We start from the raw sequence: 54,243 nt of genomic DNA, 5'->3' as shown, positions 1-54,243 counted from the left end.
ATCGACGAGGACTTCGGGCCCCACCTCGACCGGATGCGGCACGCGGCCGAGGTGGCGAAACTGCTCCAGGCCCCGTACATCCGGATCTTCTCGTTCTTTCTGCGGCCCGGCGCTGATCCGGCCGAGCACCGGGCCTCCGTGATCGACCGGATGCGGGCGCTGGTGCGGGTGGCCGAGGAGGCCGACCTGATCCTGCTGCACGAGAACGAGAAACAGATCTACGGCGACATCCCGGCCCGCTGCCTCGACCTGATCCGGTCGGTGGGCTCGCCGTACTTGAGGCTGGCCTGGGATCCGGCCAACTTCGTCCAGGTCGGCGTGCGGCCCTACACCGACGGTTACGCGATGCTGCGGCCGCACGTGGAGTACGTGCAGATCAAGGACGCTCTGTTCGCCGACGGCACGGTCGTGCCGGCCGGTGAGGGTGACGGCGAGCTCGCGGCGACGATCCGCGCGCTGCGCCACGACGGCTTCGACGGGTTCTTCTCGCTGGAACCGCATCTGGCGGCCGTCAATTCGTACGGCGGCTTCTCCGGGCCCGAGCTGTTCCGCACCGCGTGGCAGGCCTTCACCGGCCTGCTGAAGAAAGAGGAGATCGAGTACGCATGAGCCGGTACAACATCGCACTGGTCGGCGCCGGGGTCATCGGGCGTCATCACGGGCTGGTCATCAGTCAGCTTTCCTCCGTTGTTTCGCTGACCGCCGTCGTGGACGTGGTTCTTGAGCGAGCCGAGGCTCTGGCTTCGTCGCGGGGCGGACGGCCCTATTCCTCTCTGGCGGAGGCGCTGGTTTCGGAGGAGATCGACATCGTGGTCGTCTGCACGCCGACGGGGCTGCACGGCACGGTGGCGATCGAGGCGCTGGCGGCGGGCAAGCACGTGATCGTGGAGAAGCCGGCCGAGATCACGGTGGCCCGCACCGACGAGATCATCGCCGCTCGGGACAAGGCCGACAAATTGGTCACGGTGATCTCGCAGCACCGGTTCGACCCGTCCACTGTGCAGGTGCTCGAGGCCATCCGGTCCGGACAATTCGGGCGGGTCAGCTCGGGGATCGCGGCCATCGACTGGTGGCGCGGGCAGAGCTACTACGACTCGGGCGACTGGCGCGGGACGTGGGAGCTGGACGGTGGCGGCGCGCTGATGAACCAGGGTGTGCACACGGTCGATCTGCTGGTGGCGGCGCTCGGGCGGCCGGTCGAGGTCTTCGCGTACACGGGGACGCTGGCCCACGAGCGCATCGAGGTCGAGGACGTGGCCACGGGCGTCGTACGGTTCGAATCGGGGGCGCTCGGGGTGCTGCACGCGACGACCTCGGCCTACCCGGGGCTCAGCGCGCGCCTACAGGTGCACGGCGACCGCGGGTCGGCCGTGATCGACAACGACGCGCTGGCCTTCTTCCACGCGACGCCGGTCGGCGAGCCGACCGAGGAGAAGCTGATGGGCACGACGCAGGCCCTTTCCGGCGGCGCTTCCGCGGTGGGGGCGAACCCGGGCTCGCTGGGCGACGCACACCGGCTGCAATACCTCAACTTCATTGCGGCGCTCGACGGAAAGGAACGGCTCGTGGTCGATCTGGAGACCAACCGGCAATCGATCGCCGTCATCACCGGCGCGTACGAGTCGGCGCGGACCGGAAAGCCGGTGAGGCTGGCATGAGCCGGATCGCCGCCAACCCCATCCCCTATTGGGCCGTCGCCGGGAAAACGCGCCCGGTCCTCGAGGAGGCCTTCGCCGACTTCCAGGACATCGGATTCACCGCGGTCAAAGCCGACGTGCCCGACGACATGACCGCCGATGCGTACCGCGACTGGATCGCCGGTTACGGCCTGCAACCGGCGCTGAGCCTGTTCAACTCCCCGTTCGACGAGACCGTCACACTGGCCGGCGAGCTCGAGAAGGCCCGCCGCTTCGCCGCCGTCCAGGTCGCCCTCGGCCTCGACCGCACGATGATCTCGTCGATGTCCCGCCCCGAACGGGTGGCCCGCCCCGCCGTCGGCGCCGGCTTCGACGAGGCCCGCCTCACCCGCGCCATCGACATGTGCGGCGAAGTGTGCCGGGCGCTGGCCGCCGAGGGCTTACGGCCGCTGCACCACTCCCACGTCGGCGGCATCTTCGAAACCGAACACGACATCACCCGCCTGCTCGACGACCTCGGCCCCGACGTCATCGGCTTCGGCCCCGACACCGGCCACCTGCGCTGGGCCGGCATCGACCCGGCCCCGTTCATCCGCCGCTACGCCGACCGCCTGGGCGGCATCCACATCAAGGACGTCTTCCCCGACCTGCTCGGCGAACGCGGCCTGTCCTACCGCGAGGCCACCGCCAGCAAACGCCTGTGGGCCGAGCCCGGCCTGGGCATCGTCGACTTCGACGCCGTCCTGGCGGCCATCCCCGCTTCCTACGAAGGCGACTTCATGATCGAAGTGGACGAGCCGAGCGTCGACTCGAAACTGGAGTCCCACCGCATGTCCTTCGCGTGGGCCTCGAAGGCCTTGGCCGGCCGCCTCGCCCCCTGACCCGCCCGTTGGCAGCGCTCGCCCGTTGGCAGCGCTCGCCTGCTGGCAGCGCTCGCCTGCTGGCAGCGCTCGCCTGCTGGCAGCGCTCGCCTGCTGGCAGCGCTCGCCTGCTGGCAGCGCTCGCCTGCTGGCAGCGCCCACCCTCCCAAGGGGGCCCCCGTCCCAGACGATTATCCCGCAGAGGCACAAGATCCCGCCGCCTCCCTGTGGACAGCGGCCTACTGTGGATAGCCGCGCCCTGACTCAGCCCCGTGCTGTTCGGGCCATGCCGGGGGAGTGGTCTGGCAAGCGGCCGCCACACCCTCATTTCGCAGCCGAGCAGGCCCGGCCCTTGGGAGTGGCTGCGCATCGGCGCGGAGTGTGGCTTTCGATTCGGCGAGGCGCGGCGAGGCGAGGCGGGGCGAGGCGAGGGGGGCGAGGCGGGGCGGGGCGAGGCGAGGGGGGCGAGGCAGGGCGAGGCGAGCCGCGGCCAGGCCGGGCGAGGGGAGTCGGGCGCCAGGGCGGCGCTGGTGAACGGCGCGCGTGACCGGATCGGCGGCTACGTGGGTGGCTGCGGCGGGTGTGCGTGGCTGGGTGAGTGGCTGCGGTGGGTGTGCGTGGCTGGGTGGGTGTGCGTGGCTGGGTGAGTGGCTGCGGTGAGTGGGCGTGGCTGGGTGAGTGGCTGCGGCGGGTGGGCGTGGCCGGGTGAGCGGCTGCGGCGAGTGGGCGTGGCTGGGTCAGCGCTTTCGGCGGGTGAAGCGGGCGCGGCCGGTGGAGCGGCGCACGATGAGCCGGACGGGCAGCACCAGGGGCTGCCCGCTCGGCCGGGCGCCCTGGGCGATGGCGATGCAGTTGCGCATGCCGGTGAAGCCCATCCGGTACAGCGGCGACGCGATCGTCGTCAGCTGCGGCTCCACCAGCTCGTCGAAGATGATGTTGTCGAAGCCGACGACGCTCACCTGCTCCGGTACGCCGATGCCGAGCTGCCGCAGGCCCTTGAGGACGCCGATGGCCAGCTGGTCGTTGTAGGCCTGCACCGCGGTCGACTCCAGCTCGGCGACCCGCAGGGCCGCGCTCAGCCCCGCCAGGACCGTCGGCCCGTACGGGCCCACACGCCGTACGTCCAGGTGCAGCTCCACCGCCGCCTGCCGCAGCGCCCGCCAGCGCACCCCGTCCGACCAGCTGGTCTCCGGCCCGGCCACGTACGTGATCCGCTCGTGGCCCAGCTCGGCGAGGTGCTCGACCGCCCGCTTGATGCCGCGTTCGGCGTCGTTGAGCACGCAGTTGGCCTCCGGGATGATCCGGTTCAACAGCACCACCGGCTTGCGCCGGGCCACCATCCGCAGGGCCGAGTCGGTCATCCGGGAGCTGGCGATCACCACCCCGTCGACCTGTTCCAGCTCCCGCTCGATGGTTTGCCGCTCGACCCGCGGCGACTCGTTCGTGTGCGACAGGATCAGCTGATAGCCGGCGTCCCGGGCCGCCTCGTAGGCTCCCTTGATGATGTCGCCGTAGAACGGATTGGTGACGTCCGCGACCACCAGCGCGATCGCTTTCCGCGGCGCCTCTTCCATGGCGGACGAGCGTTTCACCGGCCGTACGCGGTAGCCCAGCTTGTCCGCCGCCTCGAACACCCGTTCCGCGGTGTCCGCGTTGACCCGCCCCGGCCGCGCGTAGGCCCGGGACACGGTGGAGGGCGCCACACCCGCTTCCCGGGCCACGTCGTAAATCGTCGGGCGGCCCATTTCCAGGATGTTACGCGTATCGAAGCCTGCCGATCACGAAAAGCGGCGGCCCGAGTAGACGTACGCCGGTGGCAGGTTCGCCCAGATCGTGCGGCCCACCGCCACCTCGCCGAAGTGGTCGCCGATCAGTCGCCGGAAGCGCCGTGACGGGCCGGTCCAGCGCGTGTAGGCGTAAGCGAACGTCGTGAACGTGCCGCCCGGCGTCAGCCCGGCCGCCACGGCCGCGAGGATCGCGCGCTGCGTCCCGGCGCCGAACGACGACCAGGGAAGTCCACTGACGATGGCGTCCGCACGCCGCCCGCCGAGCACCTGAGCCAGATCGCGGGCATCGGCCGTGACCACCTCGACCCCGGGGTGACGCTCGCGCACATAGCCGGCGAACCGTTCGTTGCGCTCGACGGCGAGATGCCGCCCGCGCCCGCCGAGACGCCGCTGGATCGCCGTTGTGAATGCTCCCGTGCCCGGACCCAGCTCCACCACCAGCGGATCACCTTGCCGGGGAACGTGCCGTACGGCCTGTGCCGTCAGCTCCCGGCCGCTGGGCGCGACTGCGCCCACATCGAGGGGCGCGCGGGCGAATTCCCGCAGAAAGGCCATGCGCCCGTCCGCCATGCGACGCCCCTGGCCGTCGGGGTGCGGTTATCGGGGGCGGGGAGCCAGCCGGGTCAGCTGGGTGACGTGGCCGGGGTTGAGCTCTTCGAGGGAGTGGGCGCCGAGCAGCTTCATGGTGCGGATGAGCTGGTCGCTGAGGATCTGGATGGTGCGGTCGACGCCGGCGCGGCCGCCGGCCATCAGGCCGTACAGGTAGGCCCGGCCGATGTAGGTGAACTTGGCGCCGAGGGCGATCGAGGCGACGATGTCGGCGCCGTTCATGATGCCGGTGTCGAGGGAGACCTCGACGTCGTGGCCGACCTCGCGGACCACCGCGGGGAGCAGGTGGAACGGGATGGGGGCGCGGTCGAGCTGGCGGCCGCCGTGGTTGGAGAGCACGATGCCGTCGACGCCGAAGTCGGCCAGTTTGCGCGCGTCCTCGACGGTCTGCACGCCCTTGACGGCGAGTTTGTGCGGCCACATCTCGCGGACGATGCGCAGGTCCTCGTAGCTGATGGTGGGGTCCATGGCCGCGTCGAGCAGCTCGCCCACGGTGCCGCCGGTGGCCGACAGGGAGGCGAACTCGAGTTTCGGGGTGGTCAGGAAGTCGTACCACCACCAGGGGCGGGGGATCGCGTTGGCGATCGTCTTCACGCCGAGCTGGGGCGGGATGGAGAAGCCGTTGCGCTTGTCGCGCAGGCGGGCCCCGGCCACCGGGGTGTCGACCGTGAAGAACAGGGTGTCGAAGCCGGCCTTGGCGGCTCTTTCGACCAGGGCGTACGAGATCTCGCGCTTGTTCATCACGTAGAGCTGGAACCAGTTGCGGCCGGTCGGGTTGGCCTCCTTGACCGTCTCGATGCTGGTCGTCCCGAGGGTGGAGAGGGTGAACGGGATGCCGGCGGCCCCGGCCGCGCCCGCGCCGGCGGTCTCGCCCTCGGTCTGCATGAGCCGGGTGAAGCCGGTGGGGGCGATGCCGAACGGCAGGGCCGACGGGCCGCCGAAGACGGTCGTCGACGTGTCGACCTCAGCGACGTCGCGCAGGACGTTCGGGTGGAACTCGATGTCCTTGAACGCCTGCCGGGCCCGGGCCAGCGACAGCTCGCCCTCGGCGGCGCCGTCGGTGTAGTCGAAGGCGGCCCGCGGGGTGCGGCGCTTGGCGATCAGGCGCAGGTCCTCGATCGTCAGCGCCGCCTCCAGGCGGGCGTCCCGGCCGATCCGCGGCTTCTTGAACTGCATGAGCTCGAAGATCTCGGCCGGCTTGGGGAACTGACGCTGCACCATTCCCCGACCCTAGCGGTCAGGTGGCGGACCGAACCAGGGCGGCGAGGGAAGGCCACAGACCGGGGGCGGCGCCGATGGTCAGCTCGGTGGTGAAGGGGTCGAGACGCACGCCCGCCTCGCGGGCGATCAGGGCGCCGGCGGCGATGTCCCAGAGGTACGTGTCGAGGGCGACGCCGCCGTCGAGACGCCCGGCCGCCTGGTAGACCAGGTTGAGCGCGGCCGGCAGCCGGCGGATGTCCCCCGAGACGGGCAGCAGCTCGCGGACCAGCTTGCCCGTACGAGCCTTGGTCGCGGGGTTGGGCTGGAAGCTGACGCCGATCAGCGCCTTGTCCAGGGCCGGGCCGTCCGAGACGGTGAGCGGTTCGCCGTTGAGGAAAGCCCCGCCGCCGTCGATCGCGCTGAACGTCTCGCCGGCGACGGGCTCGTGCACGACCGCGACGCGCGGCTGGTCGCCTTCGTAGAGGGCGACACAGACCGACCACGGCCCGGTGCGGCTGATGTAGTTGCGGGTGCCGTCGAGCGGGTCGACGACCCATCTCCAGCCGCTCGTGCCGTCCCGGCCGTGGCCCTCCTCGGCCTGCACGGCGTCGTCGGGGAAGGCGGCCCGGATCGCGTCGACGATGAGCTGCTCGCTGGCGATGTCGACATCGGACACGACGTCGTTGGCGTGCGCCTTGGGCGCGCCCACCTTCAGGGTGTCGCGCCGCTCGATCTGCAGGCGCCCGGCCCGCACCGCCACCGCGGCGGCCAGATCGCGGGCCGCACCAAGATCTCGATCCATCACCACCGAAGGCTATCGGGTGGGTCGCGCGGGCCCCGTATCCTGGCAAGGGTGTTGAAACCTACCCGGCGAATCGCCGCCGCAATGGCCTCCGCCGCTCTCGGCCTCGCGCTGCTCACCGGTTGCAGCAGCGACAACGTCGACTGCGGGCTCGACCAGTGCACCGTGACGATCCAGCGGGAGACGAGCGCCAGCGCGAGCTTCCTCGGTGTCGAGGCGAAATTCATCAGCGCCGACGCCAACACGGTGACCCTCGAGGTGGCCGGCGAGCAGATCAGTCTGACCAAGGGCCAGCAGGCGGTCGAGGTGGCGGGCCTTCAGGTGCAGCTCGACAGCGTCACCGCCGAGACAATCGGACTCCAGGTGTCAAAGGCCTGAGGGATTGATCTTCGTTTGAGTTAAGGGTGGTGGCGGGGTGGTCGGATGGGGTTTGGCGATCTTGGCTTTCGGTGACATTCGTCGGCATGACAAGCACCGCCTCGAACGCCAAGTACGCGGCCTCCCGCGCCGCCGACAGTAAGCCGCTGGAGTATCTGGCCCGGGGCGGCTTCATCGGCTACGGAATCATCCACCTCATCTTCGCCTGGATCGCTCTCCAGGTGGCCTTCCAGGGCTCGTCCCAGGAGAGCGACCAGTCGGGCGCCCTGCAGACCCTCGCCGGCAACGGCCTCGGCAAGACGCTGCTCGTCGTCATCGCGATCGGCATGGCCGCGATGGCGATCTGGCAGGCGTTCGAGGCGATCATCGGCGAGAGCGGCGAGCAGACCCGGACGGCGCTGGCCGAGCGGGTCCTCTCCGGCGTGCGGGCCGTCCTGTACGCGTACCTCGTCTTCATCGCCATCAAGGTGCTGCAGGGCTCGAACGCCTCGATGGGCGACAACTCGCAGAGCAAGTCGTCCACGCTGATGGACAGCACCGGCGGCCGCTGGCTGGTCGGGTTCGTCGGCCTGGTCGTCCTGGGCGTCGGCGTCGGGATGGCGATCTACGGTCTGCGCCGCAAGTTCGTCAAGCACCTCAACACGCAGGAGATGACGCACGGTACGCGCCAGCCGATCATCCGGCTCGGCATGGCGGGATACGCGGCCAAGGGTGTCGCCTACGCGATCGCCGGCGTGCTGGTCGTGTCGGCCGCCGTCACCTACGACCCGGAGAAGGCCCGTGGCCTGGACGCCGCGCTCAAGACGCTGGCCGAGAACTCGTGGGGCGTGTGGCTGCTCGCGCTGATCGCGGTCGGGATCGCCGCCTTCGGCGTCTACTGCATCGCGCAGGCCAAGTACCGCAAAGTGTGAGCCTTTTCCCCTTCCGGTGCGGGAAAGTTGCGGGAACCGGTGACCTGGGCAAGCTAGGTCGCCGGTCCCCGCTTTTCTGCGACAGGAGAGGAACGTGCCCGACGTACTGACCGCCGCGCTGATCGTTCTCGGGTCGGCCGGCGTCGCCATTGCGGTGGTGGAGATCCTGCACCGGCTGGTCGTCAAGGCCGGCCACAAGTCGGCCATCGCGGCCGACCTCGGGCGGACGGCCCACAAACCGTTCCTGGCCACCGCCACCGTCTTCGCCGTCCAGCAGGCCATCCGGGCCACCGCCGGTGACTTCCCGGCCCGCGGCGGCGTCCTGCACACCATGGTCATTCTGCTCATCGCCTCGTTCGCCTGGCTGGTGGCGGCGTTGCTGCTGGTGCTGGAGGACGCCGCGCTGAACCGCTGGCGCCTCGACGTGCCGGACAATCTCCGGCGCCGCCGCTTCAAGACCCAGGTGGTGATCCTGCGCCGGGTCACGGTGGCCGCCATCGTGATCATCGCGCTCGGCGTGGCGCTGATGACCTTCCCGAACATCCGGGCCCTGGGGGCCAGCGTCCTCGCCTCGGCCGGCATCGTCAGCGTGGTCGCGGCCCTGGCCGCGCAGAGCACGCTCGGCAACGTCTTCGCCGGTCTGCAGCTTGCGTTCAGCGACGCCGTCCGGGTCGACGACGTGGTGGTCGTCGAGGGGGAGTGGGGCCGCATCGAGGAGCTCACGCTGACCTACGTGGCGGTGCAGATCTGGGACGACCGGCGGCTCATCCTGCCGACGTCCTACTTCACCACCAAACCCTTCCAGAACTGGACCCGTACGGGTTCGGCCGTGCTCGGCACGGCGGAGGTCGACGTCGACTGGGCGACCGACATCGAGCCGTTGCGGGCGGAGTTGCGCACCACGTGCGAGGGCTCGGAGCTGTGGGACGGCCGGGTCTGCGTGCTGCAGGTGACCGACGCGGTCGGCGGCAACGTCCGGCTGCGCGCGCTGGTCAGCGCGAACGACGCGGGCGCGCTGTGGGATCTGCGGTGTCTGGTGCGCGAGCGACTGGTCACCTTCATCTGGCGCCATCAGCGTGAGTCGATGCCTCGGGTGCGGGCCGATCTGAGCCAGCCCGGCCCGATCGGCCCGGCGCGGCCGGCACCCCGGACGGAGCCGGATTCGCCGGATTCGCGGGTCTTCTCCGGCGGCGACGACGGCGACAGCCGGGGCATCGCCTTCGGCGGTCCCGACGAGCCGGTGGCGGCGACGGTCCAGCGCTGAGCAGAGCTGATCAACTTCTGGCGGGTTTCCTGCAACAGGATTGACTCTCCGGTGATCAGGGCATACACCGGGACACGAAAGGAGGTCACCATGGCCGATGTTCTGAACGGCAGCCAGGCCAAGCCGCTCGCCGATCAGTCCACCGCCGAGTTGGTGCAGCGCGCGAGCGACCAGGTCAGCAGGCTGGTCCGGGACGAGATCGCACTGGCCAAGGCGGAGCTCGCGGAGAAGGGCAAGCACGCCGGCATCGGAGTCGGCCTGTTCGCCGGGGGCGGCGTCTTCGCCCTGTACGGCGTCGGTGCCCTCATCGCGACCTTGATCATCGTTTTCAACCTGTTCCTCGACCTCTGGCTGGCGGCCCTGATCGTCACGGTCGTGCTCTTCCTGGCCGCCGGCGTCATGGCGCTGATCGGCAAGAAGCAGGTCTCCAAGGCGGTCCCGCCGGAGCCGAGCGCCGCCATCGAGAGCGTCAAGGCCGACGTGGACGAGGTCAAGCAGGCGGTTGCCAAGGAGCGGAACCGGGGATGAGCGTGGACGACAAGAGCCAGGCCTCGGCGCCCAAGCCGACGGCCGCCGAGCTGCGAGCCGAGATTCAGCAGACCCGCGCCGAGCTGGGCGAGACCGTGCAGGCGCTCGCGGCCAAGGCGGACGTCAAGGCCCGGGCCAAGGACCAGGTCGAGCAGACCAAGCAGCGGGTGCGGGCCCAGGCGCTCGAGGCGACCGACCGGGTACGGGCGAAAGTGCGCTCGGCCGCGGACCGGGTCAGCGAGACTGACGTGAACGAGGTACGTGCGGCCAGTCCCGTGCCGCTGCAGCTGGTCGTGGCCGGGGTGGTCGCGATCGTGGGTGTCATTCTGATCGTTCGAGGGAGGCGCCGGTGAGCGGCAAGGTTTCCAAGCTCGCCTACAAGCCGGTCGGGATTCTGATGGGCATCGGGGCGGGCGCGATCGCCGGCTTCGTCTTCAAAGAGGTCTGGAAGGTGGCGTCGGGCGACGACGACGCTCCGAACGCCACCGACGAGGACCGCGGCTGGGGCGAGATTCTCGCGGCGGCCGCGTTGCAGGGTGCGATCTTCGCTCTCGTGAAGGCGGCCGTCGATCGGGGTGGCGCCGCGAGTGTTCGGAAACTGACTGGTCAATGGCCGGACTGAAGACCGCTTAACAAGCTCGGGTCCCCCACCTCGCGAGAGCGAAGTGGGGGACCTTTTGCATAATCAGCTGACCTTTTTTGGATTGACCGAGGGGCAGCTTTCCGGCGCGATTTTCGGGTACAGTGTGCCCAGTTTTTGCGTACGTGGTTCGCTGCTTCCGCCGAGCTTCGAGATCCAGCCGGGATCACGATCTTGACGGATGGGACGTCCTCTGAAAGGCCGCCTCATGGCGCCGCTGCTCGAAAACGGTCATCGGCCCGGGCATCACGGGGTCGGCATTTTCAGAAGGAGAGTTCAGCATGGCGCAAGGAACCGTGAAGTGGTTCAACGCAGACAAGGGCTTCGGCTTCATCACCGTCGACGGCGGGGGTGCTGACGTGTTCGTCCACTTCTCGGCCATCCAGACGAGCGGTTACCGCACGCTGGAGGAGAACCAGCGGGTCGAGTTCGAGATCGCCCAGGGCCAGAAGGGCCCGCAGGCGGAGCAGGTTCGCCCGCTCTGAGACCCTGTCGGCCCCCGGGCCGGCTGCCGATCGCCTGGCGGAGGTCGGCGTTCTAGACAAAGAATCCCCCGCATCCGGTCACGGATGCGGGGGATTCGCTCTTTTCCAGAGCTTTTTACAGTCGCTTGGAACGGGCTCGCGCCCGCTCGCCCAGAATGATCAAAATCAGTCCGCCGACCGCGATGACGGGTCCCGCGATCGACCAGATCACGACGCCACTCATCCGGCTGTCGGTGATGATGTCGAATCCCTGCAGTGTCCACAGAGCACCGACGACCAGGGCCAACACCCCTAAAGACATGAGAAGCCAGCCTTTGAGCTCTTTCGGGGGCGTTGCCGGTTCGTTCACCATCTGCCGTGCACCTGCGGGCGGATCAGCTCGTCATAGACCGCCGTCACCGCCTCGTGCGTCTCGGCCGACAGTGGGCTGAGCGCGGCGGCACCGGCGTTCGCCTCGGCCTGTGAAGGGTTGCGGGCGCCCGGGATGACCACCGTGACGGCCGGCTGGTCGACGATCCAGCGCAGCGCGAACTGGGCCATGGTGGCGCCCTCGGGCACCAGCGGGCGCAGTCGCGAGACGGCTTCGAGCCCGGTCGCGAAATCGACCCCGGCGAAGGTCTCGCCGACGTCGAACGACTCGCCGTGCCGGTTGAAGTTGCGGTGGTCGTTCGCCGCGAACTGCGTGTGCTCGTCGTACTTGCCGGAGAGCAGGCCGCTGGCCAGCGGCACCCGGGCGATGATGCCCACCCCGGCCTCGGCCGCGGCCGGCAGCACCCGCTCGAGCGGCTTGAGCCGGAACGCGTTGAGGATGATCTGCACGCTGGCCGTGCCCGGGCGGGAGATGGCCGCGAGCGCCTCGTCGACCTTCTCGACGCTCACCCCGTACGCCTTGATCCGCTTCTCCTGGACCAGCGTGTCCAGGGCGTCGTAGACGGCGTCGGTCGAGAAGACCGGCGTCGGCGGGCAGTGCAGCTGCACCAGGTCGAGGGTGTCGACGCCGAGGTTGGCCCGCGAGCGGTCCGTCCAGGCGCGGAAGTTGTCGAGCGTGTAGTTGCCGGGCTCCTGGGCGACCCGGCGCCCCATCTTGGTCGCGACCGTGAGCTGCGGCTTGTCCTTGATGAACGAGCCGACGATCTGCTCGCTGCGGCCGTCGCCGTAGACGTCGGCCGTATCGATGAAGGTGACGCCGGAGTCCACCGCGGCCTGCAGGGTCGCGTGCGCGTCGGCCTCGCTCACGTCACCCCAGTCGGCCCCGAGCTGCCAGGCGCCCAGGCCGATGACCCCGACGGTCCGTCCCATCCTGCGAAAACTTCGATTCTCCACAGGTTCGCACCCTACCCGCCTTCTGATAGCTTGCTTGCAAAACGTACGTACGGTTTGGGAGGAACGATCATGTGGGATCCGGCCGTCTACCGCCGCTACGGCACCGAGCGCTCGCGCCCCTTCTTCGACCTGGTCGGTCAGGTGCGGGCGGAGCGGCCACGGGCGGTCGTCGACCTCGGCTGCGGTCCGGGCGAGCTGACCCTCACCCTGGCCGAGCGGTGGCCCGGCGCCCGGCTGACCGGCCTCGACTCCTCGCCCGAGATGATCGAGAAGGCGCGGGCCCACGGCGGCCCGGCCCGGTTCGAGATCGGCGACGTCCGCGACTACCGCCCCGGCCCGGACGTGGACGTGCTGGTCACCAACGCGACGTTGCAGTGGGTGCCCGGCCATCAGGACCTGCTGGCCCGCTGGGCCGCCGAGCTGCCGGCCGGGGCCTGGCTGGCGATGCAGGTGCCGGGCAACTTCGGCGCGCCCTCGCACCGGCTGCTGCGCGAGGTCGGCCGCCGCTACGGGCTGGGCGACGTGCTGCGCGAGGCCCCGGTCGACGACCCGGTCGACTATGCGGGCCGGCTGACCGGTGCCGGCGCGGCGGTCGACGCGTGGGAGACCACGTACGTCCATCTACTGGCGGACACCGGGGACGAGCATCCGGTGCTGCGCTGGATGGAGGGGACGGCATTGCGTCCCGTCAAGGCGGCGCTGGACGAGAATGCTTGGCAGTCCTTCCGTGCCGACCTGGCGCGGGAGCTGGCCGGCGCCTACCCGGCGGCCGGCGGCCACGTCGCGTTCCCGTTCCGCCGCATCTTCGTGGTGGCCCGGGTCGCCGAGTAGGCCCGTTCCGCCGCGTCTTCGTGGCCGGCCCGGGCCGCCGAACCGAGAAAGGCAATCCATGACCGAGTTGACCGCGTTCATCGCCGGCCTGCCCAAGGTCGAGCTGCACGTGCACCACGTCGGCTCGGCCTCGCCGCGGATCGTCGCCGAGCTGGCCGCGCGCCACGAGGGCAGCACGCCCGTCCCGGCCGACCCCGCGGCGCTGGCCGACTACTTCGCCTTCCGCGACTTCGCCCACTTCATCGACGTCTACCTGAGCGTCGTCGACCTGATCCGCGACGACGAGGACGTGCGGACCCTGACCTACGAGGTGGCCCGCGAGCTGGCCCGCCAGCAGGTCCGGTACGCCGAGCTGACCATCACGCCGTACTCGAGCGTGCGGCGCGGCATCGCGGCCCCGGCCTTCTGCGCGGCGATCGAGGACGCCCGCTCGGCGGCGGCCAAGGAGTTCGGCATCGAGCTGCGCTGGTGCTTCGACATCCCGGGCGAGGCCGGTCTGGTCTCGGCCGAGGAGACGCTGCGGGTGGCGCTGGAGGAGCAGCCCGACGGGCTGATCAGTTTCGGGCTGGGTGGGCCGGAGATCGGCGTGCCCCGGCCGCAGTTCAAGCCGTTCTTCGACAAGGCGCGCGCGGCCGGGCTGCACAGCGTGCCGCACGCCGGCGAGACCACCGGCCCCGAGACCATCTGGGACGCGCTGCGCGAGCTCGGCGCCGAGCGGATCGGGCACGGCATCTCGGCCGCCCAGGACCCGGCGCTGATGGCCCATCTGGCCGAGCACCGGATCCCGCTCGAGATCTCGCCGACGTCGAACCTTCGTACCCGGGCCGTGCCCTCGCTCGACGAGCACCCGCTGCCCAAGCTGGTCGCGGCCGGCGTGCCGGTCAGCATCAACTCCGACGACCCGCCGATGTTCGGCACCACCCTCGAGGCGGAGTACGCGGTGGCCGCGAGGCTGCTCGACCTGGACGCCAAGGGCGTCGCCGGGCTGGCCCGGGCCGGGGTCGAGCAGAGCTTCCTCGCCCCCGAGCGCAAGCAGGCCCTGCTCGCCGAGATCGACGACTACACGGCGCGCAACGCGTAGAGGGGGTCCTGCCAGACCGCGAGGACGACCACGATCCCGATGGTCAGGATCGCGATCACGCGGATCAGACGGCGCTTGTTGAACCGGGCCGGGCCCTCCTCGGGCTCGGCCAGGGGCTTGCTCAACGTGCTGGGCATCGCTACCTCCCGTTAGTCGGGTACCGCGGTCCAACTCTGATGACGCTGCCCGTTGCCCTTCTGGAGCACGAGCACTCGATGCGCGCCGAACCGCTGCTCACCCACGCCGGCGACCAGGTCGCCGACCGTGGTGCGCAGGGTGAACCCGTACGGCGAGGCCTGCAGGGTCCATTCGGCGCCCCCGGACGCGCAGTCGACCTGCACGAGCGGCGCCCCGGCGACGACGCCGCCGCCGAGCGGGCCCACGCACTTGCTGGTCGCCCGCGACACCAGCGAGTAGCTGCCGCCACGCGCCGGCACCAGCTGCCACTGCTGCTGGGCGTCGTCGTCGGTGCCGCTGAGGGTCACCGGGGTGCCCAGGGCTGTGCGGGCCGCGTACAGGTCGGCGGCGCCGCCGGTCAGGGCGTTCGTGAGGGTGAACCAGGAACTCTGGGCCGGGCGGGCCGCGGGCGCCGTCTCGGCCGTGGCCCGGGCCGTGTAGGCGGCGCCGGACTTCACGGTCACCTGGTATTTCGCCGCGGGCCTGAGGCCGATCAGCCGGGCCCGGGTCGACTTGGTGGTGGCGATCGGCTGGTTGTCCACCCAGACCTGGTACGTCGCCGTCTCGGCGGCGGCGCTCCAGGTGAGCCGGACCGAGCCGCTGGTCGCGTCCCGCACCTCGACCACGGCCTGCACGGCGGCCGGCGCGGCGGCCGTGGCCGGGAGCTTGGCCGTCGGGGCGGGGGTGACGGTCGCCGCGACGGGCAGGGCGGCGGGTGGGCCGGCCGCCTCGGCCGGCAGCCCCGGGCCGTCGGTGGGCTCCTGGTCGTCCGGGTCGTCCGGCGCGGCCGGGGTCTCGCTGGGCGAGACCGGGACCGACGGCGGGGCGTCGCCGCCGCCGTCGGCCGGGCCGGGGCCGGTACTGGGCCGGCCGGTCGTCTCGGGGGCGGGGCTGGTGCTGGGCGCGGGGGACAGCGGCGTCGCGGGCGCGCTGGTGGCCGGGGCGGTCGTCTCGGCCGGCTCGGGAGCCCCGGGCACGTCCGGGACGTCGTCGCCGCCGTCGCCGCGCAGCAGGAACTCGCTCTGCGCGACGTTCCAGTTCTTGGCCAGGTAGCTGCCCGGCTTGGGGTCGGTGCTGAAGTAGTCGTCGTGCCCGCAGTCGAGGCGCGTCTCGTGCTTCTTGGGGCAGACGTTGCGGACCTGCTTGCCCGAACGGTCGGGCCCGCAGAGCAGGTCGTACTCGTCGAGGCAGCCGCCGGCGCCGCTGGCGTTGGGCGAGCCGGCCTGCATCGCGCCCAGCGTGTGGGTCAGCTCGTGCGCGGCCATGGCCGAGCTCCAGCAGCCCGCGTCGACCCGGCCGTACGAGGGGCCGCCGTTGTTGCGGTTGCTCAGGCCCGGGCGCCGGTCGGCGACGTAGGTGGCGATGCCGCAGTAGACGTTCGCGTCGGCGAACAGCAGGTATTTGCGGTCGGTGCGGTTGTAGCCGAGGGTGCGCAGCGCGGCGATGTTGCCGGCGAACGACTCCAGGCCGCCCGCGGGCACCTGCACCTCGGAGACGTCGACCCGGCACTGCGGGGTGGTGATGAAGCGGACGTGCCGCGAGCCACCGGTCTCGCCCGCGCTCTCGTCGAAGATCTGGTCGACCCCGGCCGCCCACGTGCGGATCGAGCCCAGGAATTCCGTGTACCGGCTCGGGGTGCCGAACTCGTGCAGGTAGAGCACCTGCACGCGCTTGCCGCTGCGGCCGTCGCCCTCGCACGCCACGTCGTGGGCGCCGATGATGAAGTCGGCGTCGCCGGGGGCCGCGTCGGGGATCAGCGCCGGCGCGTCCGCGGTCAGGGCGCTGCCGCCCTCGTCGCGGGCGATCTCGGCGTCGGTCGGCACGGCCGCGGCCGCCTCGCGTTTGGGCTGCACCGGCTCGGGCGCCTTCGCGGTGATCGGGCTGACGTCGCGGCGCACCTTGAGGCCGACCGGCGCCGGGTCGGGGCCGCGGGTGCAGGTCTGATAATCCACCTGGTACGAGCCCGCGCAGAGGGTGCCCGCCTTGGCCGGTTTCAGGCCGTCGTAGACCAGGCCCTGGTCGGGGACGTCCTGCGGCACGGAGGTGAGCGCGAGGTCGTGGGTGTTCTGGCCGCTGCCGGCGACGTTGTCCACCACGCTGGGGCCGACGACGCCGCCGACGCCCAGCAGCGCGAGCCCGAGGGCGACCGGCAGCAGCCGATGACCCCGCAGGCCGGCCGCTCGACGGTGGCTCTTGGGGGCCGGCCGGCGGTGGGTGGACAACTCAGCTCCTTGCCTGGCGGGTGCGCGGTGGGAGGTGGCGATGGGGCGGCCACCCCGCACCGCGCGCTGGCCTCCGCGGCTCGTCTCGTGGGGACGGAGCGCGCCGGGAAGCCGGATGGGATCGGAGGGAAGGTTGCCAGCCCGGCCGCGCCGAGGGAACCCCTTTAATACAGATCTAAGCAACGATTAGGCCGACTTCACTCGTTCAGCGGGCGGGCTTGCCGCCGCGCTCGCGGGCGAGACGCCCGACCAGGCCGAAACGGTTCACCTGCTTGGGCGTCGCCTCGGCGTCGGCCAGCAGCATCACGACGCTCGCGCCGCCCATCGCGGCCCGGTCGAGGTTGACCGAACCACCGGCGGCCTGCGCGGCGCGGCGGGCGATGTCCAGCCCGAGACCGGTCGAACCCTGGTTGCTCTGCCCGCGTTGCATCGCCTTCTCCGGATCTCCAATGCCCGGGCCGGCGTCGTCGACCCGTACGGCCACCCAGCCGTCGCGCCGGGAGATGCCCACTTCGAACGCCGTGCCCTGGGGGGTGTAGCGGAACACATTACCCAGAATCGCATCGAGCGCCGCCGCCAGCTCCGCCCGCGCCACCGGCACCGGGATGCGCATCTGCGCGCCCACCACCCGGTACCTGCGGTTCTGGTCGTCGGCCAGGGCGGCCCAGAACGTCATCCGCTCGCGCACCACCTCGCTGACGTCGCACACGCCGGGCTCGGGGGCCGAGGCGACCTGGGCCGCGACCGCCTGGCGGGTGGTGTTGATGAGCTGGTTGACCTCGCCCTCGAGGGTGACGATGGCCTGCCGGATGCGGCGGATGCCACGGCGGCGGTCGACCTCGTCGGCCGACAGGTCGATGATCTGCGTGTCGTCCGGGTCGAGGGCCTCGGCGTCCAGCCGCAGCGCGGTCAGCGGGGTCCGTAGCCGGTGCGACAGATCGGCCACCATCTCCCGCTCGTTGGTCCGCGAGCTCACCAGCCGGTCGGCCATCCGGTTGAACGCGTACCCGGCCTCGGTCAGCTCGCGCGGGCCGGACGGGGTGATCCGCACGCCGAGGTCGCCGCCGCCGACGGCCAGGGCCGCCTGCACCAGGTTGCGGGCCGAGTTGACCGCGCCCCGGGCCAGCCGGTCGACCACGATCACCGCGCCCACGACCAGCACCAGCGCGATGCCCAGGAGCAGCCACCAGTCCTGCGCGGTGCCGGCTTTCAGCTCGGCTTCGGGCACGAAGACCTCGACCACGGACGTACGGCTGCCGACCGTCACCGGTTGCAGATGGGCCACCCCGCCGTCCACGTCGACGTCGATCGTGCTCCCGCTGCTCGCGGCGCGCCGGACGTCCTCACTCGCGGCCGTGCCGGGCTCACCCACGGCCGAGCCGGGCGGGTAGACCTTGGTCCGGCCGCCGACGGCGGCGATGGTGGCCGCGACGCCCTTCGCGGGCGCTCCGGACGAGATCGCGCCGGCCACGGTCGCGCTGCGCCGCTCGGCGGCGGCCATGGCCTGGTCGCGGTGGTCGTTGCGGAGCTCCCAGCCGAGCGGGACGAGGAAGGCGAGCGCGGCGACCGCGGTCGTGGCGGCGGTCGTGTAGGCCAGCCGGGCCCTCAGTCCGGCGCCACCAACCGGAATCCGACCCCCCGCACGGTGCGCAGGTAGCGAGGTTTCGCCGCGGACTCGCCCAGTTTCCGGCGGAGCCAGTACAGGTGCACGTCGATTGTCTGGTCCTCGCCCACCGATGGCTGTCGCCATACCTCCTCCAACAGCTCACGGCGTGAGACCACTCGGCCCGGACGGGCGGCGAGGTACGCCAGCAGGTCGAACTCCTTGCGGGTGAGCGCCAGCGCCTGGTCGGCCAGGGTGGCGCTGCGCTCGCCGACGTCCACCCGCAGCTCGCCCACCTCGTGCACGGCCGGCTGGGCCGTGCGGCTCGCGCGGCCGACGCGCCGCAGCACGGTGGCGATGCGCGCGTCGAGATGGGCGCCGGTGAACGGCTTGACCATGTAGTCGTCGGCGCCGGCCCGCAGCAGGCGCACGACGGTCTGCTCGTCGTCGCGGGCGGTGGCGATGATGATCGGGACGTCCGTGATGCCGCGCAGCATGCGCAGCGCGTCGGAGCCGTCCAGATCGGGCAGCCCGAGATCGAGCACGACGAGGTCGGGTGTCTCGGCGGCGACCCGGCGCAGCGCGTCCAGCGCCGTGCCGACGGCGTGCACGGCGTGGCCCCGATCGGCGAGCGACCGGAGCATGGCGCCGCGCACGACGTGATCGTCCTCGACGAGCAACACCGTGGCCATGCGAAGAAGGTACTGCGGTTGGTCGGAAGGGCCTAACCGGTCATCCAGAGGCACCTTTCGATGACTGAGAGTGACCGATTACCATCTGTTGGGCCGATGTCTTTCACCTTGTTTCCCGGTACGCGGCTGGCTCTCGCTCTGGAGAGCCTGGCCGGTCTGAGCGTGGGCGACGCCCTGGGCGCCCAGAATTTCGTCGCGAAGGTCGATCTGGCCGATCTGCCGCCCGCGCCGTGGGAGTGGACCGACGACACCGAGGAAGCCTGCTGCCTGGTCGCCGTGCTCACGGAGGGCGACTTCGACCGCGACGGTTTCGCCGACCTGCTCGGGCGCACCTTCGACCCGTACCGGGGCTACGGCCCGGGCGCGGTGGTCATGCTGCGCGAGATCCGTGAGGGGCTGCCCTGGCCGATCGCCGCGGCCGCCGCCTTCGACGGGCAGGGCTCGGCCGGCAACGGCGCCGCCATGCGGGCCGCCCCGCTCGGCGCCTGGCACGCCGACTCGCTGACCCACGCGGCGGCCCAGGGCGCGCGGGCGGCCGAGGTGACCCACGCCCACGCCGAGGGCATCGCCGGGGGAGTGGCGGTCACGGTGGCCGCGGCCGTCGCGGCGGCGGGCCGGCTCGACGGGCAGCGGCCCGCGCTGCTGCGGGCGGTCGCCGCGCACACCCCGGAGGGGGCCGTCCGCGACGGGCTGGCGGCCGCCACCCGTGTCACGGATCCGGGCGAGGCCGCGTACGAGCTCGGCACCGGACAGCGGGCGATGGCCCGCGACACCGTGCCGTTCGCCGTGTGGGTGGCCGACCGGTTCCTCGACGACTACCCGGCCGCCATCGCGGCCTGCATCGCGGCCGGCGGGGACGTGGACACCACCTGTGCCATCACCGGAGGCATCGTGGCCGCGTACACCGGCCTGGACGGCATCCCGCCGGCCTGGCTCTCCGCCCGCGAGCCGCTACCGGGCTGGCTGGCAGCCGCCACCGAGTAACACCCGAAGCCCGGCTCATGCCCCCGCGGCGGCCGCCGATCTGCAGAGCCGTGATCAGAAGCGAGAACCTGGTGGCCGTGGCCGGCGTGGCGGTGGCGGGCCTTTGGTGGCTGCAGGAGCCCAGCAGCTCACGCGCGGGCGCCGAGTCCCTGGCCGTCCTCGTGATGGTGCTGCTGTTCTCGCGCCTGCTGTCCAAGCGCAACGAGAGCCTGCGCGCCGCCCGCCGGGCGATCGCCCGCGAGCACGTGCTCAGCGGGCTCGGCACCGCCCTGATCACCGCCACCGAGGTGACCGAGGTGCACCGGCTGGCGGTGCGGGCCGCGGGCGAGCTGCTCGCGGACTGCCCCGAGGCCCGGGCCACGATCGTCGAGATCGCCGACGGCGCGATCACGGTCGCCGACTCGGCCGGGGCCGGCGCCGAGGCCGTCCTCGGGCAGCAGGTGCCGGTGAGCGTGGCGCCGCCCGAGATGCTCGAGCGCCTGATGTCCGGCGAGGTGGTCACGGTGGCCGACATCCCGGTGGCCACCGATCGGCCGTACATCGTCCTGCCCTTGCGCAACGGCGACCGGTTCTACGGGATGCTGTGTGTGAGCGCGGCCGGCGAGCTGCCGGCCGAGGTGTTCCAGGCGCTACAGGCGCTGCGCACCCAGGTGTCGCTGGCCCTGGCCAGCGTGGCCCTGACGATCGAGCTGACCCAGCGCGCCCTGCACGACCCGCTGACCGGGCTGGCCAACCGCGCCCTGCTGCGCGAGCGGCTCACCGTGGCGCTCGCCCGCTCCCGCCGCAGCGGCCGCCCGGTCGGCGCCCTGCTGCTCGACCTCAACGGCTTCAAGCAGGTCAACGACGGTCACGGGCACGCCGTGGGGGACGAGCTGCTCAAGGCGGTGGCCGAGCGGCTGCGCCGCTGCGTGCGTACGGAGGACGTGGTGGGCCGGCTCGGCGGCGACGAGTTCGTGGTGATCGCCGAGGATCTGCGCTCGGCCCGCGACGCGATGATCGTCGCCGACCGGATCGTGGCCGCGCTCGACGAGGCCGTCCCGGTGGGCCATCGGCAGCTGCGCACGCCGGCCAGCATCGGCATCGCGCTCTCGCACGCCGACGTCAGCGACCCGGACGAGCTGCTCCGGATGGCCGACACCGCGATGTACGTGGCCAAGCGGCGCGGCGGCGGAGCGTACGAGCTGCACGGCGCCGCCGCCGTGCCGGAACCCTCGCCGGTCGCGCTCCCGGCCCTGGGCAAGATCGACCGGCGGCGGCCTAAGCTGCCGGTGTGACTTCTCCAACCGTGGGTGAGCCGGACGGCCTGGAGCGGCTCTGGATGCCGCACCGGATGGCCTACATCACCGGTGAGGACCGGCCCGACGGTTGCCCGTTCTGCGTGGCGCCCGGCCTGGCCGAGCCCGACAGCCTGGTCGTGGCCCGCGGTGAGCTCGTCTACGCGATCCTGAACCTCTACCCGTACAACCCGGGCCACGTCATGATCTGCCCCTACCGGCACGTGGCCGACTACATGGACCTCACCGACGACGAGACCACCGAGCTCGCCACCTTCACCCGCACCGGCATGCGGGTGCTGCGCTCGGTGAGCAGCCCGCACGGCTTCAACATCGGCATGAACCAGGGCTCCATCGCCGGCGCCGGCATCGCCGAGCACCTGCACCAGCACATCGTGCCGCGCTGGGGCGGGGACGCGAACTTCATGCCGGTGATCGGCCAGACCAAGGTCCTGCCCCAGCTCCTGGCCGAGACCCGCCAACTCCTGATCAAGGCGTGGCCCGGCTGACCGCGGAACACCGACATACTGTTGTCGCGCCGTCGTCCGAGGGTGGCGGCATGAACCTCACGACCGACTCCACTGCCCGGCACTCGCTCGACCTGTGGCTGACGATGTGGAACTCCGACGGTGACATCGCCCGGCAGATCTGCGCCGACGACTTCCGGATCCACTTCGCTGTGACCGAGCCCGACGGCTCCACCCCCGCCGACGACATCCGCACCGCCGAGGACTTCGCGAAGTACCTCGACTGGTGGCACGAGCAGAACCCGGGCGTCGTCTTCACGAAGATCGCCGACGCCATCGACGGCGATCACGGCCGGCTGCTGTGGGACGTCGACGCGGCCGGCAACCGCGCGGGCGGCGTCGACGTGTTCGACTTCGCCGAGGACGGCCGGGTCCGCCGGGTCTGGTCCGTCGGTGGCAAACGGAGCATGCGGTCTTCTCTGTAACACTCGGATCATGAAGCGAGCCGAGCGACAGTACGCCCTGGTCGACCTGCTCCGCGGAGCGCGCCGGCCATGGTCGGCCGCTCGGCTCGCCGCCGAGTTCGAGGTGTCCGCGCGCACCATCGAACGCGACATCGCATCGCTCCAGCAGGCCGGGGTGCCCATCTACGCGGACCACGGGGCGGCGGGCGGCTACTCGATCCTCCGCGAGTACTCCCTGCCGCCGCTGAACCTGTCGGCCGCCGAGTCGCTGGCGGTGCTCGCCGGGCTCGCGCTCCTCGACTCCTCGCCGTACCAGGGGGCCGCCCGCCGCGCCCACGCCAAGATCGCCGCGGTCATGGCGGAGGAACATCGCGCGCCCGTGCAGGAGACGCTCGGGAGGATGCAGGTGATCGACGCGGTCGCCGCCACGGACGACGTGGTGCCGCTCGGAATGCTCTCCGACGTGGTCGCGGCCCGGCGCGTGGTCCGGCTCACCTACTTGGGCGAGACCACGAGCACAGTCCGCGACGTCGAGACGATGGGCCTGCTCCGCGCAGGCGACGCTTGGCTGCTCACAGGCTGGTGCCGCCTCCGCGCCGCCATCCGCGGCTTCCGCATCGAACGAATCACCCACCTCGAAATCCTGAGCGAGACCCCTCCCCACCGCGACCCGGCCCTCCTCAAAGCCGACCTCGCCCGCTGGCCGACCCGCCACCTCGCCTGAGCAGCTCCGTACTGGTCTCTCAGATGGCAGAGGCATTATGCGACCGGCCCTCCAAGCCGAGGGGCGGGCGCCAAGCTGTTGCTGGGCCAGCGCCGCGCCGCCCCCGCGGAGAGCCGGCGACCGGATCTACCGAATCGAGTACGCCGGGCTCCGTGCCTGGCGTTTCTGTCTGCGGAATTGTTTGTGCCGGTCCGTTCGAGGATGCGTGCCGGCCGGCTCGGGACAGGAAGTACGTTTCGGTGGTGAGATGTTCTTCCAATGGTGTGATCGGGTGAAGCGAAGCATTCTGTTTGCAATGTGCCGACTGTCGTCAATTCTCTTTCGACTTGCGGGTCGGAGCCGGGCCGGCTCGACTGAATAGGCGATAGCGTGACGTGCGTCCGCGACGGCGGTTCGCGCCTCCGAACAGACCCGGTCCACTTGATCAAGCGGCTGGACGGGGCCGGGCACGATCACCGCGGCGCCACAGCCGCTGGCCGACCCCAGCGTGACGGGCCCGCCGAACGCCGACGCGGTTACGGCCGGCATAGGTTCGATCGCCGCCAGCAGGTGCGGCCCGGGCGCGGCTTCTGCCAGTTCGATCGCAGCCGGCAGGTGCGGTCCCAACTCGGCCTCCGGCGGTTGGATCACCGCCGGGGGGTGCGGCCCGGGCTCGGCCGTCGCCGGTTCGACTGCTGCTGGCGTAGGGGATATGGGTGTGTGCGGTGTGCCCGGCTCTGAGGTGAGAGGCGCTTGCGTCGTGGCGGGCTTTGCTGCGGCAGGCTCGGCGGCGACAGTCCAGCCGGCCGGAGGCGGGGGCAGGCGCCGCTCGCGAGCGCACCGGGCGAACTCGGCCCGGGCCGCCTCCACGGATCCATACATGCGGCGCTGCTTCTCGGCGTACCGTTGCGCTAATCCCCAGTCGCGGCGCTTTTTCTGGGCACACCGGAATTCCTCACGCTCGGCAGAATAGTTTTTCGCCTTGGTGCGATCGCGCATCGCTGCCGTCTCGGCCCGGCCGAACAATGACATCTGCCCTCGCATGCAAGAATTGTCCCGCACTCGAACCGGTGAAGTCAGCGTTGGATCATGCCAACCTCGATGAGTTGCTGTTCCCGCCACGCTGAATCGTCATTCGCGAAAAGGCTTGTCGCGCCATGGCCGCGGCCGCACAAAAATGTATGGATCTGCCGCGATTCGCGGGCGAGTCAGTGTGCAGCGTCGAGCCGCCCTGGCTTGGGAAGTGACCGGCAGTCCGCCGGCATAGCGTTGTACGGGCTTCTCGAGGTTCGGTCGCCGGGTCGCGACCGCTAAGGGCTGATCCCATGCACCCGGCGGCCGTCCTCCAGGTAGCGGACCCGCTTTGTCTTCCAGGCGGCGCGTACTCGACGCCGGACGGGTCCGCTGAGCAAAGGCAGCGCCTCGTCGATCGGCAGGATCCGGCTTTCGGCGATCTCGACCGGCTGGATGATCACGGTAGCCAAGAAGGCGTCGTCGAAGACGCCGCAGTCGAAGAGGAAGCGCATACCACCCGGACGATCCAGTCGGGGCCGGAGGAAGTCGACGCATGCCAGCCGCCCCGTGGTGACGTCGAGGCCGCTTTCCTCCCTGGTTTCGCGTCGGCATGCCTCCCAAGGTGACTCGCCGATCTCGACAACCCCACCCGGGATCGTCCAGCCGCCCTTGTACGTCGGCTTCAGGATGAGTAATCGCCCCTTGCGGCCACGTATCAGCGCGCCGGCCGAGGCCGGGATGCCCGGCAATGCGAACGACAGCCCGGGTAGCTCACCGGCGTTGACGTCGCTCATGAAGACCATGCTAGATCCGGCGCGACCGATTCCGGATCCGCCGGTTCCGTCGCGCCAGACGCCCTGCCGGGAGTCTTCCACCTCCGGACCGCCCAAAGGGCGCCGTCCGATCGCCCAGCCGGGCCGGCTCGACCACCGAACCCGCGCAACCGGCCCAAAAGAGCCGTCCGATCACCCAGCCGGGCCGGCTCGACCACCGAACCCGCGCAACCGGCCTGGAATTGCCGATGGACCAACCACCCACCTTGGCCCGGGTAACCGATTCCCCAGCTTCACCCTAGCGCGGCAGCGAACAGCACCCCACCACCCGCCGCGACGGGGGATCACCACCCGAACCACGCGCGAATGCGCCCGGCGACCAACCGCCTGGCGGTCACCGAGCACCCCGGCAAGGCCGGAGGCAGGGAGCAACCACTGCCGGCCTAACGCTCCCCAGTTCAGCGGGTAGTGGTTGCTCCCTGCCCCCCCGGCCGTCCTGCGCAAGTAAGTCCAACCCGCCAACCGCCACCCGCCCGCCACGCGGGGAAAGGCACCGCGGTCAGGTCAGGCGGCCGAGGCCCTCGACGATCTGCTCGGCGTTGGGGGCGCTCGCCGGGTCGGTGAGCCACTGGGTGACGATGCCGGAGAGCAGGGCCATCTGTACCGAGCCGACGCTGCGGGCTGTCGCGTCGTCGATCTGGTCCTCCGGGAGGCCGGTGGCGATGGCGGCCATGCCCCGGCGGCCGGCGTCGAGCCCGGCCGCGAGTTGTTCGCGCAGGGACGGGTTGTGCTCGGCCTGGATCATCACTTCGACGCTGGCCAGCCACAGCGGCCGGTCGGCGGTGATCGACTCGATGATCCGCCGCCAGAAGCCGGCCGGGGTGCCGTCGCCGGAGGACAGAGCTCGGCCCAGGGCTTCGCCCCACTCCTGCATGGCGGCGAGCATGGCCGCCGTCATCAGCGCCTCGGTCGAGCCGTAGTGGTAGCCGATCGAGCCCAGGTTGGTGCCGGACAGCGCCACGATGTCGCGGGCCGTGGTGCGCGCGTAGCCCTTCTCGTAGAGCGCCCGCTTGGCCCCGGCCAGGAGGTCTTCCCGATGCCCCATGAGCGGGATCCTAACTTATATACAAACGTATAATACGTTTGTATAGTACGACGCATGACAGTCCTCATCTCGGGCGCCGGCATCGCCGGTCCGGCCCTGGCGTACTGGTTGACCCGGCACGGGCGGCGGGTCGAGATCGTGGAGAAAGCGCCGGCGCCGCGCGCGGGCGGCTACAAGGTCGACGTCCGCGGGGCGGCGAGCACCGTGCTCGGGCGGATGGGCCTGCTCGAGGCGGCCCGGGCGGCCGACACCGGGATGCGGCAGATCACGTACGTCAACCGGAGGGGCGGCACCATCGCGGCCCTGCCGGCCGATCTGATCATGGGGCGGCGCGGGGACGATGTGGAGATCATGCGGGGCGACCTGGGCCGGATCCTGCACGACGCGGCCGGGGCCGACTTCCGGTTCGGCGACTCGATCGCCTCCCTCGCCGACGGGCCGGACGGGGTCGACGTCACCTTCGCCAGCGGCCGCACCGGGCGTTACGAGCTGGTCGTCGGGGCCGACGGGCTGCACTCGGCGACCCGGCGGCAGGTGCTGGGTGATGTGCCGCTGACCCACCTCGGCGGCCACATCGCGATCTTCACCACGGCCAACACGCTGGGCATCGACCGCGAGGAGCTGATGTATTCCGAGCCCGGGCGGCTCGTCTTCGCGTACGCCATGGACCCGGACGGACCGGCCCGAGTGGGCATGGTCTTCGCCTCGCCGCAGGCGGAGAAGGGCGACGGGAGGCGCACGGTCGCCGAGGCGTTCGCCGGTGGCGGCTGGCGGACGGGGGAGTTCCTGGCCGCGATGGACAGGGCGGACGACTTCTACTTCGACTCGCTCAGCCAGGTCGAGGCGCCGCGCTGGTCCGCCGGGCGGGTCGTGCTGCTGGGCGACGCCGCGCACTGCCCGGCGCCCTCCTCGGGGCAGGGGACGAGCCTCGCCCTGGTCGGCGCGTACGTGCTGGCGGACGCGCTGGCCGGCACCGGTGATCACACGGCGGCCTTCGACGCGTACGAGACCCGGATGCGCCCGTACGTCGCCAAGAACATGGCGTTCGGCCGCCGGATGATCAAGGACATGGTGCCCGGCGGCCGGTTGACCATCGCCTTCCGCAACTACGGCATGCGCACGCTCAAGTACCACCCGCGCAAGGAGCAGGTGATCGAGAGGGTGCTGGCGCCCCTGCGGGAGGCGGCGGAGGCCATCGCTATTTAGAGCTGTGGTCCTTCCGTACGCCGTCGGCCAGGTGGGTGGGCATGGGCTCGTGACGGATATACGTGCGGGTGAAGGTGCCCGAGCCGGAGGACAGGGCCCGCAGCTCCACCGCGTACCGCACCAGCTCGGTCGCCGGGACCTCGGCCCGGACGAGGCTGTGGTCGCCGTCGTTGTCCGTGCCCAGCGGGCGGCCGCGGCGGCCGGACAGGTCGCTCATCACCGGGCCCACGTAGGCCTCGGGCACCCGCACCACGATCTCGTCGATCGGCTCGAGCAGGGTGAGCTGGCCCGCCGCGGCCGCCTCGCGCAGGGCCAGCGCGCCGGCGGTCTGGAAGGCCGCGTCCGACGAGTCGACGCTGTGCGCCTTGCCGTCGTGCAGCGTGACCCGCAGGTCGACCACCGGGTAGCCGGCGGCCAGACCGCGTTCGAGCTGGGCCCGGACGCCCTTCTCGACCGAGGGGATGTAGTTGTGCGGGACGGCCCCGCCGACCACCTTGTCCACGAACTCGAAGCCGGAGCCGCGGGGCAGCGGCTCGACGGTGATGTCGCAGACCGCGTACTGGCCGTGGCCGCCGGACTGCTTGACGTGCCGGCCGTGGCCCTTGGCCGGGCAGCCGAACGTCTCCCGCAGCGGCACCTTCACCGGCTCGGTGTCGAGGTCGACACCGCCCGAGCGCAGCCGGTCGAGCACGACGTCGGCGTGCGACTCGCCCATCGTCCACAGCACCAGCTGATGCGTGTCGGCGTTGCGCTCGAGCCGCATCGTCGGATCGCCCGCGACCAGCCGGGCCAGGTTCTTGGCCAGCGCGTCCTCGTCGGAGCGGGACTTGGCCACCACGGCGATCGGCAGCAGCGGCTCCGGCATCGACCACGGCTCCATCAGCAGCGGCACGTCCTTGCCGCTGAGCGTGTCCCCGGTCTCGGCGCTGCCCGACTTGGTGATCGCGCAGATGTCACCGGCGATGGCGTACGGGACCTCGCGCAGCTGGGCGCCGAGCGGTGAGTAGACGTGCGCGACCCGCTCGTCCGCATCGTGGTCGGGGTGTCCGCGGTCGGCCAGGCCGTGCCCCGAGACGTGCAGCACCTGCTCGGGGCGCAGCGTGCCGGAGAAGACCCGGACCAGCGAGACCCGGCCCACGTGCCGGTCGATGGTGGTCTTGACGACCTCGGCCACCAGCGGGCCGTCGGGGTCGCAGGTGATGGGCGGCCGGGGCGAGCCGTCCACCCCGGTGACCACCGGCAGCTCGTGCTCCAGCGGCGACGGCGCGCCGTTGACCAGGCCGTCGAGCAGCGCGTCGAGGCCGACCCCGGTGCCCGCGCAGACCGGGATGACCGGGTAGAAGTTGCCCCGGGCGACGGCCTTCTCCAGGTCCGGCACCAGGGTGGCGGTGCTGATCAGCTCGCCGCCGAGGTAGCGGTCCATCAGGGTCTCGTCCTCGCTCTCGGCGATGATCCCCTCGATGAGCGAGTTGCGGTCGTCGGCGATCGGGTTGAGGTGCTCGCGTTCGGCCTCGAGCTCCTTCGGCGGGTAGCCCGCCGAGTAGTCCAGCACCCGCAGGGTGATCAGCCCGATCAGGCCGACCACGGACTGGCCGTCGTCGCCGAGCATGGGCTGGTAGATCGGCATCACGTTCTCGCCGAACTTGTCCTGGCAGTCCTCGAGCGTCTGCTCGTAGTCGGCCCGCGGGTGGTCGAGCCGGGTGATCGCGACGGCGCGGGGCATGCCGACCGCGGCGCACTCCTCCCACAGCGCGGCGGTGGCCTCGTCGACGCCGTCGACGGCCGAGACGACGAAGAGCGCGGCGTCCGCGGCCCGCAGGCCGGCGCGCAGCTCCCCGACGAAGTCGGCGTAGCCCGGGGTGTCCAGGAGGTTGATCTTCACGTCCTGGTGGACGAGCGGCGCGCAGGACAGCGACACCGAGCGCTGCTGGCGGATCGCGGCCGGATCGTGGTCGGACACCGTGGTGCCCTCGGTCACCGATCCCGCCCGTGAGATGGTGCCGGTGGCGGCCAGAAGGGCCTCGACCAGGGTCGTCTTGCCCGAGCCGGAGTGTCCGACCAGCACCACGTTGCGTACTCTGCCGGGCTCGGTCACCACCGGCGCCGTGGCGCCGTTGAGCCCCTTCTCCGAGGAGGTCTTCTGCGCCATTTCGGCCGCTCCCGTCTGTTTCATGACTGTTACGAGCCTGTTCGTAAATCCCACACCCGCCGGTGTGCGGCTGGCAACCCTTGGTGACGACCAAACGGCGCAGAAAGGCTTTTGATCATTTTAAGGGCGGCGGGCGGGGCGGTCGGATGGGAACGATACGGCTACGTCCGCTTGCCGGGGAGCCAGGACCCGGGGCTCGCCGATAAGGTGGTCAGGCCATGGCAAAGATCGTCCAAGTTCCCGCGCGCGCCGTAGTCGCCTACGGCGTCAACCCGACCGCACGCTTCCTGCTGCGCATCGGGGTCACGCCCAACGCCGTCACCATCGCCGGCACCGTCGGCGTGCTGATCGGCTCCTACTTCGGCGCGACGGGTCACCTCGTCTTCGCGACCCTGTTCGTGACGGCCTGCGCCCTGACCGACGTGCTCGACGGCACGATGGCCCGGATGCGCGGCTCGAGCGGCAAGTTCGGCGCCCTGCTCGACTCGTCGATGGACCGGATCGCCGACGCCGCCGTCTTCGGCGCCGTCACCTACTACCTGGCCGGCGAGGGCAACCCGTACGGCGGGATGGTCGCCGCCCTGATCAGCCTGGCCGCCGGCCAGGTCGTGTCGTACGTGAAGGCGCGCGCCCAGAGCCTCGGCCTGAACGCGGACGTCGGCATCGCCGAGCGCCTCGAGCGTTTGATCATCGTGGGCGTCGGCGGCCTGCTCGGCGGGGCCGGGCTCGACTGGGGCCTGCCGGCCGCGCTCTGGGTGCTGGCCGCCCTCTCCGTGATCACCGTCGTCCAGCGCCTGGTCGCCGCGAGCCGGTCGGACATGCCCGCCGGCACGCACACCGAGCCCACCGTGCCCGACTCGCCGATCGCGGTCCCGCCCAAGGACCCTCCAGCGTGAAGGACCGCCTGACCGAGTTCGGCTTCGTGGCCGGGTGGCGGCTCGTCCGCGCCCTGCCCCTGCCGGTCGCGCGGCGCCTGTTCACGGCCGCGGCCGACCGGGCGTACAAGAAGAACGGACCCGGCACCCAGCGCCTGCGCCGTAACCTCCAGCAGGTCGTCCCCGACATGCCGGACACGCTGGTGCGGGACGGGCTGCGCTCCTACGCGCGGTACTGGATGGAGGCCTTCCGGCTGCCGTCGCAGAGCAAACAGCACTTCCTGGACAGCTTCCACATCTCGCCCGAGCACTACGACTGGCTCAAGACGGCGATGGCCGACGGCAAGGGCGTCGTGCTGGCGCTGCCACACACCGGCAACTGGGACGCGGCCGCGGCCTGGCTCGTCTCCAACGGCTGGCCCATGGTCACCGTGGCCGAGCGGCTCAAGCCCGAGGGCGTCTACCGGCAGTTCATGGCGTACCGCGAGAAGCTCGGCATGGAGGTCGTCCCGCTCACCGGCGGGACACGGGCGCCGCTCGACGTGCTCGCGGAACGACTTCAGCAGGGCTTCGCGGTCTGCCTGCTCAGCGACCGCGATCTCTCGCGCAACGGCGTCGAGGTCGACTTCTTCGGGGGCCGTACGAAGATGCCCGCCGGCCCGGCCATCCTGGCCATCCGCACCGGGGCGCCCCTCTACGGCGTGGACCTGTCGTTCAACGACACCCAGACGGTCGCCGTGCTGCGGCGGGTGGTCCCGCCGACCGAAGGACCCCTGGACGTACGCGTCAAGCAGACCACGCAGATGCTGGCCGACGCGTACGCCGAAGGCATCGCCGAGCACCCGCAGGACTGGCACATGCTGCAGAAACTGTGGCTGTAGGGGGAGTGCCATGCGGATCGGGATCGTCTCGCCCTACTCGTTCGACGTGCCCGGCGGCGTGCAGAACCACATCATGGACCTCTCCGAGGCGCTGATCGGCCTCGGTCACGAGGTGTCGGTGCTCGCCCCGGCCGACGAGGACTCCGACCTCCCGCCGTACGTCGTCCCGGCCGGGCGGGCGCTGCCGTTGCCCTACAACGGGTCGGTGGCCCGGATAGCCTTCGGCCCGGTCTCCACGGCCCGCGTCCGGCGCTGGCTCAACCGTGGCCGCTTCGACGTGCTGCACGTCCACGAGCCCATGACGCTCAGCCTCTCCCTGCTCGCGGTGCTGTCGGCCCGCGGCCCGGTGGTCGCCACCTTCCACACGGCGATGACCCGCTCCCGCGCCCTGTCGGCCGCCCAGGGCCTGCTCCAGCTGGTCGTCGAGAAGATCACGGCCCGGATTGCGGTCAGCGAACTGGCCCGCAAGGTCCAGGTGGAGCACCTCGGCGGGGGAGCGGTGGAGATCCCCAACGGGGTGGCCGTGGCCAAGTTCGCCGGCGCGCTCCCGCTGGAGGGCTGGCCGGGCGACGGCGGGACGCTCGGGTTCCTGGGCCGGTTCACGGAGCCGCGCAAGGGCTTCGACCTGCTGCGGACGGCCTTCGTGGCGCTGGCCCGGCGCCGTCCCGGCCTGCGGCTGCTGGTGGCGGGCCCGGGAGACCGCGACGACCTGTACGCCGAGATCCCGGCCGATCTGCACGAGCGCGTGACGTTCCTGGGGCTGGTCTCGGAAGCCGACAAAGCACGCATGTTGCGCAGCGTGGACGTCTACGTGGCCCCCAACACCGGCGGCGAGAGCTTCGGCATGATCCTCACCGAGGCGATGGCCGCCGGCACGGCCATCGCGGCCAGCGACCTGGACGCCTTCCGCCGCGTCCTCGACGGCGGCCGCGCCGGCGCCCTCTTCCCCACCGGCGACGCCGCCGCCCTGGAATCCCTGCTGGACAACCTGCTCGACGACCCGAAGCGCCGCCTGGAGCTGTGCGAAGCGGCCCGAAGCGCCGTCGCCGCCTTCGACTGGCCCAGCGTCGCCCGGCGCGTCCTCGAGGTCTACGCCACCGCCATCGAAGCCACCGACGGCCGCGTCATGGACGAGGAGTGGGCCGAACCCCGCCCCTGAGCGCGTCCGCCTCGGGGCTTCGTAGCTGATCACCGCTGAGGGGCGGCTGTGTGACCCGGCGGACAGGCGCTAACCCCGGCGAGCGGCTGGGCACTACGATTCCCGCCATGTGGTGGGTCCTGGCTGTCGGCGCGGTGGTGGCGCTGCTGACGGCGTATCTGGGGTGGACCGCCCATCGGGTCGAGCGGGTGCACCTGCGGGCGCAGTCGGCGGAGCGGGCGCTTGACGCCCATCTGATGCGCCGGGCGGCGGCGGCCGCTGTGGTGGCCGAGCACGGTGAGCACGTCGAGTTGTACGCGGCGGCCCGGCTGGCGCTGGATGCGGCGCCGGGGGACCGGGAGTCGGCCGAGAACGATCTGACCCGGCAGCTGAACTCGGTGGTTCTGGACGAGACCGATCCGGCGGTGCGGACCTTGACCGCCTCGAACCGCCGGGTCGTGCTGGCCCGGCAGGTGCACACCGACACGGTGCGCGACGCGCTCACGGCTCGCCGGCGGCCGCTGGTCCGGGCGTCGCGGATGGCCCGGCGGTACCCGCAGCCCCAGTACTTCGACATCGAGGATCCGGCGCTGCCGGCCGTGGTCGTGCCGGTGCCGCTGTCGCCCGCGGTGCCGCTCGAAGCGGTGTGACCGCGGCCCCGGCACATGCGCCGGGGCCTGATCGACTGCCCTTACCAGCCGCGCTCGGCCAGGCGGTGCGCGACCGGCACGTCGTCGACGTTGATGCCGACCATGGCTTCGCCGAGACCACGGGAGACCTTGGCCAGCACGTCCGGGTCGTCGTGGAAGGTGGTGGCCTTGACGATGGCGGCGGCGCGCTGGGCCGGGTTGCCCGACTTGAAGATGCCCGAGCCGACGAAGACGCCCTCGGCGCCCAGCTGCATCATCATGGCGGCGTCGGCGGGCGTGGCGATGCCGCCCGCGGTGAACAGCACGACGGGGAGCTGGCCCAGCTCGGCCACCTCCTTGACCAGCTCGTACGGGGCCTGCAGCTCCTTCGCGGCGACGTAGAGCTCGTCCTCGGGGAGGGTCTGCAGGCGGCGGATCTCCTGGCGGATCTTGCGCATGTGGGTGGTGGCGTTGGAGACGTCGCCCGTGCCGGCTTCACCCTTCGAACGGATCATGGCGGCGCCCTCGGTGATGCGGCGCAGGGCCTCGCCGAGGTTGGTGGCGCCGCAGACGAACGGGGCCGTGAAACTCCACTTGTCGATGTGGTTGGCGTAGTCGGCCGGGGTCAGCACCTCCGACTCGTCGATGTAGTCGACGCCGAGCGACTGCAGGATCTGCGCCTCGACGAAGTGGCCGATGCGGGCCTTGGCCATCACCGGGATGGAGACCGCGTTGATGATGCCGTCGACCATGTCGGGGTCGGACATGCGGGAGACGCCACCCTGGGCCCGGATGTCGGCCGGGACCCGCTCGAGGGCCATCACCGCGACCGCGCCGGCGTCCTCGGCGATCTTCGCCTGCTCCGGGGTGACGACGTCCATGATGACGCCGCCCTTGAGCATCTCCGCCATGCCGCGCTTGACCCGTGCGGTCCCGAGGGCTGGCTTGTTGTCGGACATCGGAAATCGGCTCCTCACGCAGGGCTGTCGGTGCGCAAAAGCGTAGGCGCGCGCACAGGCCGGGCCGATGGCCAATCGACCCCCAAGTGGCCTGCTACGCCAGCAGTTGCGGGATCCGGGCGAAGAGCTGATCGGTATAGGTGATCATCTCGTGGAGCATCCAGTTGCCCGAGAACAGCAGGGCGGCCCCGACCGCGCCCGCCTTCGGCACGAAGGAGAGCGTGGCCTCCTGGATCTGCGTCACCGACTGGAACAGCGAGATGGCGAAGCCGACGGCGAGCGCGGTGAGCAGCGTCGGCGCGCACATCTTGGCCGCGATCGTCATCGCCTGCAGCCCCAGCTCCACGATCATTTGATCGGTCATACCCTGCTGTTCGGGCATCTCGGGTGCGCGATGAGCGCGAGACGGTTGCGAAACGGTTATAACCCTCAGGTCCGGGGCTCGACCAGCACCAGCCAGTTGCCGGTGTTGTCGCGCATGACGGCCTCGACGCCGTAGGGGCGCTCGGCGGGCTCCTGCAGGAAGACCACGCCTGCGGCGCTGAGGGAGGCGTACGTCTTCTGGCAGTCGTCCACCCGCAGGCCGAGCCCACCCATCTGGCCCGACTCGAGCTGGCCGCGCACGAAGGCGGCCGCCTCGGGCGACAGCGGCGGGCCGGGCACCATGAGGGTGACCTCGAGCTCGGGCTGGCTGGGGTGCACGATCGTCACCCAGCGGTACTCGCCCAGCCGGGTGTCGACGCGCGGCTCGAAGCCGAGGTGCTCGACGTAGAAGTCGCGGGTGGCGTCCTGGTCGAGGCAGTAGACCGTGGTCAGCGAGATGTTCAGAATCATGGCTCGACGCTAGGCCCGCGCGGGGTGGGCGCGCTTCTCCCCGATTGCGGTATGACGCCGCGCATGAAGAGATAGCAGCCCGGGATGTGCGGGTTCGCGCCGGCCCAGCGGCGCTGGTAGGCAGCCGGGCTCTCGCCGACCAGCTCGGTGAAGCGGGACGAGAACGAGCCGGGCGAGGAGAAGCCGACGGCCATGCAGACTTCGGTGACGGTCAGGTTGGCGTACCGCAGGAGGTCCTGGGCGTGCGCGATCCGGCGCCGGGAGAGGTAGCGGATGGGCGTGTCGCCGTAGGCCGCGCTGAACGCGCGTACCACCTGAAAGCGCGACATGCCCGCCAAGCGCGACAAATCACTCAGGGTGATGGGGCCGGCGGAATGCCGGTCGATGTGGTCACGCACCCGGCGTAAGGCGAACACGCCGCGAGCCTAAGCTGGCCGGGTGAACATCGGAGTGCTCGCCCTGCAGGGCGACGTGCGGGAACACCTGGCCGCGCTGGCCGAGAGCGACGTGCTGGCCCGGCCCGTGCGGCGGCCCGAGGAGCTCGCCGACGTCGAAGCTCTGGTGATCCCCGGCGGGGAGTCGACCGCGATCAGCAACCTGGCCGTGTCGTTCGGGCTGCTCGACCCCATCCGCAAGCGGATCGCCGACGGCATGCCGGTCTACGGCTCCTGCGCCGGCATGATCATGCTGGCCGCGACGGTGCTCGACGGGCGGCCCGACCAGGAGTCCTTCCAGGGCATCGAGATGACCGTGCGGCGCAACGCGTTCGGCCGGCAGGTCGACTCGTTCGAGGCCGAGGTGAGCATCGACGACATCGCCGGCGGCGATTTTCACGCCGTTTTCATCCGCGCGCCATGGGTCGAGGAGGTCGGCGACGACGTACGGGTGTTGGGCCGCGTCAGCGACGGACCCGCCGCCGGTAGGATTGTCGCCGTTCGGCAGGGCAACCTGCTCGCCACGGCTTTCCACCCGGAGCTCACCGGCGACCTCCGCGTTCACCGGTACTTCGTCGAGATGGTCCGCCAGGCCGCCTGAGACCACGGAGGTTTTCGCATGTCCGGCCACTCCAAGTGGGCGACGACCAAGCACAAGAAGGCCGTCATCGACGCCAAGCGCGGCAAGATGTTCGCCAAGCTCATCAAGAACATCGAGGTCGCGGCCCGCACCGGCGGTGGGGACCCGGCGGGCAACCCGACCCTCTACGACGCCATCCAGAAGGCGAAGAAGAGCTCCGTCCCCAACAGCAACATCGACAACGCGGTCAAGCGCGGCTCCGGCCTCGAGGCCGGAGGCGCCGACTGGCAGACGATCATGTACGAGGGCTACGGCCCCAACGGTGTCGCGCTGCTCATCGAGTGCCTGACCGACAACCGCAACCGCGCGGCGACCGAGGTGCGCACGGCCCTGACCCGCAACGGCGGCACGTTCGCCGACGCCGGCAGCGTGTCGTACCTGTTCAACCGCAAGGGCATCGTGATCGTCCCCAAGGAGGGCCAGACCGAGGACGACCTCATGATGGCCGTCCTCGACGCGGGCGCCGAGGAGATCAACGACCTGGGCGACTCCTTCGAGGTGGTCAGCGAGCCGACCGACCTGATCGCCGTCCGCACGGCCGTCGTCGACGCCGGCATCGAGTACGACTCGGCCGAGTCGTCCCTGGTCCCGACCATGACCGTGCCGGTCGACGAGGAGGCCGCGCGCAAGGTCTTCAAGCTGATCGACGCCCTCGAGGACTGCGACGACGTCCAGAACATCTTCGCCAACTTCGACGTCCCCGACGACGTCATGGCGGCGATCGACGCCTGACAGGTAGTCGTCTGCCTAGTAGGCTGACGGGGCTGGTCGCATCGGCGACCGGCCCCGTTCGCTGTTTCCGGGAGGCGCTGGTGATCGACGACGGCGATCGGCTCGGTCCGGATTCCCCCTACGAGATGCACGACGGGAAGGTGGTCGCGCTCAAGCCGACCAGCTTCCGCGAGAAGGAGCTCACGGTTCGGCTCCAGACGGTGCTGTATGCCGCAGGCCTCGAGGTGTTCCATCGGCCCGGCATCCACAGTGAGCGGCCTGAGGACTGGCGGCTGCCCGATCTCGGGGTGGTGACGCGCTTGCCGCCGGATCCGGCCGGCTACACCTCCCTGCCGGGCGCTTTGTTCAGCCTTGTGGTTGAGGTCGTCGCCGAGGGTGAGGCGTACGCGGAGCGGATGGGCTGGTACGCCCGGTGCGGTGTCCCGGAGTGCTGGATCGTCGCGATGCCGCGGGGTGGTGCCGGTGAGGTGGTCGTCGAGGTCTACCGGCGGGTGCTCCGGGGTGAGCGCGCTGAGTATGCGCGGGAGCAAATTTAGACGCGTCGGTCTAATGACTAGTAGTCGCGAGACCAGTATGGTGTTGGAGGGCGGGCGACCGAAGGGGTAAAGCCGATGACGGAACCCGCAGTTGGACGGCTCGTCGATGTACCGGGCGACGAGAGACCGATCGACGACGAGCTGCTCGAGGAGGCCAAGCGGCAGATCGAAGCTCATACTCCGAGTGCAGCGATCAATGAGGCTCTCCGGCGGCTGGTCGAGCAGGAGCGGGCCAAGCGGAGGGATGCGCTGGCCCACCTCCGGAGGATGGTGGCCGAAGGCGCGTTCAACTTTCCCGACAACGACGAGGTCAGCCGATGAAATATCTGGCTGATGCGAGTGCACTCATCCGTATCCTGCGGAAGCAGGCGGACCCGGCCTGGGACGAGGTGCTGAGCCGAGGCCTGATTTCGATCTGCGAGCCCGCCCTGGCGGAGACGCTCAGGGCGGCGGACGCCAAGCGGTACGCCGAGGCCGAGGCGACCGTGGCGTGGCGATGCCTACCGGTGATCGAGCCCGACGGCATCTGGGATCAGGTCGCGGTGATTCGTCGAGGGCTTGCCCGTCGTGCGACCCATACCGGACCGTCGGTGGTCGACATGTTGATTGCCGCGACAGCGTTGCGGCTCAAACTCACGGTGCTGCATGAGGATCGTGACTTCGCAACGATCGGCGATGTTGTTCCCGAGTTGCGGCAGCGATCGATCAGGTCGGGGCCGAAGGGTAATGACGGCGATCGATGACAAATGGGGTCGATCCGTTCGCGGGTCGGCCCCGTCAGCTGTCGGGGGAGATTGAGGTCATTAGTTGGATCATGGTGGCGATCAGGAGGATGCCGCCGATGACGAGGCGGGTTACTCGGTGCCATAGCTGGCGGCGGTAGGCCTGGACCCACGCTATGCCGGCGTCGGCGGTGGCCTCTACGCCCAGGCGGTGGGTGTCCGGCAGGAGGTCGGCCTTGCGGAGGGCCAGGGACGCTGTGGGGCCCCCGCGCTGGTAGTAGGCCAGCGGTGGGGGCATGACGCGTACGTCGACCTCGTAGATCTGGTCTTCTCGCCACTGCTTTGTTCTCGTGGCGAGGCGGTGGGTCATGTAGTCGGCGGCGGCGTGGGGGTGGCCCAGCAGGCGGCGGCGCCAGATCAGGCGGCGCCAGTGGCCGGCGACGTCGGCCAGGACGTCCATGTAGAGGTGGGCGGCGTCGGGGTCGCCGCCGACCAGGCGTTCGGTTTCGCGGCGCAGGTCGGTGACGTGCACGGCGACGAACGTGACGTAGTCGGGTGGTGGCTCGTCGGCCATGGGTGGCACGAGATACATGAGCCTCACCCCCTCCCCGCCATCGTCGGGGCGTGTCGCTGCCGAGCGCAAGTGGGGCGCGTACTAGGGTGTCGAACACACGTACGTGAGGCAGGGGAGGTCCATGGTGCGCGTGCTCGGCATCGACCCGGGGCTCACACGCTGCGGGGTCGGGGTCGTCGAGGGCGTTCCGGGCCGGCAGTGCAAGCTGGTCGCCTACTACGTGGTCTACACCGAGCCCGACGACGACATCTCGCTGCGGCTGCTGCATCTCGATCGGGCCCTCGGTGAGCTTGTGGCCGAGCACAAGCCCGAGAGCGTGGCCGTCGAGCGGGTGTTCTCCCAGCACAACGCCCGTACGGTGATGGGCACGGCGCAGGCCAGCGGAGTCGCGATCCTGGCCGGCGCGCGGGCCGGGCTGCACGTCGAGACGTACACGCCGAGCGAGGTCAAGGCGGCCGTGACCGGCTCCGGGACGGCGGGCAAGGCGCAGGTCACCGCGATGGTGACCCGGCTCCTCAACCTCGACGCGCCGCCCAAGCCGGCCGATGCCGCCGACTCGCTCGCCATCGCCATCTGCCACATCTGGCGTGGGGGGACCCGCGCCCGGATCCAGGCGGCGGCGGCCGCCGCGGCCACGAAGGTGGCCGCGCAGAGAGCCGCCGCCCAGAAACTCAAGGGAGCCCGCAGATGATCGCCAGCGTGCGGGGGGTGGTGGCCGCGATCGCGGCCGACAGCGCCGTCATCGAGGTCGGCGGGGTCGGCCTGCAGCTGCAGTGCGCGCCGGGGACCCTGGCCGGTCTGAAGACCGGCGCCGAGGCGCGGCTGGCGGCCAGCATGGTGGTCCGGGAGGACTCGCTGACCCTGTACGGGTTCGCCGACGACGACGAGAAGCATCTGTTCGAGCTGCTGCAGACCGCCAGTGGGGTGGGCCCGCGGCTGGCCCAGGCCGTGCTGGCCGTGCACTCGCCCGAGACCGTGCGCCGGGCCCTGGCCGGGGGTGACCTGGCCACGCTGACCCGGGTGCCCGGCATCGGCAAGAAGGGCGCCGAGCGCATGGTCCTCGAGCTGCGCGACAAGATCGGCCCGATCGCGATGGCCGGCGAGACCAGCGGCATGCTCAACGGGGCCTGGCAGGAGCAGGTGCGCCAGGGTGTGCTTGCGCTCGGCTGGTCGGCCGCGCAGGCCGATCAGGCCGTGGCCGCGGTGGCCGAGACGATCGACGGTGAGGTGCCGCCGGTGCCGCAGCTGCTGCGCCAGGCGATCAGGCTGCTGGGCAAGGCCCGATGAGCGAGCTCGTCTCGGCCGACGCGGGCGACGAGGACCTCGACGCCGAGGCCAGCGTCCGGCCGCGCCGGCTGGCCGAGTTCATCGCCCAGCACCGGGTCCGCGACCAGCTCGACCTGCTCCTCAAGGGCGCCATGGGCCGTGGCGCCCCGCCGGACCACATCCTGTTGTCGGGCCCGCCCGGCCTGGGCAAGACCACGCTGGCCAACATCGTCGCGGCCGAGCTCGGCACCAGCATCCGGACCACGAGCGGCCCGGTGATCGAGCGCAGCGGCGACCTGGCCGCGATCCTGACCAGCCTCGCCCCGGGTGACGTGCTGTTCATCGACGAGATCCACCGCATCGCCAAGCCGGCCGAGGAGCTGCTTTACAGCGCGATGGAGGACTTCCGGGTCGACGTCGTGGTCGGCAAGGGACCGGGGGCCACCGCGATCCCGCTCGACGTGGAGCCGTTCACGCTGGTCGGCGCGACGACCCGGGCCGGCCTGCTCTCCGGCCCGATGCGGGACCGGTTCGGCTTCGTGGCCCACCTCGACTTCTACTCACCGGCCGATCTGGACGCGCTGCTGCACCGCTCGGCCCGCATCCTGGGGGTGCCGATCACCGACGACGGGGCGGCCGAGATTGCCGGCCGGTCGCGCGGCACACCGCGTATCGCCAACCGGCTGCTCCGCCGCGTACGGGACTTCGCCGAGGTGCGCGCGGACGGCGTGGTGACCGAGTCCACAGCCCGGGACGCGCTCAAGGTGTACGACGTGGACGAGCTGGGGCTGGACCGTCTGGACCGGGCCGTCCTGCGCGCGCTGATCGAGTCCTTCCGGGGCGGACCGGTCGGTTTGTCCACCTTGGCGGTGGCGGTCGGCGAGCAGTCTGACACTGTTGAGGAGGTGTGCGAGCCTTTCCTGGTGCGAGCCGGGCTCCTGGCCCGCACGCCGCGAGGCCGGGTGGCCACCGAGGCGGGGTGGGTGCATCTGGGAAAGACGCCGCCGTCGGGCGTCGTCCAAGGGGATTTGTTCGCACGCGATGCGTGAAATCCCTCGTAATGCGAACGTGATGTGTGCCGCATTCGGACTTCCCAGGTTGACCGATTAGACTCGCCGCCGTTCAACCCGGGATGTGTTTATCGCCCCGGTCACGCGCGTGGGCGCGTCGCCGGCGGCCTACGGAAGGCTTTTTTCGTGTTTGAGGCAGCCGAGGCATCGGGTGGTGGCAGCTTCACGCCGCTGCTTCTCATCGTCCTCCTCTTCGCCGTCATGTACTTCCTGATGATCCGGCCGCAGCAGAAGCGGCGCCGTGAGGCGCAGCAGATGCAGAACGCGCTGGGTCCCGGCGACCGGATCGTGACGATCGGTGGCCTGCACGGTGAGGTCGTGGCGGTCGACGACGACATCGTCACCCTCGAGATCTCCGAGGGTGTGCACGTCAACTTCGCCCGCCCGGCGATCGCCCGCGTGCTCGCCGACACCGACAAGACCGCGCCCGCCGCGGCCGAGCCGGTCGAGGAGCCGATCGCCGAGCCCGTCGCGGTCGAGGAGCCGGTCGTCGACCCGGTCGTCGACACGCGTAAAAAGGACTAATAGCTCCACCCCGGCGGGCCGGTCCAGATGGGCCGGTCCGTCAGGCCGCGCGCGGCCATCAGAACCGGACATCAGGCACGTAACACGCAGAGCCTGTAAGACACAGGGAGACCGAAAGCCGTGGCACGACCACCACAGGGGCAGATGCATCCCGGACGGCAGCTAGCCGTGCTCGGCTTCATCTTCGTCGTTCTTTATCTGCTGGTGTTCTTCGCCGGTGGGGCGAGTGGCAGTTTCACCGACCGGCTGCACCCGAAACTGGGTCTGGACCTCGTCGGTGGCACGCAGGCCACCTACATCGCCTCCGTCCAGGGCGGCCAGGTGCCGTCCAAGGAGAGCATGGAGCAGGCCCGCGACATCATCGACCAGCGGGTGAACGCGCTCGGCGTCTCCGAGGCCGAGGTGGTCATCCAGGGTGACCGCAACATCGTGGTCTCCCTCGCCGGCAAGGCCGACGACCAGCTCAAGGACCTGTCGCAGGCCGCCCAGATGCGCTTCCGCCTGGTGATCGGCGCGACCGGCGACGTCGCCTCGGTCGCGCTGAACCCGCCGACGGCGACGCCCAGCGCGTCCGCGTCGGCCAACCCGAGCGCCCCGGCCGGTTCGAAGCCGTCGGCCCCCGCGAGCGCTCCCGCGGTGACCGGCAGCGCGTCGACCGGTGGCCAGGGTGGTGGCGAGGTCGTCAAGGCCCCGACGCCCACCCCGACGCCGTCCGCCAGCGCCAGCGCCGCCCCGGGGGCCGCCCCGCCGGTGACCGCCGACGAGCAGGCCCAGCGTGAGGCGATCCAGAAGAAGGTCGGCGCCACCGCGTGGGCCGCGGCGGCCAAGCTGACCGCGCCGGTCGACCTGAGCACGGACCCCAACGCCGGCAAGGCGTACGCGGCCTTCGCCAAGCTCAGCGGCGACGAGGTCAACGTCCTCACCCCGCAGATGCAGATGTACGTGCCGACGATCGGCTGCACGCAGCTCGACGCCCGGCCCAACGGCGCCATCGACAACGTGGCCAGCCAGGTCGTCGCCTGCTACAACGGCGGCAAGATCCTGATGGACAAGGCCTCGGTCGTCGGTGACGACATCTCCAAGGCCAGCCCGCAGCTCGACCAGCAGAACGGCCAGTGGGTCGTCTCCCTGGACTTCAAGAGCGAGGGCTCGACCAAGTGGGCCGCGCTGACCCGGCAGGCGTACGAGGCCACCTCGGACGCGCCCTGCTACACCGCCGCCACCGCGATGTACGGCTCGGTCGAGCACTGCGCCGTCGCCGTCGTGCTCGACAAGTCGGTCATCTCGGCCCCGCAGATCCAGGGCGTGCTCACCGGCACCTCGCAGATCACCGGGCAGTTCAACGCGAAGAGCTCCAAGGAACTGGCCGACCAGCTGAACTTCGGCGCGCTGCCGGTCACCTTCAGCTCGGGCCCGGCCCAGACCGTCTCGGCCACCCTGGGCACCCAGCAGCTGCAGGCCGGTCTGATCGCCGCCGCGATCGGCATGGGCCTGGTCGCGATCTACGCGTTCTTCTACTACCGCCTGCTCGGCTCGGTCATCTTCATGAGCCTGATCCTGTCGGGTCTGCTCACCTTCGGCGCCCTGGTCTTCCTGGGCCGTACGGTCGGCTTCACCCTCACGCTGGCCGGTATCGCCGGCTTCATCGTGTCATTGGGTGTCGCGGCCGACTCGTTCGTCATCTACTTCGAACGATTGAAGGACGAGATCCACGAGGGCCGCAGCCCGCGCAGCGCGGTGCCGCGGGCCTGGGCCCGGGCCCGGCGCACGATCATCTCGGCCAACACGATCACGATCCTCGCCGCAGTGGTGCTCTACATCGTCTCGGTCGGCGCGGTGCAGGGCTTCGCCTTCGCGCTGGGCATCTCGACGGTGCTCGACCTGGTCGTGGTGTTCCTCTTCCGTCACCCGATCATGACGATGTTCGCCAGCACCAAGGCGTTCCTCTCGCCGCGCGTGAGTGGTCTCGGCCGCGTGCTGCGCCGCGCTCCGACCGACGTCAAGGAGGCCTGACATGGCCAGCCAGTCTCTTGCCGCCCGGCTCTACGCGGGCGAGGCCAATGTCAACATCATCGGCCGCCGCAAGCTGTGGTTCATCATCGCGGCCGTGCTCGTCGCGGTCTCGATCGGCAGCATCGCGATCCGCGGCTTCCACCTGGGCATCGAGTTCGCCGGTGGCACCTCGTTCAGCGTCCCGGCCACGACCGGCAGCACGACCTACTCGCAGAAAGAGGTGTCCGACGCGGTCGACCGGGCGATCAAGTCGGTCGACCCGGGCGCGTCGGTCGTCTCGTCGCAGACCCTCGGCAGCACCGGCGGCGGGGGTGACACCTACACGGTCCGGGCCACCACGCTCACCGCGGCCCAGGCCGAGCAGGCCAAGACCGCGCTGGTGACCGACCTGAAACTGGATGCCACCAAGGTCAGCGACGACCAGGTCTCGGCGGCCTGGGGTGGTCAGGTGACCCGGCAGGCGCTGCTGGGCCTGATCATCTTCCTGATCGTCGTCATGATCTATCTGGTCATCCGGTTCGAGTGGCGGATGGCGGCCGCGGCCGTCTCCTCGCTGCTGCTCGACCTGATCTTCACGGCCGGCGTCTACTCGCTCGTCGGCTTCGAGGTGACGCCGTCGACGGTGGTCGGCTTCCTGACGATTCTGGGTTACTCGCTGTACGACGTGGTGGTCGTCTTCGACAAGGTGCAGGAGAACACGCGCGGCATCACCGCGAGCAGCGTCCGCACCTACAACGAGGCGGCCAACCTGGCGGTCAACCAGACCCTGATGCGCTCGATCAACACCGGTCTGGTGGCGCTGCTGCCCGTCGGCGGCCTGTTGTTCATCGGCGCCGGCCTGCTCGGCGCGGGCACGCTGAAGGACCTCGGCCTGGTGCTGTTCGTCGGCATGGGCTTCGGCGTCCTCGCCTCGATCATGTTCGCGGCCCCGCTGCTGACCGCGTTCAAGGACCGCGAGCCGAAGATCAAGGCGCACACGGCCCGGGTGCTGGCCCGCCGCGCGTCGGCCAAGTCGGGCGACGTGGCCCGGGGCGAGCGCCCCGGCCGCCAGTCCAACCTGACCGAGTCGGACGAGGCCCCGGCCCTGGCGTCCTCGGCCCCGCGCCCGGGGGCCCGGCCCACGGCCAAGCGCAGCACCGGCGGCAACCCGAACCGGGGCCCGAGCAACCGGCCCGGCGGCAAGCGCCGCTGAGTCCGGCGCACGACCAGAAAGCGACGAGGAAAGGGACGGCCCGCGAGGGCCGTCCCTTTCGCTGTGAAAGGCTTGATCCCGTGACTGAGCAGAACACCGACCTGGCCGCCGTCGTCGAGCGCGCCACGGTCGACGTGCCCGACTTCCCGAAGCCGGGCGTCGTCTTCAAGGACCTCATGCCGCTGTTCGCGGACGGGCCGGCGTTCCGCCAGGTGATCGACGGGATCGTGGCCCATCACGGCCGGGACGGCTTCGACGTGGTGGCCGGCGTGGAGGCGCGCGGTTTCGTGGTGGCCGCCGCCATCGCGTACGCGACCGGCGTCGGCGTGGTGCCGATCCGTAAGGCGGGGAAGCTGCCGCGCAAGGCCCTGTCGGCCTCGTACGAGCTCGAGTACGGCGAGGCCACCCTCGAGGTGCACGAGGACGCCTTCATCGCCGGACAGCGGGTCCTGGTGGTCGACGACGTGCTCGCCACGGGCGGGACGGCGGCGGCGGCGCTGGATCTGGTCGAGCGGGCCGGCGGTACGGTCGCCGGCTTCACGGTTCTGATGGAGCTGGCCTTCCTGAAGGGCCGGGAGCGGCTCAGTCCGCGTACGGTCCATGCGCTCTTGACCGTTTGATCCGTCTTCGCGGAACCGGTCCGCTTCTTTCGGAGGTTCGGCCGGGGTGTCGGGGAAGACGGTGCGGGTAGGATGGCGTTCCTAACCAGGTGACCAACTCACTATTGACGAGGGTGTGAGGAGGCCGGTGTCCAGCGACGTCGCCCCTCCGGCGGAGGGCACGGTGCAGCCGACCGAGAACACACGGCCTGCCGCGGACGCTACGGCGACCGCGGCTGAGACGCAGCCAGAGGCTCCCCGCCCGGCTGTGCCCACGACCGACCCCGACGTGACCCAGCCCTTGAGCCCCTCGGACGACCGGGCGGCCGGCGAGGAACGGTTCGGCCTGGCCAGCGCGCCCACGGGCCGCCGCGTCCGGGCCCGCCTCGCCCGGTTCAACGCGCCCTGGCAGAGCACGCAGGTCAGCGAGGTGCTCGAGCCGCTGATCGCGACCCATCGGGCCAGCCACCCCAAGGCCGACGGGCGCATGCTGCAGCGCGCCTTCGACGTGGCCGCCCGCTGGCACTCGGGTCAATATCGCAAGTCCGGCGACCCGTACATCACGCATCCGCTGGCCGTGGCGACGATCCTGGCCAACCTCGGCATGGACACGACCACCCTGGTCGCGGCCCTGCTGCACGACACGATCGAGGACACCGACTACTCGCTCGATCAGATGAAGGCCGACTTCGGGGCCGAGGTGGCGCTGCTGGTCGACGGCGTCACCAAGCTCGACCGGGTCAAGCTGGGCGACGCGGCCAAGGCCGAGACGATCCGCAAGATGGTCGTGGCCATGGCCAAGGACCCGCGGGTGCTGGTCATCAAGCTGGCCGACCGCCTGCACAACATGCGTACGCTGACCTTCCTGCCCCGCCCCAAGCAGGAGCAGAAGGCCAAGGAGACGCTGGAGATCCTGGCCCCGCTGGCCCACCGCCTCGGTATGAACACGATCAAGTGGGAGCTCGAGGACCTGGCGTTCGGCACGCTGTTCCCCAAGCGGTTCGAGGAGATCAACCGCCTCATCGGCGAGCACCAGCCGCAGCGTGAGGCGCTGCTGCGCCAGGTGACGAACAGGGTCTCGCTCGACCTCAAGTCCGCGAAGATCAAGGCCGAGACCACCGGCCGGCCCAAGCACCTCTACTCGATCTATCAGAAGATGATCGTGCGGGGCCGCGACTTCAACGACATCTACGACCTGGTCGGCGTGCGCATCCTGGTCGACACGGTCCGCGACTGCTACGCCGCGCTGGGCGTCATCCACGCGAACTGGCAGCCGGTGCCGGGCCGGTTCAAGGACTACATCGCGATGCCGAAATTCAACATGTACCAGTCGTTGCACACGACGGTCATCGGCCCGACCGGCAAGCCGGTCGAGATGCAGATCCGCACGTTCGCCATGCACCGCACGGCCGAGTTCGGCATCGCCGCCCACTGGAAGTACAAGGAGCAGAAGGGCGCGACGATCGTCGGCCCGCCGGCTCATATCGACGAGATGACCTGGCTGCGGCAGCTGCTGGACTGGCAGCGCGAGGCCAGCGACCCGTCGGAGTTCCTGGACGCGCTGCGCTTCGACCTGTCGAGCCAGGAGGTGTACGTCTTCACCCCCAAGGGCGACGTCATCCCCCTGCCGACGGGTTCGACCCCCGTCGACTTCGCCTACGCGGTGCACACCGAGGTCGGGCACAAGTGCATCGGCGCCCGGGTCAACGGCAAGCTCGTGCCGCTCGAGTCGACGCTGTCCAACGGCGACGTGATCGAGATCTTCACGTCGAAGTCGTCCAACGCCGGCCCGACGCAGGACTGGCTCGGCTTCGTCAAGAGCCCCCGGGCGCGGACGAAGATCCGGCAGTACTTCAACAAGGAACGGCGCGAGGAAGCGATCGAGGTCGGCAAGGAGGCGATCGTCAAGGCGATGCGCAAGCAGGGTCTGCCCCTGCAGCGCATGCTGACGAACGAGAACCTGACGACCATCGCCCGCGACCTGCACCTGCCCGACGTGGCCTCGCTCTACGCGGCCATCGGGGAGAACACGGTGTCGGCCCAGTCCGTCGTGCAGAAACTCGTCGCCGGTTTCGGTGGCGAGGAGGGCGCGGTCGAGGACATCGCCGAGACCGCCGTCGCCACCCGCCCGCCGCGCAACCGCAGCACCGCGCAGGATCCGGGCGTCGTGGTCAAGGGCGTCAGCGACGTGTGGGTCAAACTGGCCCGCTGCTGCACCCCGGTGCCGGGCGACGCGGTCTTCGGTTTCGTCACCCGCTCGGGCGGCGTCAGCGTCCACCGGGAGGACTGCGCCAACGCGGAGGACCTGCGCGAGCAGACCGAGCGCGTGGTCGAGGTGACCTGGAAACCGACCAGCGCGTCGACCTTCCTGGTGGCCATCCAGGTCGAGGCGCTCGACCGGCACAAGCTGCTGGCCGACGTGACCCGCGTGCTCTCGGAGGAGCGGGTCAACATCCTGTCGGCCACGGTCACCACCACCCGCGACCGGGTGGCGGTCAGCCGCTTCACCTTCGAGATGGCCGATCCCAAGCACCTCGGCCACCTGGTCGCCGCCGTGCGCAAGGTCGACGGGGTCTTCGACGCCTACCGCGTCACTTCGGGAGCATGAAAAAGAGGGGGGCCGCAGCCCCCCTCTTTTCTCGACACCGCTAAGCGGCCGCCATGGTCAGCGACTTGATGTCCATTTCCTTCTTCGGGTGGCCGCCGCCGGCCGACTCCTTGAACGCCCCGTCGTCACCGGCCTTCACGACACCCTTGACGATGTCCAGACCGTCGGTGATCTTGCCGAGCAGCGTGTAGTTGGCCGACAGCTGCGTGTCCTCCGAGACGATGAAGAACTGGCTGCCGGTGCTGCCGGGCTGACCGGTGTTGGCCATCGCGATCGAGCCCGCCGGGTACGGGTTCTTGGTGTCGGTCGGGAGGTTCTCCTCGGCCATGGTGTAGCTCGGGCCGCCCTGGCCGTCGGTCTCGCGGTAGCCCTTGCCGGTGGCGAACGGGTCGCCGCACTGCAGCACGCGGAACTTGTCCTCGTTGACCAGGCGGTGGCACTTCGTGTTGTCCCAGAACTTCTTGGACGACAGGTACTCGAAGCTGAGCGCCGTGCACGGCACCTTGGACTTGTCCACGGTGGCCTTGATCGTGCCGAGGTTGGTCACCATGGTCAGCACGTCGGTGCCGGTGTTGGCCGCGGTCTTGGCCGGCGTGCCGACGTCCTTGGTCTTGCCGCCGCCCGCGTCCGGGGTCCAGGTGCAGGCGACCTGACCGGCGGGGACGCCGGCCGCGTTGCTGGTGCTCTTCTTGTCGTCCTTGTTGAGCTGGGTGACGATGAAAACCCCGGCGCCCGCGATCAGCACGACCGCGATCGCCGAACCGATGATGGCCTGGCGCTGCCGGCGCTTACGGGCTGCCGCGGCACGCTCGGACATCTCCTTCTCGAGCCGGGCCCGCGCCGCCGCGCGCTGCCGGTCCTTGATCGACGACACGGTGTTCCTCCTGCTGTTTTCGGCCGTGGGGATTTAAGACTGGGCGCTCGCCGACGGCGCGGGGGCCGCCTCCGCGTCGCCGACAGTCAGGCTCTTGATGGTGATCTTCGATTTCGGCTTGACCTTGTCGCCGGTGGCGTTGGCCACCGTCGCGATCTTGCTCATCTTCGTCACGGTCTCCAGGCCGCTGCTCACCGTGCCGATGATGGAGAACTCCGGCGTGGCGGGGCTGTAGTCCTTGGCGAAGATGAGGAACTGGCTGCCGTTGGTGCCCGGCGGGTCGCCGATCAGGGCGACGGTGCCCTTCGGGTAGAGCGGCGTCTTCGCGGCGGCCGGTGAGGCCGAGGCGCTCGGCTCCGGCGCGCTCGGCACGTTCTCGTTGTAGACGCTGTAGGTCGGGCCGCCCTGGCCGGTGCCGCTCGGGTCACCGCAGCGGATCGCGCCGTACGAGGTGATCTCGTGGCAGTCGGTGTTGTCGTAGAACTTCTTGCTCGCCAGGAAGGCCACGTCGGCCGCGCCGCAGGGGGACATGGTGTTGTCGAGGTTGACCTTGATCGGATCGCCCTGGTTGGAGGTGATCGTCATGGTCTGCGTCCCGGAGGTCGGGATGCCCGTGGTGGGCGGGGTGCCGACGTCCTTGAGGTTCGTGTTCGCCGTGGCGCTCTGCGGCGTCCAAGCGCAGATGTCCTCGGCGGTCGTGCTGTCGGGGTCGTCCGAGTCGAACGCGCCGCCGATCCAGGCGATGCCGGCGACGATGAGCAGGACCGCGACTCCGGACCCGACACCCGCGAGCACACGACGGCGGCGGCGCTCCTTGACAGCTCGTTTCGCCATCTGCCGATCGAGCTTCGCCCGCGCCAGCTTGCGCTGCCGGTCCCTGCTGGATGCCACCGAAACCTGTCCTTCCTACGACCCTCGTCACACGCCCGCAAGAGTGTACGGGTACCTCCTGAGAAAGTGGTGTGCGACCGCCGGGCTACTCTCGTTACGATTTCGCTCTAATCGCTTCAGAGAGGGGCCGTTGTGCTCGTCACCGGCTTTCCGGCCGATGCCTTCGGCACCAACTGCTACGTCGTGGCCGCCGCCCCCGGCGAGCAATGCCTGATCGTCGATCCCGGCATCGGCGTGCTCGACCGGCTCGACGAGGTCCTGGCCGAGCACCGGCTCTTCCCGGCCGCGGTGCTGCTCACCCACGGCCACCTCGACCACGCCTTCTCCGTGGCGCCGGTGTGCGGCGCGCGCGGCATCACCGCGTACGTGCACCCGGCCGACCGCGAGATGCTGGCCGACCCGTCCAAGGGCCTCAGCGTGGACCTCAACCAGCTGTTCGGCGGCCGGATCGAATATTCCGAGCCCGAGGACGTGGCCGAGCTGACCGACGGGGCCACGCTGTCGCTGGCCGGGCTCGAGGTGACCGTCGACCATGCGCCGGGCCATACCGGCGGGTCGGTGCTCTTCCGGCTGCCCGGCGCGGGCTCCACGTGGGACGCAGAGCAGGTCTGCCTCTCCGGAGACGTCCTTTTCGCCGGCTCGATCGGGCGCACCGACCTGCCGGGCGGCAACACCGAGACGATGCTGACCAGCCTGCGGGACAAGATCCTGCCGCTGGCTGACGACACCGTCGTCCTGCCCGGCCACGGACCGGCCACGACCATCGGCCGTGAGCGCGCTCAGAACCCGTACCTCCGGGAACTGGCAGACGCGCCGCGGCGCGGTCTTTAAGACTTTTCCTAGGAGATTCTGAGAATGCCCATTTCCGGTTTTCCCGAATGGATGCCGCCGCAGCGCATGATCGAGCAGCGGGTGATCGACCGCGCGCGAGCCACGTTCGAGCTTTACGGATACGCCCCGCTGGAGACGCGCTCGGTCGAGCCGCTGGAGACGCTGCTGAGCAAGGGGGAGACCTCCAAGGAGGTCTACCTGCTGAGCCGGCTGCAGGCCGAAGAAGGACAGAAGAGCGACGACCAGCTGGGCCTGCACTTCGATCTGACGGTGCCGTTCGCCCGCTTCGTCACGGAGAACGCGGGCAAGCTGCAGTTCCCGTTCAAGCGCTACCAGATTCAGAAGGTGTGGCGGGGGGAGCGGCCTCAGGAGGGGCGCTACCGCGAGTTCCTGCAGGCCGACATCGACGTGGTCAACCGGGGGACGCTGCCGTTCCACTACGACACCGAGATGCCGCTGGTGATCGGGGACGTTCTCTCCGGGCTGCCGCTGCCGCGCGCTCGCATTCAGGTCAACAACCGCAAGGTCTGTGAGGGTTTCTACCGCGGCTTGGGTCTCGCTGACACCGCTCAAGTGCTGCGCGTCGTCGACAAATTGGACAAAATCGGCCCGGCCAAGGTCATCGAGCAGCTGATGTCGACCGCGGGCGCGACCGAGTCGCAGGCCGAGGCGTGTCTGAAACTGGCCGAAATTTCGGCGGAGGACGGCTCGTTTGTCGATGCGGTGCGCAAATTGGGCGTGTCGGATGATCTCCTCGACGAGGGGCTCGAGGAGCTGCTGCAGGTCGTGGAGACGGCCCGCGAGCTCGCCCCCGGCCTGGTCGTGGCCGAGCTGAAGATCGCGCGCGGACTCGACTACTACACCGGCACCGTCTACGAGACGCAGCTCGAGGGCTACGAGCGCTTCGGCTCCATCTGCTCCGGCGGTCGCTACGAGAACCTGGCCACGGTCGGCAACGAGAAGTTCCCCGGCGTCGGCATCTCGATCGGCGTCTCCCGGATGCTCGGCGTGCTGTTCGGGCAGAACGCGCTGGCCGCGTCCCGCTCGGTGCCGACGTGTGTGGTCGTGGCCCTGCCGAACGAGGAGCTGCGCCGCACGTGCGACCGTACGGCGGCCGCCCTGCGCAAGCGCGGCATCCCGGCCGAGGTCGCGCCGACCGCGGCCAAGTTCGGCAAGCAGATTCAGTACGCGGACAAGCGCGGGATTCCGTACGTCTGGTTCCCGGGCCGTGAGGGCGAGCCGGACACGGTGAAGGACATCCGCTCGGGTGAGCAGGTCGAGGCCGACGCCGCCGCGTGGGCGCCGCCGGCCGCCGACCTGTACCCGGTGATCAGCGGGTCCTGAACGGGTTCACATAGGGCTTGGACAAGGTGGCCACCTGGTCACCGCAGAGCGCGGTGACCAGGAAGTCGCTCACAGCCACGTCGATCGGGTGAGGCTCGGTCGGCGAGGTCTGGTAGAACGACATGCTCTGCGCGTAACTCACCTGGCGGCGGCCGTCGGCGCTGTGCCAGGAGACCGTGACGTGCCCGATGGTGCCGCCGTCGTGACCCCAGACCCGGCCGCACGGCAGGTCGACGTAGTAGAGGCCGAGCCCGTAGCCGCCGCCCGTGCCGTCCGGCACCGTCGTCTGCATCGCGGCCAGCTGGGCGGGCTTCAGCAGCCGGCCGGTCAGCAGGGCCCGGTAGAACGTGTTCAAGTCGCGGGCGGTGGAGACGATCTCACCGGCGCCCCAGCCCCAGGACATGTTGCAGCGGGTGAAGTCCTTGAGCTCGCCCTCGTACCAGGGCACGTACGCGTTCATGTGCGGCCCGCGGATGAACGGGTCGTTCCCCTCGAAGTAGGTGTCGCGCAGCCCGAGCGGCTTCAGGATGCGCCGGTCGATCTCGCCGCGGTAGCTGTGGCCGGTGACCTCCTCGACGATCAACCCGGCCAGGACGTAGTTGGTGTTGGAGTAGGAGTAGACGCCGAAGGGGGTGGGCGCCGCGGCCAGGCCGATCCGGGCCAGCTGCTCCGGGCGGTACGAGGTCGAGCACAGGGTCTCGATGTCCTCGGCCGACTGGATCAGTTCGTTGGTGTAGTTGCCGATCCCGCTCGTGTGATTCAGCAGCATGCGTACCGTCACCCGCCGGCCGACGTCGGCCGGGGCCAGCCGCGGCAGATAGCGCCCGATGGGTGTGTCCAGGCCGATCTTGTTCTGCAGCACGACGGTGGCCAGGAACGTCTTCGAGATGCTGCCGACGCGGTGCCGGAACCCGTCGCGGACCGGCGCCCCGGTCGTCACGTCGGCCACGCCGGTGGTCAGCTTCCAGGTTCGCTGCCCGTCCCGGACCTCGGCGAACGCGCCAGGCATGCCCGCTTCATGGATGGCGTCCAGTTTGTCCGGCAGGACGGAGTTGTCGACGGCGGCAGCGGCGGCCGGAACCGCCGGCGCGACCAGCCCCGCAGTGGCGATCAGAGCGATGAGCGCACGTCGTAACAAGACTGCCTCCTCGATGGTCGAAGACATCCATCTTCGTCGACGCGTGCCAGTGGCGGAGGCCCACACAGGCCGGGGGAGTAACCTACGGTTGCGTAACCGTAGGGAGTGATCGTATGGATCAGACCGCCTTGCTCATCGAGCTCGAGCCCGTCGTCGCGACGAACCTCGACCGGCACCTGTCGCTCGCCAAGGAGTGGTTCCCCCACGAGTACGTGCCGTGGAGCGACGGCCGCACCTTCGACGGCCTCCTCGGCGGCGTCCCCTGGAGCGAGGACGACTCGAAGATCCCCGACGTGGCCCGGACGGCCCTGATCGTCAACCTGCTCACCGAGGACAACCTGCCCTCGTACCACCACGAGATCGCCACCCTCTTCGGCCGCGACGGCGCCTGGGGCACGTGGGTGCACCGCTGGACCGCGGAGGAGGGACGCCACGGCATCGCCCTGCGCGACTACCTGACCGTCTCCCGCGCCGTCGACCCGACCGAGCTCGAACGCGCCCGCATGACGCACATGCAGTCGGGTTACAGCAACGACCACCCCGACGAGATCCTCCACTCGATCGCGTACGTCGCCTTCCAGGAGCTCGCCACCCGCATCTCGCACCGCAACACCGGCAAGGCCACCGGTGACCCCATCGCCGAGCAGCTGCTGGCCCGCGTCGCCGCCGACGAGAACCTGCACATGGTCTTCTACCGCAACCTGCTCGCGGCCGCCTTCGACCTCGACCCCAACCACGCCATGCGCGCCGTCACCGACGTCGTCGCCGGCTTCGCCATGCCCGGCGCCAACATCGAGGGCTTCGGCCGCAAGGCCCTCTCGATCGCCCTGGCCGGCATCTACGACCTGCGCCAGCACCGCGACGAGGTCCTCCAGCCCGTCCTCCGCCAGTGGAACGTGTTCAACAGAACCGACCTGACGGCCGACGGCGAGAAAGCCCGCGAGGAACTGGCCGCCCACATGCAGGACCTCGAAACCCAGGCCACCCGCTTCGAGGAGAAGCGCGAGGCCCGCCGCCTACGTCAACTGCAGAAGAACCAGTAGACGTACGCTTCGTTCCGAGCACCCCGCCCAAGGGCCACTCACCGTCGTGGCCAGGGCCGTCCCCGGCCGCCGGGCTGTCCTGCAACGCCCGGCGCTGCCGCGCCTCAGCCAACCCCCAGCGCCGCGGCGAGCCCGCCGCTGACCCGGCCCCGCCGACGGCAGAGCATCAAACCGGCCGACTCCGCACCCCGCCGATCAGCCCGGGTACAACCGATCCACGCCGCCCGGTCATCCGCGCGCATACGACGCTCCGCCCCTTCGGCAATCGCCAAAACAAATGCAACGCGCGTCTCAGATCGGCGCGCCATAATCAAAAGGCACGCCGATCACCACGGACCCGGCATAATGACGGGCCGCCCAATAATTTGCGTCGCCTCGGGTAAATCTCAATCGACCGGCTGATAGATCTCTATCCGGTCGGCCAAAACACGCGGTTGATGCCCATGCAATTCACCTCACACCGCCGCCTAACTAGAACCCCGCAACTACCCGGCCGCCCGCGCCCGCGCCGCTGGCCAAATTGCCCGGCCAGCCGACACCACGCGGCCGGGCCAAATTGCGCAGCCAGCCGAGACCGCCCAGCCGGCCAAAAAGAGCTGCCGGCCGCGACCGCCCAGCCGGCCGGGACCGTACGCTGGCCAGACTGCGCTGCCGACCAAATCGGCTGGCTGGCCGAGGCCGCCCGGTCGGCTGAGACTGCGCAGCTGGCCGGGACTGCGTGCTGGC

The 54,243-nt window shown here is 70.5% G+C and carries 59 protein-coding genes (1 of these 59 cut by a window edge); 38 read left to right on the top strand and 21 right to left on the bottom strand.

Annotated features, from left to right (window positions below; translation table 11 throughout):
* The 3 genes in view from AB0J66_RS25825 to AB0J66_RS25815 are tightly spaced (each overlapping or abutting the next) and all read left to right on the top strand, a layout consistent with a single transcriptional unit that may run on beyond the window.
* Window positions 1-609: the 3' portion of a sugar phosphate isomerase/epimerase family protein gene (locus AB0J66_RS25825; RefSeq protein ID WP_364665356.1), read on the top strand. It extends 219 nt beyond the left edge of the window; only the last 609 of its 828 coding nucleotides appear in the window; its start codon lies off the left edge, out of view; the stop codon is at window positions 607-609.
* Complete coding sequence (locus AB0J66_RS25820) at window positions 606-1,658, top strand: Gfo/Idh/MocA family oxidoreductase (protein WP_364665354.1); 1,053 nt, start codon at window positions 606-608, stop codon at window positions 1,656-1,658. The genes AB0J66_RS25825 and AB0J66_RS25820 overlap by 4 nt, the downstream gene beginning before the upstream one ends.
* Window positions 1,655-2,518, top strand: a complete 864-nt coding sequence (locus tag AB0J66_RS25815) for a sugar phosphate isomerase/epimerase (protein WP_364665351.1) — start codon at window positions 1,655-1,657, stop codon at window positions 2,516-2,518. The genes AB0J66_RS25820 and AB0J66_RS25815 overlap by 4 nt, the downstream gene beginning before the upstream one ends.
* 716 nt (window positions 2,519-3,234) lie before the next feature.
* Here AB0J66_RS25815 and AB0J66_RS25810 read toward each other — a convergent pair.
* The 4 genes from AB0J66_RS25810 to AB0J66_RS25795 are packed head-to-tail and all read right to left on the bottom strand — an operon-like array spanning window position 3,235 to window position 6,895.
* On the bottom strand, window positions 3,235-4,242 hold the full coding sequence (locus AB0J66_RS25810) for a LacI family DNA-binding transcriptional regulator (RefSeq protein ID WP_364665348.1): 1,008 nt from the start codon (window positions 4,240-4,242) through the stop codon (window positions 3,235-3,237).
* A gap of 33 nt (window positions 4,243-4,275) precedes the next feature.
* Complete coding sequence (locus AB0J66_RS25805; RefSeq protein WP_364665346.1) at window positions 4,276-4,854, bottom strand: methyltransferase domain-containing protein; 579 nt, start codon at window positions 4,852-4,854, stop codon at window positions 4,276-4,278.
* Window positions 4,855-4,881: 27 nt separating this feature from the next.
* On the bottom strand, window positions 4,882-6,114 hold the full coding sequence (locus AB0J66_RS25800) for an alpha-hydroxy acid oxidase (RefSeq protein WP_364665343.1): 1,233 nt from the start codon (window positions 6,112-6,114) through the stop codon (window positions 4,882-4,884).
* Between the two features lie 16 nt (window positions 6,115-6,130).
* Window positions 6,131-6,895: an inositol monophosphatase family protein gene (locus tag AB0J66_RS25795; RefSeq protein ID WP_364665609.1), complete on the bottom strand. Its 765-nt coding sequence runs from the start codon at window positions 6,893-6,895 to the stop codon at window positions 6,131-6,133.
* Between the two features lie 84 nt (window positions 6,896-6,979).
* Here AB0J66_RS25795 and AB0J66_RS25790 point away from each other — a divergent pair, with 84 nt between their 5' ends.
* The 7 genes from AB0J66_RS25790 to AB0J66_RS25760 all read left to right on the top strand — a co-directional run bounded on the left by AB0J66_RS25790 (window position 6,980) and on the right by AB0J66_RS25760 (window position 11,101).
* Window positions 6,980-7,273, top strand: coding sequence for a hypothetical protein (locus AB0J66_RS25790; protein ID WP_364665606.1), 294 nt, complete (start codon window positions 6,980-6,982; stop codon window positions 7,271-7,273).
* Between the two features lie 86 nt (window positions 7,274-7,359).
* Window positions 7,360-8,184, top strand: coding sequence for a DUF1206 domain-containing protein (locus tag AB0J66_RS25785; protein WP_364665340.1), 825 nt, complete (start codon window positions 7,360-7,362; stop codon window positions 8,182-8,184).
* 94 nt (window positions 8,185-8,278) lie between these two features.
* On the top strand, window positions 8,279-9,448 hold the full coding sequence (locus AB0J66_RS25780) for a mechanosensitive ion channel domain-containing protein (protein WP_364665338.1): 1,170 nt from the start codon (window positions 8,279-8,281) through the stop codon (window positions 9,446-9,448).
* A 90-nt stretch (window positions 9,449-9,538) separates the two neighbouring features.
* The gene (locus AB0J66_RS25775) at window positions 9,539-9,976 is read left to right on the top strand and encodes a phage holin family protein (RefSeq protein WP_364665335.1); all 438 of its coding nucleotides are present in this window, start codon (window positions 9,539-9,541) and stop codon (window positions 9,974-9,976) included.
* Complete coding sequence (locus AB0J66_RS25770; protein ID WP_364665332.1) at window positions 9,973-10,329, top strand: DUF3618 domain-containing protein; 357 nt, start codon at window positions 9,973-9,975, stop codon at window positions 10,327-10,329. The genes AB0J66_RS25775 and AB0J66_RS25770 overlap by 4 nt, the downstream gene beginning before the upstream one ends.
* Entirely contained in the window at window positions 10,326-10,598 is a 273-nt protein-coding gene (locus tag AB0J66_RS25765; RefSeq protein WP_364665329.1) for a DUF4235 domain-containing protein, read from the top strand. The genes AB0J66_RS25770 and AB0J66_RS25765 overlap by 4 nt, the downstream gene beginning before the upstream one ends.
* A gap of 299 nt (window positions 10,599-10,897) precedes the next feature.
* Window positions 10,898-11,101 carry a cold-shock protein gene (locus AB0J66_RS25760; RefSeq protein ID WP_011905669.1) on the top strand — a complete coding sequence of 68 codons (204 nt, stop codon included), beginning with the start codon at window positions 10,898-10,900 and terminating at the stop codon, window positions 11,099-11,101.
* Between the two features lie 115 nt (window positions 11,102-11,216).
* On the opposite strand, the gene AB0J66_RS25755 is transcribed toward AB0J66_RS25760, so the two are convergent.
* Together AB0J66_RS25755 and AB0J66_RS25750 are read right to left on the bottom strand one after the other, a co-directional pair.
* Window positions 11,217-11,453 carry a hypothetical protein gene (locus AB0J66_RS25755; protein WP_364665327.1) on the bottom strand — a complete coding sequence of 79 codons (237 nt, stop codon included), beginning with the start codon at window positions 11,451-11,453 and terminating at the stop codon, window positions 11,217-11,219.
* Entirely contained in the window at window positions 11,447-12,424 is a 978-nt protein-coding gene (locus tag AB0J66_RS25750; protein WP_364665324.1) for an aldo/keto reductase, read from the bottom strand. The genes AB0J66_RS25755 and AB0J66_RS25750 overlap by 7 nt, the downstream gene beginning before the upstream one ends.
* 69 nt (window positions 12,425-12,493) lie before the next feature.
* On the opposite strand from AB0J66_RS25750, the gene AB0J66_RS25745 reads away from it, so the two are divergent.
* Window positions 12,494-13,255: a trans-aconitate 2-methyltransferase gene (locus AB0J66_RS25745; protein WP_364665321.1), complete on the top strand. Its 762-nt coding sequence runs from the start codon at window positions 12,494-12,496 to the stop codon at window positions 13,253-13,255.
* 58 nt (window positions 13,256-13,313) lie between these two features.
* Window positions 13,314-14,336, top strand: a complete 1,023-nt coding sequence (locus AB0J66_RS25740) for an adenosine deaminase (RefSeq protein WP_364665318.1) — start codon at window positions 13,314-13,316, stop codon at window positions 14,334-14,336.
* On the opposite strand, the gene AB0J66_RS25735 is transcribed toward AB0J66_RS25740, so the two are convergent.
* The 4 genes from AB0J66_RS25735 to AB0J66_RS25720 all read right to left on the bottom strand — a co-directional run bounded on the left by AB0J66_RS25735 (window position 14,315) and on the right by AB0J66_RS25720 (window position 19,030).
* Entirely contained in the window at window positions 14,315-14,473 is a 159-nt protein-coding gene (locus AB0J66_RS25735) for a hypothetical protein (protein ID WP_364665315.1), read from the bottom strand. The two genes, AB0J66_RS25740 and AB0J66_RS25735, sit on opposite strands and share 22 nt — an antisense overlap.
* 12 nt (window positions 14,474-14,485) lie before the next feature.
* A complete protein-coding gene (locus AB0J66_RS25730; RefSeq protein WP_364665313.1) occupies window positions 14,486-16,735 on the bottom strand; it encodes an RICIN domain-containing protein in 2,250 nt (749 codons plus the stop codon).
* A gap of 205 nt (window positions 16,736-16,940) precedes the next feature.
* The gene (locus AB0J66_RS25725) at window positions 16,941-18,236 is read right to left on the bottom strand and encodes a HAMP domain-containing sensor histidine kinase (RefSeq protein WP_364665311.1); all 1,296 of its coding nucleotides are present in this window, start codon (window positions 18,234-18,236) and stop codon (window positions 16,941-16,943) included.
* Window positions 18,237-18,340: 104 nt separating this feature from the next.
* On the bottom strand, window positions 18,341-19,030 hold the full coding sequence (locus AB0J66_RS25720) for a response regulator transcription factor (RefSeq protein ID WP_203382696.1): 690 nt from the start codon (window positions 19,028-19,030) through the stop codon (window positions 18,341-18,343).
* 96 nt (window positions 19,031-19,126) lie between these two features.
* Here AB0J66_RS25720 and AB0J66_RS25715 point away from each other — a divergent pair, with 96 nt between their 5' ends.
* From AB0J66_RS25715 to AB0J66_RS25695, 5 genes are read left to right on the top strand one after another with little or no spacing between them, the layout of a single operon-like run.
* Window positions 19,127-20,014, top strand: a complete 888-nt coding sequence (locus AB0J66_RS25715) for an ADP-ribosylglycohydrolase family protein (protein ID WP_364665307.1) — start codon at window positions 19,127-19,129, stop codon at window positions 20,012-20,014.
* 50 nt (window positions 20,015-20,064) lie between these two features.
* Window positions 20,065-21,288: a GGDEF domain-containing protein gene (locus AB0J66_RS25710; RefSeq protein ID WP_364665305.1), complete on the top strand. Its 1,224-nt coding sequence runs from the start codon at window positions 20,065-20,067 to the stop codon at window positions 21,286-21,288.
* A 44-nt stretch (window positions 21,289-21,332) separates the two neighbouring features.
* Window positions 21,333-21,797, top strand: coding sequence for an HIT domain-containing protein (locus AB0J66_RS25705; RefSeq protein WP_364665603.1), 465 nt, complete (start codon window positions 21,333-21,335; stop codon window positions 21,795-21,797).
* 50 nt (window positions 21,798-21,847) lie between these two features.
* Window positions 21,848-22,240: a nuclear transport factor 2 family protein gene (locus AB0J66_RS25700; RefSeq protein ID WP_364665302.1), complete on the top strand. Its 393-nt coding sequence runs from the start codon at window positions 21,848-21,850 to the stop codon at window positions 22,238-22,240.
* Between the two features lie 10 nt (window positions 22,241-22,250).
* Window positions 22,251-22,943, top strand: a complete 693-nt coding sequence (locus AB0J66_RS25695) for a WYL domain-containing protein (RefSeq protein ID WP_364665299.1) — start codon at window positions 22,251-22,253, stop codon at window positions 22,941-22,943.
* A 1,289-nt stretch (window positions 22,944-24,232) separates the two neighbouring features.
* Here AB0J66_RS25695 and AB0J66_RS25690 read toward each other — a convergent pair.
* Both AB0J66_RS25690 and AB0J66_RS25685 read right to left on the bottom strand, forming a co-directional pair.
* Complete coding sequence (locus AB0J66_RS25690; protein ID WP_364665296.1) at window positions 24,233-24,730, bottom strand: NUDIX hydrolase; 498 nt, start codon at window positions 24,728-24,730, stop codon at window positions 24,233-24,235.
* Between the two features lie 538 nt (window positions 24,731-25,268).
* Complete coding sequence (locus AB0J66_RS25685; RefSeq protein WP_364665294.1) at window positions 25,269-25,814, bottom strand: TetR/AcrR family transcriptional regulator; 546 nt, start codon at window positions 25,812-25,814, stop codon at window positions 25,269-25,271.
* A 54-nt stretch (window positions 25,815-25,868) separates the two neighbouring features.
* Between AB0J66_RS25685 and AB0J66_RS25680 the strand changes: the two genes are divergently transcribed.
* On the top strand, window positions 25,869-27,020 hold the full coding sequence (locus AB0J66_RS25680) for an FAD-dependent monooxygenase (protein ID WP_364665291.1): 1,152 nt from the start codon (window positions 25,869-25,871) through the stop codon (window positions 27,018-27,020).
* On the opposite strand, the gene AB0J66_RS25675 is transcribed toward AB0J66_RS25680, so the two are convergent.
* Window positions 27,013-29,169 (bottom strand): elongation factor G-like protein EF-G2, encoded by a 2,157-nt coding sequence (locus AB0J66_RS25675; RefSeq protein ID WP_364665600.1) that lies wholly within the window; start codon window positions 29,167-29,169, stop codon window positions 27,013-27,015. The two genes, AB0J66_RS25680 and AB0J66_RS25675, sit on opposite strands and share 8 nt — an antisense overlap.
* A 218-nt stretch (window positions 29,170-29,387) precedes the next feature.
* On the opposite strand from AB0J66_RS25675, the gene pgsA reads away from it, so the two are divergent.
* The 4 genes from pgsA (at window position 29,388) to AB0J66_RS25655 (ending at window position 32,713) form a co-directional block, all read left to right on the top strand.
* Complete coding sequence (gene pgsA / locus AB0J66_RS25670) at window positions 29,388-30,065, top strand: phosphatidylinositol phosphate synthase (protein WP_364665288.1); 678 nt, start codon at window positions 29,388-29,390, stop codon at window positions 30,063-30,065.
* Window positions 30,062-30,925 carry a phosphatidylinositol mannoside acyltransferase gene (locus tag AB0J66_RS25665; RefSeq protein WP_364665285.1) on the top strand — a complete coding sequence of 288 codons (864 nt, stop codon included), beginning with the start codon at window positions 30,062-30,064 and terminating at the stop codon, window positions 30,923-30,925. Before pgsA ends, AB0J66_RS25665 begins: the two co-directional genes overlap by 4 nt.
* A gap of 10 nt (window positions 30,926-30,935) precedes the next feature.
* A complete protein-coding gene (locus AB0J66_RS25660; RefSeq protein ID WP_364665282.1) occupies window positions 30,936-32,084 on the top strand; it encodes a glycosyltransferase family 4 protein in 1,149 nt (382 codons plus the stop codon).
* A 98-nt stretch (window positions 32,085-32,182) separates the two neighbouring features.
* Complete coding sequence (locus AB0J66_RS25655; protein ID WP_364665598.1) at window positions 32,183-32,713, top strand: hypothetical protein; 531 nt, start codon at window positions 32,183-32,185, stop codon at window positions 32,711-32,713.
* A gap of 41 nt (window positions 32,714-32,754) precedes the next feature.
* Here AB0J66_RS25655 and pdxS read toward each other — a convergent pair whose 3' ends face one another.
* The 4 genes from pdxS to AB0J66_RS25635 all read right to left on the bottom strand — a co-directional run bounded on the left by pdxS (window position 32,755) and on the right by AB0J66_RS25635 (window position 34,901).
* Complete coding sequence (gene pdxS / locus AB0J66_RS25650) at window positions 32,755-33,651, bottom strand: pyridoxal 5'-phosphate synthase lyase subunit PdxS (RefSeq protein ID WP_364665280.1); 897 nt, start codon at window positions 33,649-33,651, stop codon at window positions 32,755-32,757.
* A gap of 94 nt (window positions 33,652-33,745) precedes the next feature.
* Window positions 33,746-34,015 (bottom strand): flagellar biosynthesis protein FliQ, encoded by a 270-nt coding sequence (fliQ, locus tag AB0J66_RS25645; protein WP_364665277.1) that lies wholly within the window; start codon window positions 34,013-34,015, stop codon window positions 33,746-33,748.
* A 65-nt stretch (window positions 34,016-34,080) separates the two neighbouring features.
* Window positions 34,081-34,485, bottom strand: a complete 405-nt coding sequence (locus AB0J66_RS25640) for a VOC family protein (protein WP_364665274.1) — start codon at window positions 34,483-34,485, stop codon at window positions 34,081-34,083.
* On the bottom strand, window positions 34,482-34,901 hold the full coding sequence (locus tag AB0J66_RS25635; RefSeq protein WP_364665272.1) for an AraC family transcriptional regulator: 420 nt from the start codon (window positions 34,899-34,901) through the stop codon (window positions 34,482-34,484). Before AB0J66_RS25635 ends, AB0J66_RS25640 begins: the two co-directional genes overlap by 4 nt.
* Window positions 34,902-34,923: 22 nt before the next feature.
* On the opposite strand from AB0J66_RS25635, the gene pdxT reads away from it, so the two are divergent.
* From pdxT to AB0J66_RS25610, 5 genes are all read left to right on the top strand, one after another.
* Window positions 34,924-35,520: a pyridoxal 5'-phosphate synthase glutaminase subunit PdxT gene (pdxT, locus tag AB0J66_RS25630; protein WP_364665269.1), complete on the top strand. Its 597-nt coding sequence runs from the start codon at window positions 34,924-34,926 to the stop codon at window positions 35,518-35,520.
* 18 nt (window positions 35,521-35,538) lie between these two features.
* Window positions 35,539-36,291, top strand: a complete 753-nt coding sequence (locus tag AB0J66_RS25625) for a YebC/PmpR family DNA-binding transcriptional regulator (protein WP_364665267.1) — start codon at window positions 35,539-35,541, stop codon at window positions 36,289-36,291.
* A gap of 80 nt (window positions 36,292-36,371) precedes the next feature.
* The gene (locus AB0J66_RS25620) at window positions 36,372-36,827 is read left to right on the top strand and encodes a Uma2 family endonuclease (RefSeq protein WP_364665264.1); all 456 of its coding nucleotides are present in this window, start codon (window positions 36,372-36,374) and stop codon (window positions 36,825-36,827) included.
* Between the two features lie 75 nt (window positions 36,828-36,902).
* Window positions 36,903-37,148 carry a type II toxin-antitoxin system VapB family antitoxin gene (locus AB0J66_RS25615; protein ID WP_364665261.1) on the top strand — a complete coding sequence of 82 codons (246 nt, stop codon included), beginning with the start codon at window positions 36,903-36,905 and terminating at the stop codon, window positions 37,146-37,148.
* Complete coding sequence (locus AB0J66_RS25610; RefSeq protein ID WP_364665259.1) at window positions 37,145-37,570, top strand: PIN domain-containing protein; 426 nt, start codon at window positions 37,145-37,147, stop codon at window positions 37,568-37,570. Before AB0J66_RS25615 ends, AB0J66_RS25610 begins: the two co-directional genes overlap by 4 nt.
* Before the next feature lie 34 nt (window positions 37,571-37,604).
* Here the strand turns inward: AB0J66_RS25610 and AB0J66_RS25605 are convergent, their stop codons facing one another.
* On the bottom strand, window positions 37,605-38,141 hold the full coding sequence (locus tag AB0J66_RS25605) for a hypothetical protein (protein WP_364665256.1): 537 nt from the start codon (window positions 38,139-38,141) through the stop codon (window positions 37,605-37,607).
* 106 nt (window positions 38,142-38,247) lie between these two features.
* Between AB0J66_RS25605 and ruvC the strand changes: the two genes are divergently transcribed.
* The 8 genes from ruvC (at window position 38,248) to AB0J66_RS25565 (ending at window position 47,396) form a co-directional block, all read left to right on the top strand.
* On the top strand, window positions 38,248-38,814 hold the full coding sequence (gene ruvC / locus AB0J66_RS25600) for a crossover junction endodeoxyribonuclease RuvC (protein WP_364665596.1): 567 nt from the start codon (window positions 38,248-38,250) through the stop codon (window positions 38,812-38,814).
* Window positions 38,811-39,410: a Holliday junction branch migration protein RuvA gene (gene ruvA / locus AB0J66_RS25595; RefSeq protein ID WP_364665254.1), complete on the top strand. Its 600-nt coding sequence runs from the start codon at window positions 38,811-38,813 to the stop codon at window positions 39,408-39,410. Before ruvC ends, ruvA begins: the two co-directional genes overlap by 4 nt.
* Window positions 39,407-40,438 carry a Holliday junction branch migration DNA helicase RuvB gene (gene ruvB, locus AB0J66_RS25590; protein WP_364665252.1) on the top strand — a complete coding sequence of 344 codons (1,032 nt, stop codon included), beginning with the start codon at window positions 39,407-39,409 and terminating at the stop codon, window positions 40,436-40,438. Before ruvA ends, ruvB begins: the two co-directional genes overlap by 4 nt.
* 147 nt (window positions 40,439-40,585) lie before the next feature.
* The gene (yajC, locus tag AB0J66_RS25585) at window positions 40,586-40,984 is read left to right on the top strand and encodes a preprotein translocase subunit YajC (protein WP_364665249.1); all 399 of its coding nucleotides are present in this window, start codon (window positions 40,586-40,588) and stop codon (window positions 40,982-40,984) included.
* 144 nt (window positions 40,985-41,128) lie between these two features.
* The gene (secD, locus tag AB0J66_RS25580) at window positions 41,129-42,997 is read left to right on the top strand and encodes a protein translocase subunit SecD (RefSeq protein ID WP_364665594.1); all 1,869 of its coding nucleotides are present in this window, start codon (window positions 41,129-41,131) and stop codon (window positions 42,995-42,997) included.
* 1 nt (window position 42,998) lies between these two features.
* On the top strand, window positions 42,999-44,189 hold the full coding sequence (gene secF, locus AB0J66_RS25575) for a protein translocase subunit SecF (RefSeq protein WP_364665247.1): 1,191 nt from the start codon (window positions 42,999-43,001) through the stop codon (window positions 44,187-44,189).
* Between the two features lie 80 nt (window positions 44,190-44,269).
* A complete protein-coding gene (locus AB0J66_RS25570; RefSeq protein ID WP_364665244.1) occupies window positions 44,270-44,809 on the top strand; it encodes an adenine phosphoribosyltransferase in 540 nt (179 codons plus the stop codon).
* Between the two features lie 127 nt (window positions 44,810-44,936).
* Window positions 44,937-47,396 carry a bifunctional (p)ppGpp synthetase/guanosine-3',5'-bis(diphosphate) 3'-pyrophosphohydrolase gene (locus AB0J66_RS25565; RefSeq protein WP_364665242.1) on the top strand — a complete coding sequence of 820 codons (2,460 nt, stop codon included), beginning with the start codon at window positions 44,937-44,939 and terminating at the stop codon, window positions 47,394-47,396.
* Between the two features lie 40 nt (window positions 47,397-47,436).
* On the opposite strand, the gene AB0J66_RS25560 is transcribed toward AB0J66_RS25565, so the two are convergent.
* Complete coding sequence (locus AB0J66_RS25560; protein ID WP_364665239.1) at window positions 47,437-48,270, bottom strand: peptidylprolyl isomerase; 834 nt, start codon at window positions 48,268-48,270, stop codon at window positions 47,437-47,439.
* A gap of 33 nt (window positions 48,271-48,303) precedes the next feature.
* Window positions 48,304-49,161, bottom strand: a complete 858-nt coding sequence (locus AB0J66_RS25555; protein WP_364665236.1) for a peptidylprolyl isomerase — start codon at window positions 49,159-49,161, stop codon at window positions 48,304-48,306.
* A 132-nt stretch (window positions 49,162-49,293) separates the two neighbouring features.
* On the opposite strand from AB0J66_RS25555, the gene AB0J66_RS25550 reads away from it, so the two are divergent.
* Together AB0J66_RS25550 and hisS are read left to right on the top strand one after the other, a co-directional pair.
* Window positions 49,294-49,992, top strand: a complete 699-nt coding sequence (locus tag AB0J66_RS25550; protein WP_364665233.1) for an MBL fold metallo-hydrolase — start codon at window positions 49,294-49,296, stop codon at window positions 49,990-49,992.
* Window positions 49,993-50,016: 24 nt separating this feature from the next.
* Window positions 50,017-51,336 (top strand): histidine--tRNA ligase, encoded by a 1,320-nt coding sequence (hisS, locus tag AB0J66_RS25545; RefSeq protein ID WP_364665231.1) that lies wholly within the window; start codon window positions 50,017-50,019, stop codon window positions 51,334-51,336.
* On the opposite strand, the gene AB0J66_RS25540 is transcribed toward hisS, so the two are convergent.
* Window positions 51,323-52,474, bottom strand: coding sequence for a serine hydrolase domain-containing protein (locus AB0J66_RS25540; protein WP_364665228.1), 1,152 nt, complete (start codon window positions 52,472-52,474; stop codon window positions 51,323-51,325). The genes hisS and AB0J66_RS25540 overlap by 14 nt on opposite strands.
* Before the next feature lie 113 nt (window positions 52,475-52,587).
* On the opposite strand from AB0J66_RS25540, the gene AB0J66_RS25535 reads away from it, so the two are divergent.
* On the top strand, window positions 52,588-53,517 hold the full coding sequence (locus tag AB0J66_RS25535; protein WP_364665226.1) for an acyl-ACP desaturase: 930 nt from the start codon (window positions 52,588-52,590) through the stop codon (window positions 53,515-53,517).
* The last annotated feature ends 726 nt before the right edge of the window (window positions 53,518-54,243 follow it).

The organism is Actinoplanes sp. NPDC049598 (assembly GCF_040675435.1).
Classification (GTDB): Bacteria; Actinomycetota; Actinomycetes; order Mycobacteriales; family Micromonosporaceae; genus Actinoplanes.
The sequence above is the reverse complement of the archived record's forward strand: the minus strand, read 5'-3'. Positions and strand labels throughout refer to the sequence as shown.

What these genes read in the sequence shown, in the direction of transcription:
- AB0J66_RS25820 (WP_364665354.1), top strand. Translation starts at nt 606, where the DNA reads ATGAGCCGGTACAACATCGCACTGGTCGGCGCCGGGGTCATCGGGCGT.
- AB0J66_RS25815 (WP_364665351.1), top strand. Translation starts at nt 1,655, where the DNA reads ATGAGCCGGATCGCCGCCAACCCCATCCCCTATTGGGCCGTCGCCGGG.
- AB0J66_RS25810 (WP_364665348.1), bottom strand. Translation starts at nt 4,242, where the DNA reads ATGGGCCGCCCGACGATTTACGACGTGGCCCGGGAAGCGGGTGTGGCG.
- AB0J66_RS25805 (WP_364665346.1), bottom strand. Translation starts at nt 4,854, where the DNA reads ATGGCGGACGGGCGCATGGCCTTTCTGCGGGAATTCGCCCGCGCGCCC.
- AB0J66_RS25800 (WP_364665343.1), bottom strand. Translation starts at nt 6,114, where the DNA reads ATGGTGCAGCGTCAGTTCCCCAAGCCGGCCGAGATCTTCGAGCTCATG.
- AB0J66_RS25795 (WP_364665609.1), bottom strand. Translation starts at nt 6,895, where the DNA reads ATGGATCGAGATCTTGGTGCGGCCCGCGATCTGGCCGCCGCGGTGGCG.
- AB0J66_RS25790 (WP_364665606.1), top strand. Translation starts at nt 6,980, where the DNA reads ATGGCCTCCGCCGCTCTCGGCCTCGCGCTGCTCACCGGTTGCAGCAGC.
- AB0J66_RS25785 (WP_364665340.1), top strand. Translation starts at nt 7,360, where the DNA reads ATGACAAGCACCGCCTCGAACGCCAAGTACGCGGCCTCCCGCGCCGCC.
- AB0J66_RS25775 (WP_364665335.1), top strand. Translation starts at nt 9,539, where the DNA reads ATGGCCGATGTTCTGAACGGCAGCCAGGCCAAGCCGCTCGCCGATCAG.
- AB0J66_RS25770 (WP_364665332.1), top strand. Translation starts at nt 9,973, where the DNA reads ATGAGCGTGGACGACAAGAGCCAGGCCTCGGCGCCCAAGCCGACGGCC.
- AB0J66_RS25760 (WP_011905669.1), top strand. Translation starts at nt 10,898, where the DNA reads ATGGCGCAAGGAACCGTGAAGTGGTTCAACGCAGACAAGGGCTTCGGC.
- AB0J66_RS25755 (WP_364665327.1), bottom strand. Translation starts at nt 11,453, where the DNA reads ATGGTGAACGAACCGGCAACGCCCCCGAAAGAGCTCAAAGGCTGGCTT.
- AB0J66_RS25745 (WP_364665321.1), top strand. Translation starts at nt 12,494, where the DNA reads ATGTGGGATCCGGCCGTCTACCGCCGCTACGGCACCGAGCGCTCGCGC.
- AB0J66_RS25740 (WP_364665318.1), top strand. Translation starts at nt 13,314, where the DNA reads ATGACCGAGTTGACCGCGTTCATCGCCGGCCTGCCCAAGGTCGAGCTG.
- AB0J66_RS25735 (WP_364665315.1), bottom strand. Translation starts at nt 14,473, where the DNA reads ATGCCCAGCACGTTGAGCAAGCCCCTGGCCGAGCCCGAGGAGGGCCCG.
- AB0J66_RS25725 (WP_364665311.1), bottom strand. Translation starts at nt 18,236, where the DNA reads ATGGCCGCCGCCGAGCGGCGCAGCGCGACCGTGGCCGGCGCGATCTCG.
- AB0J66_RS25720 (WP_203382696.1), bottom strand. Translation starts at nt 19,030, where the DNA reads ATGGCCACGGTGTTGCTCGTCGAGGACGATCACGTCGTGCGCGGCGCC.
- AB0J66_RS25715 (WP_364665307.1), top strand. Translation starts at nt 19,127, where the DNA reads ATGTCTTTCACCTTGTTTCCCGGTACGCGGCTGGCTCTCGCTCTGGAG.
- AB0J66_RS25705 (WP_364665603.1), top strand. Translation starts at nt 21,333, where the DNA reads ATGCCGCACCGGATGGCCTACATCACCGGTGAGGACCGGCCCGACGGT.
- AB0J66_RS25700 (WP_364665302.1), top strand. Translation starts at nt 21,848, where the DNA reads ATGAACCTCACGACCGACTCCACTGCCCGGCACTCGCTCGACCTGTGG.
- AB0J66_RS25695 (WP_364665299.1), top strand. Translation starts at nt 22,251, where the DNA reads ATGAAGCGAGCCGAGCGACAGTACGCCCTGGTCGACCTGCTCCGCGGA.
- AB0J66_RS25690 (WP_364665296.1), bottom strand. Translation starts at nt 24,730, where the DNA reads ATGAGCGACGTCAACGCCGGTGAGCTACCCGGGCTGTCGTTCGCATTG.
- AB0J66_RS25685 (WP_364665294.1), bottom strand. Translation starts at nt 25,814, where the DNA reads ATGGGGCATCGGGAAGACCTCCTGGCCGGGGCCAAGCGGGCGCTCTAC.
- AB0J66_RS25680 (WP_364665291.1), top strand. Translation starts at nt 25,869, where the DNA reads ATGACAGTCCTCATCTCGGGCGCCGGCATCGCCGGTCCGGCCCTGGCG.
- AB0J66_RS25675 (WP_364665600.1), bottom strand. Translation starts at nt 29,169, where the DNA reads ATGGCGCAGAAGACCTCCTCGGAGAAGGGGCTCAACGGCGCCACGGCG.
- pgsA (WP_364665288.1), top strand. Translation starts at nt 29,388, where the DNA reads ATGGCAAAGATCGTCCAAGTTCCCGCGCGCGCCGTAGTCGCCTACGGC.
- AB0J66_RS25660 (WP_364665282.1), top strand. Translation starts at nt 30,936, where the DNA reads ATGCGGATCGGGATCGTCTCGCCCTACTCGTTCGACGTGCCCGGCGGC.
- pdxS (WP_364665280.1), bottom strand. Translation starts at nt 33,651, where the DNA reads ATGTCCGACAACAAGCCAGCCCTCGGGACCGCACGGGTCAAGCGCGGC.
- fliQ (WP_364665277.1), bottom strand. Translation starts at nt 34,015, where the DNA reads ATGACCGATCAAATGATCGTGGAGCTGGGGCTGCAGGCGATGACGATC.
- AB0J66_RS25640 (WP_364665274.1), bottom strand. Translation starts at nt 34,485, where the DNA reads ATGATTCTGAACATCTCGCTGACCACGGTCTACTGCCTCGACCAGGAC.
- AB0J66_RS25625 (WP_364665267.1), top strand. Translation starts at nt 35,539, where the DNA reads ATGTCCGGCCACTCCAAGTGGGCGACGACCAAGCACAAGAAGGCCGTC.
- AB0J66_RS25615 (WP_364665261.1), top strand. Translation starts at nt 36,903, where the DNA reads ATGACGGAACCCGCAGTTGGACGGCTCGTCGATGTACCGGGCGACGAG.
- AB0J66_RS25610 (WP_364665259.1), top strand. Translation starts at nt 37,145, where the DNA reads ATGAAATATCTGGCTGATGCGAGTGCACTCATCCGTATCCTGCGGAAG.
- AB0J66_RS25605 (WP_364665256.1), bottom strand. Translation starts at nt 38,141, where the DNA reads ATGTATCTCGTGCCACCCATGGCCGACGAGCCACCACCCGACTACGTC.
- ruvA (WP_364665254.1), top strand. Translation starts at nt 38,811, where the DNA reads ATGATCGCCAGCGTGCGGGGGGTGGTGGCCGCGATCGCGGCCGACAGC.
- ruvB (WP_364665252.1), top strand. Translation starts at nt 39,407, where the DNA reads ATGAGCGAGCTCGTCTCGGCCGACGCGGGCGACGAGGACCTCGACGCC.
- secD (WP_364665594.1), top strand. Translation starts at nt 41,129, where the DNA reads ATGCATCCCGGACGGCAGCTAGCCGTGCTCGGCTTCATCTTCGTCGTT.
- secF (WP_364665247.1), top strand. Translation starts at nt 42,999, where the DNA reads ATGGCCAGCCAGTCTCTTGCCGCCCGGCTCTACGCGGGCGAGGCCAAT.
- hisS (WP_364665231.1), top strand. Translation starts at nt 50,017, where the DNA reads ATGCCCATTTCCGGTTTTCCCGAATGGATGCCGCCGCAGCGCATGATC.
- AB0J66_RS25535 (WP_364665226.1), top strand. Translation starts at nt 52,588, where the DNA reads ATGGATCAGACCGCCTTGCTCATCGAGCTCGAGCCCGTCGTCGCGACG.